The organism is Curtobacterium sp. APC 4022, from assembly GCF_030407555.1.
Taxonomy (GTDB): domain Bacteria; phylum Actinomycetota; class Actinomycetes; order Actinomycetales; family Microbacteriaceae; genus Curtobacterium.
Genome location: NZ_JASDDD010000022.1, coordinates 1 through 48812 on the forward strand (window position 1 = coordinate 1; position 48812 = coordinate 48812).

Consider the following 48812-nt stretch of genomic DNA (forward strand, 5'->3'; position numbering starts at 1 on the left):
GCGTTCCGGTTCCTGGGGTTTCGGTTTCGGGCGTTTCTGTGCCTGGGGTTTCGGTGCCGGGGGTTTCGGTTTCGGGCGTTCCGGTTCCGGGCGTCTCGCTCGCGTCGTCGGCCGAGCACCCGGTCACGGCGGCACCGTCGACGGAGCAGCGCTCCGGCAGGGCACCGGCGGCGTTGAGCAGGTACAGCGGCACCTCGACCGTCGAGCCCGGTTCGAGCGTTCCCGAGGGCGCGATCCGCACGTGCGTGCCGTCCGTCGCCATGTCGACGCGGGCACCGAGGCGGTTGTGCACCATCCCCGTCGCCAGGTCGAACTCGACGGACGGGGTGGCCGGCGTCGATCCGGCGTTGTGGAAGGTGAACACCGCGTCCGTGACGGCGGCGGAGACGACCGTGGTGCGGAGGGACGCGGTGACGTCAGGGGAGGGTGCGGCCTGCGCGGCTCCCGGGACGAGGACCGTGCCGAACACGGTCGAGGCGAGGACGAGTCCACAGGTGCCGATGCGAGCGGCTCGGCGGGAGGTGGGGGAGAGCGGGGTCATGACGACTCCTTCGGTCGGGACAGGGCCGCCGGGAGCCTGTCACGGGCCGTCCGCCGCGAGACGTCTCCGATCGGTGACATCGGTGGTCCCGGGGTGGGGGCGTGACGGGGCCGCGGACCGCGCGAGTGGGCGGAACACCAGGGTGCGCAGGCGCGCCGCCCTGGCCTTCCGCCCGCTCGCGCTCCGCGAGGTCCGCTCCACGCTGCCGGTCTCGCCAGTCGGCTGTCCGACCGGTCGCCCATGGGCTGATGGGGCTGATGGGTGCGCGAGCGGGCGGAACACCAGGGTGCGGAGGCGTGGCGCCCTGCTATTTCGCCCGCTCGCGCTCCGGGGGGCCCGCCCCGCGCCGCCGGCGTTGCCAACGGTCAGCCGCTCGCGGGCTGGCGGGTTTGGCGCTCCGGGGGGCCCGCCCCGCGCCGCCGGCGTTGCCAGCGGTCGGCCGCTCAGAGGGGCTGATGGGACTGGTGGGTGCGAGCGGGCGGAACACCAGGGCTCAGCGGCGTGGCGCCCTGGTATCTCGCCCGCTCGCCCTCCGCGGGACCGTCCGCCCGTCCGTGGGCTGGCGGGGTTGGCGAGTGCGCGAGCGGGCGGAACACCAGGGCTCGGAGGCTCGGTGCCCTGGTGTCTCGCCCGCTCGCGCTCCGCGCGGCGCATTCGTGCGTGCCCTGGCATTCCGCCCGCTCGCGGGAGGGCGCGCGGCTCCCGCTCGGCGCGCGTCAGGTGCGCGGACGGACGGGAGGCCCGTCACCCGCCCGTCGGACGTGTGACGGGCCTCCCGTCGGTCGCGCTGGTACGCCCGAGACCGACGTGCGGTCCTGCTGGGCGCCCCCGGTCAGGCGTGCAGCGCCGTGTTCAGCTGGATCCCCTCGCCCTTCCGCTGCAGCGCCTCGACCGCACCGGTCAGGGAGTTGCGACGGAACAGGACGTTCGGCGCGTCCGACAGCTCGGCGGCCTTCACGGTGCGCGGGGTGCCGTCGGGGTTCGGGGCCGCACCGACCAGGACGACCTTGGTGCCCGCGGTGACGTACAGCCCGGCCTCGACCACGGAGTCGTCGCCGAGCGAGATCCCGAGTCCGGCGTTCGCACCGAGCAGGGCCCGCGCGCCGAGTCGGACGCGGTGGGTGCCGCCGCCGGAGAGCGTCCCCATGATCGACGAACCGCCGCCGACGTCGGTACCCTCGCCGACGACGACGCCCTGGGACACGCGGCCCTCGATCATCGCGTTGCCCAGGGTGCCGGCGTTGAAGTTGACGAAGCCCTCGTGCATGACCGTGGTGCCCGGCGCCAGGTGGGCGCCGAGGCGGACGCGGTTGGCGTCGCCGATCCGGACCCGGTCCGGGACGACGTAGTCGAGCAGGCGCGGGAACTTGTCGATCGCGTGCACGGCGATGCCGGCGCGCTGCAGGCCCGGACGCAGGCGTGTCAAGGAGTCGGGGTGCACCGGGCCGGCGTTCGTCCACGCGACGATCGGCAGGTGGCCGAAGACGCCGTCGAGCGAGATCTCGTTCGGGCGCACGTGCAGGTGGCTCAGCAGATGCAGGCGCAGGTACGCGTCCGGCGTGCTGGCGGGAGCGTCGTCGATGACGATCTCGACGGTGGTCGTCTCGATGCGGACGTCACGGCGGGGGTCGTCGCCGACGGCCGCGGTGAGCTCGGTCGGGACCGCGGCATCGGCCGGCAGCGGCCCGAGGTGCGTCGCGGGGAACCAGGTGTCGAGCACGGTGCCGTCGGCGGCGATCGTCGCGAGGCCGTGACCCCAGGCGTGCGTGGGGCGGGGCGGGGCAGGCTGCGGAGTCGTCTCGGTCACCCTCCGAGGGTACCGAGCGGCCCGTCCGGGAGACCGTCCACCCGGACTCCTGTGGAGAACTCCGACCAGAGCACGAAAGGAGGAGAACAGATGACGGGAAGCGACCTGTGGGCCTGTGCAGAACCGCCGACCTGCGGGGAACGATCGGTAGGCTGCCCGCATGCCGCAGCCGCTCGACCTCTCTGCCTCGTCCATCGACATCACCCGCGCGATCTGCGACATCGAATCGGTGTCCGGCAACGAAGGCGCGCTCGCCGACGCGATCGAGGCCGCCCTCGCCCCGCTCGACCACCTCGACGTGGTCCGCGACGGGGACGCCATCGTCGCCCGCACGCAGCTCGGCCGTGACCGCCGGGTGGTCATCGCGGGTCACATCGACACGGTGCCGCTCAACGACAACCTGCCGACCGAGTTCCGCACCGCCGACGACGGCACCGAGATCCTCTGGGGTCGGGGGACCGTCGACATGAAGGCCGGCTGCGCGGTGCAGCTCAAGCTCGCCGTGGACCTGGTCGCGCCGAACGTCGACGTGACGTGGGTCTTCTACGACCACGAAGAGGTCAGCGACGCGCTGAACGGCCTGGGGCGTCTGGCCCGCACACGGCCCGAGCTGCTCGCCGGTGACTTCGCGATCCTGGGGGAGCCGTCGGGAGCGCAGATCGAGGGCGGCTGCAACGGCAACCTCCGCGCCGAGGTCCGCACGTTCGGCAAGCGCAGCCACAGTGCGCGCAGCTGGATCGGCGACAACGCGATCCACAAGGCCGCCCCGATCCTGGCCACCCTCGCCGCGTACGAGCCGCGCACCGTGACGGTGGACGGCCTCGAGTACCGCGAAGGACTCAACGCCGTCGGCATCTCGGGCGGCATCGCCGGCAACGTGATCCCGGACGAGGCGATGGTCCACGTCAACTACCGCTTCGCACCCTCGCGCTCCGCCGACGAAGCGGTGGCGCACATCCGCGAGCTGTTCGACGGCTACGACGTGACGATCGTCGACCTGGCCGCCGGTGCCCGCCCGGGCCTCGACGCCCCGCTCGCGCAGCAGTTCGTCGCCGCTGTCGGCGGCCCCGAACCCCGCCCGAAGTACGGCTGGACCGACGTCGCCCGCTTCTCGGCGCTCGGCGTGCCGGCGGTCAACTACGGTCCCGGCGAGCCGGTGTTCGCGCACCACGACGACGAGCAGGTGCCCGTCGCCCAGATCACGGCCGTCGAGGACGGACTGCGGCGGTGGCTGACGGCGTGACCACCGCCTCCTGGGCCGCGCAGCGCGCACGGTCGTCAGGAGCGGCGTTGACGTGGGTGGTCGTCCGGTGGCGGCTGCTGCCCTGGTGGTTGCGGATCACCGTGGTCTACACGCTCTCTCGCGTCGTGACGACGGTGCTGATGACCGGCTTCGCCCAGATCCAGACCGCGAACTCGTTCACGGTGCAGCGCCCGTCGTACCTGTCGTTCGCCTCGATCTGGGACGGCGCCTGGTACCGGGTGATCGCGGCGTCCGGCTACCCGTCGACGCTGCCGGTGGACGCGGCCGGGCACGTGACCGAGAACGCGTGGGCGTTCATGCCCGCGTACCCGTTCACGGTGCGGGCGCTCATGACGGTCACGGGTGCCTCGTTCGAGCTCGTTGCCGTCGCGGTGTCGTTGCTCGCCGGCTGGGGTGCGGCGCTGGTCTTCCGCCGGCTGATGGGGCGCTTCCTCGATCCGGCGCGGGCGACCTTCGCCACGGTGCTGTTCTGCTTCGCGCCGGTCTCGGTGATGTTCCAGGTGGCCTACGCCGAGGCGATGGGGCTGCTGCTCCTGCTGGTGGCGCTGCTGCTCCTGGTGCAGCGGCGGTACTGGGCGATGCTGCCCGTGGTCCTGCTGCTCGGCATCACTCGTCCGACCGGTCTGGCGTTCGCGCTGCTGATGGGGCTGTTCGTGGTCGTCGGGGTGCTCCGCCCGGCCTGGCTGCGGATGCCCGAGCGACTGACGCTGCGGACGGCGGTGGCCCCGGCGGTCGTCGCGGTGGTGTCCGGGCTGGTCGGCTTCGCCTGGCCCGCCATCGCCTGGGCTGCCACCGGTGTGCCCCGCGCGTACACCGACACCGAGCTCGCCTGGCGGTCGTCGTACATCGGCTGGGGTGAACTCGTGCCGTTCGCCCCCTGGGTGCAGGGCTTCGGCTGGTGGTTCCACCAGCCCGCGGGCACGATCCTGCTCGTCGTGGTGCTCGTCGGCTTCGTGGCCGTGGTGTTCCAGCCGGCTGCTCGGCGCATCGGACTCGAGCTGCGGCTCTGGGGTCTCGCCTACCTGGTCTACCTGCTGGCGGTCTTCTTCCCGCAGTCCAGCACGTGGCGGATCCTGCTGCCGATCGCCCCGCTGCTCGGCGTCGTCGCTCTGCCTCGATCGCGGGTCTACCGGGTCGCGATGGTGGTCCTGGCGGTCGTCCTGCAATGGACCTGGCTGTACTACTGCTGGTGGGTGGACGGATACGACTGGACCCCGCCGTGACCTGTCCGGCTGTCCACGGCGAACACCCCCGAGCTGGGCGGTTTCGCAGTCACGCCTGTCTACGGGATAATGGCCCCTGTTCGTACTGCACGAAAGGGGACATCTGATGGCAGCAATGAAGCCGAGGACCGGCGACGGGCCGATGGAGGCTGTCAAGGAGGGTCGACTCATCATCGTGCGGGTTCCGCTCGAAGGTGGAGGCCGCCTGGTGGTCTCGGTCAACGACGCCGAGGCCAAGGAACTCCACGACGCACTGGCTGAGGTCGTCTCGGCCTAGTTCGTCGACGCACCACCACGGAAGGCCCGGGACGCGTACGTCCCGGGCCTTCCGTGCGCCCGGTGCGCCCGACCCGGTGCGGCCCGACCCGATGCGGCCCGACCCGGTGCACCCGATCCCGTGCACCTGCAGGCCGGTTCGGTCCGCAGGGCGGTCGCCTCGCACGGCGGACTGGAGGCTGTCGGTCCCGCCCGGCATGATGGGTCGCGTGCCCCGCGACCGCGTCCGCAACCAGCCGGTCCGCCGCATCGAGGAGTACCTCGACCCGGACCCGATGCCGCGCGACGAGTGGCCGGCGACGCTCGCCCCGGTGCGGCAGCTCCTCGACGACGGCCTCGAACTCGGCCCGGTGACGGTCCTGGTGGGCGAGAACGGCGTCGGGAAGTCGACGCTGGTCGAGGCGATCGCGCTGGCGTTCGGCATGGCTCCGGAGGGCGGATCGACCGGGTCCGGGCACACGACACGCCCGTCCGAGTCGGATCTCTGGCGACACATCCGACTGGTCCGCGACTTCGGCGCAGCACGCAGCGGGTTCTTCCTGCGCGCGGAGACCATGCACGGCTTCTTCACCTACCTGGAGCAGAACCCGAACCCCAAGCGGGCTGAGCCGCAGTTCCACGAGCGCAGTCACGGTGAGTCGTTCCTGGACTTCGTCATCGATCGGGCGCGGTGGCCCGGGCTGTGGCTGCTCGACGAACCCGAGTCGGCGCTGTCGTTCTCGGGCTGTCTGGCGCTGATCGCGCTCCTGCAGTCCATCGTCGAGGACGGCGTCGGGCAGGTGATCCTGTCGACGCACTCGCCGGTGCTCGCCGCGTTCCCGGACGCCACCGTGCTGGAGGTCGGCGAGTGGGGCATCCGGCGGAGCGACTGGGCAGACCTGGACCTCGTGCGGAACCAGCGGGCGTTCCTGGAGGCCCCGGAACGGTACCTGCGCCACCTCGGGTGAGTCGCGCCTCCCGGCCGGCACACCGGACGACCAGGGTCAGTCGGTGAGCTTCGTCATCTGCAACAACCCGTCGCCCGCGGGGGACAGGGCGCTGCGGACCGCACCGGAGGTCGACACCTCGGTCAGGAGCAGCCGGAAGTCCGTCGTCGCCCGGTCGCGCTTGACCGGGTCCGCGACCTTGCCGCGCCACAGGGCGTGCGGGACGAGGACGGTGCCGCCGGTCTTCGCCAGCCGCAGCCCGTGCTCGACGTACTCGATGACGTGCTCCGGGTCGGCGTCGATGAGGACGACGTCGTACGATGCGTCGTTCATCCGCGGCAGGACCTGCGCCGCACGGCCCGGGATCAGTCGGACCCGTCCGGGCGCGGTGCCGGCGGCGAGGAAGGCGTCGCGGGCGTCCTGCTGGTGGTCGATCTCGACGTCGATCGTCGTCAGCGTCGCATCCGGTGCACCTGCCAGGAGGTACAGACCCGAGACACCGAGTCCGGTGCCGATCTCGATGATGCTCGTCGCGCGCGAGGCGGCGGCGATCACGCTCATCTGCGCACCGATGGCGGGTGAGACGGCTTCGACCCCGAGTTCGAGAGAGCGCTCACGGGCACGGGCGACACCATCGGGTTCGGAGACGATGTCCTCCGCGAACTTCCAGTTCGAGTCTTTCTCTGACACGCACACTCCTCGTCGGTCAACTCTACGGGTGACTCGTCGACTCCACGCGTTAGGCTCGCTCCCGTGAACATCCAGCTCGACAAGATCCTGCTCATCGGGATCATCGCCGTGCTGTTGCTCGGGCCGCAGCGGCTGCCCGTGTACGCCCAGAAGCTCGCCGACTTCGTCAAGGCGGTCCGCCGGTTCGCGGACACCGCCAAGGACCGGATGCGCGAGGAGATGGGCCCCGACTTCGACGACGTCGACTGGCAGAAGCTGGACCCGCGGCAGTACGACCCGCGTCGGATCATCCGGGACGCCCTGCTGGACTCCCCGTCCTCCGGTGCCGAGGCGGCTGCGGCCGCTGCGACCGTGACGGCGGCGAAGGTCCGGGCTCCCGCGCCGATCGTGCCGCTGGCCGCCGGCGAAGCCGCACCGTACGACGCCGAGGCAACCTGACCTCGGGCCGACCGGACCCGACGCCGGGACGGCAGACGCCGACCGTCAGGACAGCGACAGTCCGAGCTTCCGGCCGGCCAGCCCGCGACCCATCGCGGTGAGCCGGTCCGCCACCGCGTCGAGTGCGACCGCTGCGGCGTCCGTCGGGTCACCCAGGACGACCGGGAGGCCCGCATCACCCCCGGCACGCAGCGGCACCGAGAGCGGCACCCGGCCGAGCACCGGCACGGGGGCGTCCTGCCCGCGGGAGAGCCGCCGGGCGGTCTCGTCCCCGCCGCCCTCGCCGAAGAGGTGCAGCACGGTGCCGTCCGGCTGCACGAGCCCCGCCATGTTCTCGACGACGCCGATCACCCGCTGACCGGTCTGCCGGGCGACGATCCCGCTCCGCTCGGCCACGTCCGCCGCAGCCGCCTGCGGGGTGGTGACGACGAGGACCTCGGCGTGCGGCAGCAGCTGGCCGACGGAGATCGCGACGTCGCCGGTGCCGGGCGGCATGTCGAGCAGGAGCACGTCGAGGTCGCCGAACCACACGTCGGACAGGAACTGGTTGACGGTGCGGTGCAGCATCGGCCCGCGCCAGGACACCGCCGTGGAGACGTCGTCGACGAACATGCCGATCGAGACGACCTTCACCTCGTGGGCGACCGGCGGCAGGATCATGCTGTCGACGCGGGTCGGGCGTGGCGCCACACCGTGCTCGTCGGTCAGGCCCATCAGGCCCGGGATGCTGAAGCCGTGCACGTCGACGTCGACGATGCCCACGCGCTGCCCGCGGCGGGCGAGGGCGACCGCCAGGTTCGCCGTCACCGTGGACTTGCCGACGCCGCCCTTGCCGCTCGTCACCGCGATCACGCGGGTCAGCGAGTCCGGGGTGAACTGGACGCCCTTCGGCCGGCCCTCGCGCAGCCGCTCCGTGAGGGCACGACGCACGGCGGGGTCCATCACGGACACGTCGACGTCGACCGCCGCAACACCCGCGACGGAACCTGCGGCGGCCCGGACGTCCCGTTCGATGGTGTCGGCGGCCGGGCACCCCACGATCGTGAGCTGCAGGTCGACGCGCACCGAGCCTCCCGGCTGGACGTCGACGCCACGGATCATGTCGAGCTCGGTGACGGGGCGGCGGATCTCCGGGTCGATGACGCGGCCGAGCGCAGCGAGGACCGCCGTGCCGAGCGCGTCCTCCGGGTGGGAGGCGTCAGCCACGCGTCACCGAACGGTCGTGGCCGCGGTCACGGCCACGGTCGTGCACCTGGCTGCGCGCGCGGTCCCGCTCGCGGTCGTCCAGTTCGTCGAGGTCCTCGGGGTCGCCGTCGCGGCGGTCGAGCTCTTCGAGCAGGGACCGCAGTTCCGCGCGGATGAAGTCCTTCGACGCCATGTCGCGCATCGCCAGGCGGAGGGCGACGACCTCGCGGGCGAGGTACTCGGTGTCGGCGAGGTTCCGCTCGGCGCGCTGCCGGTCCTGCTCGAACTGCACGCGGTCGCGATCGTCCTGCCGGTTCTGCGCGAGCAGGATCAGCGGCGCCGCGTACGAGGCCTGCAGCGACAGCACGAGGGTCAGCGCGGTGAAGCCGATCGCGGCGGAGTCGAACTGCCACGACTTCGGCGTCAGGGTGTTCCAGCCCATCCAGAGCACGCAGAAGAGCGTCAGACCGATGAGGAACCACGGGGTGCCCATGGCGCGTGCGATGCCCTCGGTCGCGCGGCCGAACGCGTCACCGCGACCCCGGCGTCGGGTCGGTAGGACGCGGGTGCGCATGCCCTTGGGGGAGTCGAGACGTTCCTCGGGTCGTTCCCTGCGGTTCTCATCCGTGCGTGCCACGAGTCGTCCTCCTTCCCGGGGTCACCGGTGCTCTGCGGGTCAGTGAGCGTGGGCGCGAGACCGCGCCAGGGTTGGCGTCGGCCTCGTCCTGACTCCGCCAGTCGTCCGGCAGGACGTGATCGAGGACGTCGTCGATGGTCACCACCCCGACGAGTCGGTGGGCGTCGTCGACCACGGGGACGGACAGGAGGTTGTAGGTCGCCATCACGCGCGTCACCTCGGCGGCACTCGCGTCCACCTTCACCGGTTCGGTCTGCTGGTCGATCAGGGTACCGAGGCGCTCGTTCGGCGGGTACCGCAGCATCCGCTGGAAGTGCACCAGGCCGAGGAAGCGTCCGGTCGGCGGCTCGTACGGCGGCAGCGTCACGCAGACCGCAGCGCCGAGCACCGGGGCGAGTTCGTGGCGGCGGACCAGTGCGAGGCCCTCGGCGACGGTCGAGTCTGCGGACAGGATCACCGGCTCGGTCGTCATCAGGCCACCGGCGGTGTCCGGCTCGTACTCGAGCAGCATCCGGACGTCCTGCGCCTCTTCCGGCTCCATGAGCTCGAGGAGGGCCTCACTGCGCTCGTCCGGCAGCTGTGCCAGGAGGTCGGCGGCGTCGTCGGGCTGCATCTGGTCGAGGACGTCGGCGGCGCGGGAGTCGCGGAGCGCCGAGAGGATCTCGATCCGCTCCTGGTCCGGCATCTCCTCGAGCACGTCGGCGAGGCGGTTGTCGGGCAGTTCCTCGGCGACCTCGAACCGACGCTCGGACGGCAGGTCGAGCAGGGTCGAGGCGAGGTCGGCGGGCAGCAGGTCCGAGTAGGCGGCGATCACGTGCTCGGCGGACTGGGACTCACCGGGCAGTTCGTCCTCGGTGACCTCGTTCCAGGCGGCGAACGTCGTCGGGCCCTTGCCGAACGGGGACGGCGTGGTCTTCGGCTTGCGGAGGAAGAGCTGCGCGACCGACCAGTCGCCCTGGCCGTGGTCCTCGATCGCGACGTCCTCGATGGTCGCGCGGATCTGCTCCTTCTTGATGAGCACCTTGCGGCCGAGGATCTCCGCGATCACCCGGACCTCGCCACCGCGCTGCTCGAAGCGGCGCATGTTGACCAGGCCCGTCGTGATGACCTGCCCGGCACCGATCGAGGTGATCCGGCCGATGCTGACGAAGATGCGGCGCTTGCCGGGGACCTCGACGATCAACCCGACGACCTGGGGGGCATCGACCCGGCGGTAGACGACCAGGACGTCGCGGACCCGACCCACCCGATCGCCCGCGGGGTCGAAGACGGAGCACCCGGCCAAGCGGGCGACGAAGACCTTCGAGGCGCTCACCCGTCCAGCGTAGTCGTTCGCCCCGGCGCACTCGCCGCGCCTTCCCTGGTGGTTCTCGTGTGATCGCAAGGAGCCCGGTGGATGATGACTGTGTGAGCACTCAGAGCCCCTTCGGCGGCCGCACGGCACAGGCGTTCCCCACGCTGCCCCGCGGTGACGTCCTCGGCACCTACGACAGCTACCCCGAAGCACAGCGCGTGGTCGCGAAGCTCGCCGAGGCGGACTTCCCGGTCGCGAAGCTCGCCATCGTCGGCAACGACCTGAAGACCGTCGAACGCGTCACCGGCAAGATGACCTACGGTCGCGCGGCCCTCGCCGGCGCACTGTCCGGCCTCTGGCTCGGGTTCTTCTTCGGCATCGTCCTGACCCTGTTCTCACCTTCGGCCGGCGGCCTCTTCGCTGCCGCGGCGGTCATCGGTGCCGGCTTCGGCATGCTGTACGGCATCGTCTCGTTCGCCATCACGAAGCGTCAGCGGGACTTCACGAGCGTCCACCAGGTCCTCGCCACGAACTACCAGATCGTCGTCGAGCCGCAGCTCTCCGGGCAGGCCCAGCGCATCCTCGGGCAGGCCGGCGCGATCCAGCACACGTCGTGGGACCAGCCGGGTGCGGGCAGCGCGAAGCAGGGCGGCCAGCCGGGGCAGTACGGCCAGCAGGGCCAGGTCGGGCAGTACGGTCAGCAGGGCCAGATGGGGCAGCAGCCGTGGCGTCCGAGCTCCCCGCAGGGCGGCCCGGGCCAGGGCGGCCCGACTCCGGGGCGTCCGCCGCAGTACGGGGAGTACGGCCAGCAGGGCCAGCCGCCGCAGGGTCAGCCGCCGCAGGGTCAGCCGGGCCAGTACGGTCAGGCGCCGCAGGGCCAGCCGGGCCAGTACGGTCAGCCGGCGCAGGGTTCGCCGTACGGCGGGCACGCGACCCCGCACCAGCAGCCGGGCTCCGGCCCGCAGGCGGCGCCGACACCGGACGGCCGCCCCCGCTACGGTACGAACGACGGCCCCCGCTACGGCGCCGACGACTCCACCCGTCGGGCTCCCGAGGACACTGCTCGCCGCGACGCGACGGGAGGCCCGCGGTACGGCACGAACGACGGTGCGGCCCGCGACGCCTCCGGTGACCGCGGTGCGAACCCGCCCCAGCGTCCCGAGGGCACGACCCCGCGGTACGGCACGAACGAGGGCGGACCCCGTGCGGCGTCGACCACGGACGGCGCCGGGTCCACCCCCGAGCGGCCGGACGCCGCGCCGCGCTTCGGCACGACCGACGGCCCCCGCTACGGGGAGCGGGCGACCAGCCCCGAGCCCGAGCAGCAGCCCACGGACGAGTCGACGACGGACGGACCCGAGACACCTCGCCGGGAGGACGGACACCGCGACTGAGCGCGGCCGGCGACACAGATGACGACGGGGGCTCCCGGACCAGATGGTCCGGGAGCCCCCGTCGTCGTCAGCGCTGCTGGTCAGAGGATCTTCGAGTAGCAGACCGAGCGGTCGGCGCCCACGTACGGGCCGAAGTTGGCGATGCGGCTGAAACCTTCGCGCTCGTAGAACGCGATCGCCCGCTTCTGCTCCGTGCCCGTCTCGAGGACGAGGGCCGGCGAACCGAGGTCGAGCGCGGCCTCCTCGAGTCGACGCAGCATCGCCGCCGCCACACCCGACCCTCGGGACTCCGTCCGGACGTACATCCGCTTCACCTCGGCGATGCCGTCGTCGACGATCCGCAGACCACCGCAGCCGACCGGGGTGCCGTCGCCGTCGCGCGCCACGAAGAACACCGCGATCGAGTCGGCCGTGGGCTTCGGTCCGGGTTCGGTGTCCGAGCCGTACGTGCTGTCGATCTCGATGCGCTGGGCGGCACGCAGCCGCTGGGCATCGGGGGAGTCGAAGTGCTCGACGTCGATCAGGAAGGTGCTCGAGGGGGCTTCAGCGCTCACGAGGGCCAGGCTAGCGCGGAGTGCGGGCGATCCACCCCTCCACTTCCGAGGGGGTCCGGGGGATGTGCACGGACAGGTTCTCGGCGCCGTCCTCGGTCACCAGGATGTCGTCCTCGATGCGGACGCCGATGCCGCGGAACTCCTCCGGCACGGTCAGGTCGTCCTGCTGGAAGTACAGTCCGGGCTCGATGGTGAAGACCATGCCGGGCTGCACGATGCCGTCGAGGTACATCTCACGGCGGGCCTTCGCGCAGTCGTGCACGTCGAGCCCGAGGTGGTGGCTCGTGCCGTGCACCATGTACCGGCGGTGGAACTGGTTCTCCGGCAGCAGCGACTCGTCGGCCGAGACCGGCAGGAAGCCCCACTCGGCCGTCTTGCGGGCGATGACCTGCATGGCGGTCGCGTGGACCTCACGGAAGGTGATGCCGGGCTTGACGATCGCGAACGCCGCATCGGCAGCCTCCAGGACGGCCTCGTAGACCATCCGCTGGACGGGCGAGAACGTGCCGCTGACCGGCAGCGTCCGGGTGATGTCGGCCGTGTAGAACGAGTCGACCTCGACCCCGGCGTCGATGAGGATGAGGTCGCCCGGCTGCACGGCACCGTCGTTCCGGGTCCAGTGCAGGATGCAGGCGTGGTGGCCGGCCGCCGCGATCGTGTCGTACCCGACCGTGTTGCCGTCCGCGCGGGCACGGCGGTTGAAGGTGCCCTCGACGATGCGCTCGCCACGGGGGTGGGCGAGGACCGCGTCGAAGTCGGCGATCACGTCGTCGAACCCGTGCTGGGTGGCGTCGACGGCCTTGCGGAGTTCGTTGACCTCGAACGCGTCCTTCACCAGGCGCAGCTCGGACAGGTCGCGGGAGAGCACGTCCGCCGTCGCCGGGGAGTCGTCCTGCTCCTCGGCGCCACCGACGGTCGCACCGAGCCGCTCGTCGAGGGCCCGGGTGAAGTCGGTGTCGGCGTCGCGGACGACCAGCACCGAGGCGTCGAGGCCGTCGAGGACCCGGTCGAGCTCGCCCAGGTCGGCGGTCGCGAGGCCCAGGTCGGCGGACACCTCGGCCAGTGAGGGCCGCGGTCCCACCCAGAACTCACCGATCTCGGGGTTCGCGTAGAACTCCTCGGAGTCACGGCCGGCGGTCGCACGGAAGTACAGCGTGGCGTCGTGCCCGCTGCCGTTCGGCGTCAGCACCAGGACGGACCCGACGACGGTGTCCGTGCCCCAGCCGGTGAGGTGCGCGAACGTGGAGTGCGGGCGGAACGGGTAGTCGCAGTCGTTCGAGCGCACCTTCGCCTGCCCGGCGGGGACGACGAGCGTCCGTCCGGTGTGCAGCTCCGAGAGCCGCGCACGACGCTCGGCAGCGAAGGCGGACTGCTCGCGGGGCGCCGGGAGCGGACGCTCGCGCTCCGCCCAGTTCGACGCGATGTGGTCCTTGAACACGGACGAGCCGGGAGTGGTGGAGCGGTTGCTCGTCGCGCGGGGAGTGGTGTCGGCCATGCGTCCCATCATCGCACCGTGCAGCTTCCGGCCACCGCGCGCTGTGGGTTCAGCAGCCGGTGTTGAGACCGTTGCCGACCGGCGAGGTACGGCGCAGCTCGCGCACGCTGCCGCTCGCCGGCGCGTACTGGGCGTTCGCCGTCGCCGTCGCGACGGGGTCGGCGTCCTTCGTCGGCCGGTACTCGATGCAGACTGTGCCGATGCTCGCACCGGTGGCGTCCGGCTTGCCGATCTCCCACTTGCCGAGGAAGTGGTGGTCGGCGAGCGGGTGCGCCGCCACGTACTCCGAGCCGGTCTCCGTCCCGCCGTCGGCCATGGCGTCGACCATGCCCTCGGCGACGGTGGTGGCCTCCTTCTCGAGGTCCGGGATCGTCGCCTTCCGCTCGGACTGGGACATCTCGGGCTGGGCCGCGGTCGTCGCGGTGTCGCCGCTGCCGCCACCGCTGCAACCGGTCAGTCCGGTGAGGACGACGATCCCGAGAGCGAGTACCGCTGCGCGCTGTGCTGTGGACATGACCGTTCCCCCTGGTTGCTCGATGGTGGGCGACCCGGCCGGTTCCGGCCTCGCGAGATCACCGCGCGCCCAGCGTACCGGCGGGCGCGTCGCCCCCGGCGTCGCCCGCGCTGTCGCCCCCGGGCTTCTGGGTCGTCAGGCCGTGCTCGGTCTTCTCCCAGTAGTGCGGGCGGGTGAGCAGCTGCCAGAGGGCCTTGTACGCCGCGATCGAGTGCAGGGTCCAGTACACCGGGTTGAGGAGCGACCAGAGGATCAGGTGGAAGGTCCCGCGTTTGAAGGGGCCCATCATCGACAGGTAGATCATGATCGCGTTGCCGACCAGGAAGTTGAACAGGCACAGCCACAGCACCCACACCGGGAACACGGCCTGGAGGCTGCCCTGCGGCACCAGGAACGTCACGACCGTGAGCGCGGAGAACGGCAGCACGCACAGGAACGTCGCGGGGGTGCCGGCGATGAGGAGCACGAAGGCGGAGAACCTGCGGAGGCCGATCTGCCGGATGAGGGCGACCGGGCGTCGGGCATGGACCAGGCTCGTCTGCATGTAGCCCTTGATCCACCGGGAGCGCTGGCGGATGAAGTTCGGGATCGAGGTGTTCGCCTCTTCCATCGTCGTGGAGTTGATCACCCCGACGCGGTAGCCGACGGCACTGGCCCGGATCCCGAGGTCGGCGTCCTCGGTCACGTTGTACGGGTCCCAGCCGCCGAGCTCGACGAGCGAGGCGGTCCGGAAGTGGTTCGACGTCCCGCCCAACGGGATCGGCAACGAGGAATGGTCGAGCCCGGCGAGCATGTAGTCGAACCAGTAGGAGTACTCCAGGGTGAACATCCGGGTCAGGACGTTCTCGCGGGCGTTGAAGTAGTTCAGCGCCGCCTGCACGCACACGGTGGACTCACCACCGCGCTCGAACGCGATGAGTGCCTTCTTGAGCTGGTCCGGGTCGGGGGTGTCCTCGGCGTCGTAGATGACCAGGAAGTCACCGGTGGCGACGTAGAGACCGACGTTGCACGCGCGCGGCTTCGTCTGCGGATGCCCCTTCGGCACGCTGATGACCCGGAAGTGTGCGGGCGGGTTCGCCACTGCGATCGCGTCCCGCGTCTCCTGGTCCGCCTCCTCGGTCAGGATGATCACCTCGAGCTTGTGCACGGGGTAGTCGAGCCCCCCGAGGTTGTCGATCAACTGCGCGACGATGTTCGCCTCGCGGAACACCGGGACGAGGACGGTGTACGTCGGCAGGTCGTCGTCGTCCAGCGCCTCCACCTCGGCACCCGTGATGCGTTCGACGACGTCGTAGCGGGCGCCCTGCGTCGCCACGACGAACTTGAAGCCGGTGCCCGCGAGGAACACCAGGCTCGCGGCGGTCAGCGCCGCGATGATGGTGGCAGCCGGCCACGCGACGGCGCAGGCGAGAACGACCAGCAGGAGCGCGCCTCCCGTCACCTTCTGGGCACGGGAGAACACGACGCGGGCGGAGAGCGTGGGGTTCCGGTCGTGGAGTTCGTTCGCCGCGGCATCGGCGACGGCACCGTGGAACCGGCCCAGGACCGCACGGCGGAGGGTCCAGCTGTCGACCGGGACGAAGGTGACGGGTGCCCCGAGCTCCTCGGCGAGTGCGTCGGCGAGGGACGCGTCGTCGGCGCGGGCGGAGGTGGCGACCAGCATCGTGCCGTCCGCGAGCATCCGGAGTGGCATCCAGTCCTCCGCGAGGTACCGCTGGCCGGCTCCGGGCCGCTGCAGCGCCGCGTCGAGACCGTCCGCCTCGAGTTCGACGAGTTCGTCCGGACGGACGAGCGCGACGTGCCGCCCGGACCTCGTCGAACGCGTGGAGACCATCGATCATCGCCACCCGAGGACGTGCCCGATGGCCGTCATCCAGCTGTGCGTCACCGGCCGGTTGAGTGCCGCGGTCCACGCGATGAGCACCTGCACCCCACCGACGACGGTGATCAGCACGCTCGCCCGCACCGTCCGGGCCGCCGGGATCACCGCGATGCCCATCATCGTCATCACCAGGAACACGTTGCCCGCCGAGTTCACCGGGATCAGGCCGAAGACGTACCCGAGGACGAGCGCCACGAAGACGAACACCGCGATCAGGATCGAACCGGGGCGCCGGCTGAGGAGGGCCAGGGCGGACCCGCTGGCGACGGGTGCGAGGATCAGTACGCCGTCGAGGGTCGTGAAGAGGTGCGGGACCAGTGCCCCGAGCGCCGGGTCGAAGTGGACCGCGTTCTCGAACACCGACCACGGACTGCGCCCGAACAGCAGCTGGAGGAACATCACCGCGGCGAACACGGCGATGGTCGGGAAGAGCACGATCAGCACGTTCGACCAGCGAGCCCCGGACTCGGACCGTCGGGCCACGGACAGCAGGGGAGCCGTGACCGCTGCGGCGACCACGAGCACCAGGCCGGACGCGTCCGCGAGGGCAGCGAGCATGAAGAGGATGCCGGACTCGAAACCGGCCTTCGTGTTCCCGCTCGAGACGAACCGGACCATGTTGATCGTGCCGATCCCGAAGAACGCGATGCTGAGGAACGCCTCGAGGTTGCCGGTGGCCGTGTACGCGAACAGCGGGTTGGCGCCGATCGCGACGAGGAACACCGCGCTCTTCCACCACTCGAACCGCCGCTGCACCATGACCTCGAGCAGCAACTGCAGCAGGACCCCGGCGACGAGTGCGCCGACCAGGGCCAACCCGGCCGCGCCGCCGGGGATCAACCGCACCAGGACGGTGCCCAACGGTGGGTAGAGCTGAGTGATCCAGGCCACGTCGGCGCGATCCCACGCCAACGTGGAGACGTGGTCGACGGCGGTCTGGTTGACGGTGATCGTGGACACCGAGGGATCCGCGGCGACGGACGCGATCACCAGGAACGGGGCAGCGAAGGCAGCACGGATCGACCACCGCGCCCAGGCCGTGCTCGGGAAGGACTCGAGGCGGTTCCGCAGGTGTCCGGCGGCACGAGCCGCCTCGAGATCGCGGCGCAACGACTGCGCGCGTTCCGCTCCGAGGATGACCATCACGCCCGCCTACCGCTCACAAGGCCTGATCCGGTCTCGGTGCATCCAAGCACGGTGTGCACCCGCCGTACATGGGTGCAGGCCGCGTATCTGCAGCTCGGGGGCGAGTTCGCAGCTGGCCGGCGGCCGGCGACGCTGCTCGCGCTAGCATCCAGCCATGGCCGACTGGCAGCAGGTCCCACCGATCGCGCTCCGTCGTCCGCCGGGCGGAGCGGCCTCGGGCCTCGCGCTCGTCTGGCTCGCGCTGCCGGTGCAGGTGGTGCTGACCGGCGCCCTGACCTACGTCGTGCTCGCGGCGTGGTCGATCGTCGGTGGTGCGTTCACCGAGGCGCTGCAGCTCTTCGGCTTCGCACTGGTCTCGACGCCGCTCACCGTCCTGGTGTTCGTCCTCGGGCTGCCGCTCCGCATCGTCCCCCGGGCACGAGCGTGGTGGATCCGTCGAGCCGGCTGGACGTTCGTGGTGTTCGGGGTCGCCGTCGCGGTCCTCTGCCTGTCCTACGTGGGCGGCACGGCCGGCCCGGTGCACAACGAGGCGTACGCCGACCAGCCCGCGACCGACGGCTACGAACCCGACCCGCGGTTCTTCCTGCCCGCACTCGGCGTGTTCGCCTTCGCGTCGATGCACCTGCTCCCGCCGCTCCGCCGCACACGGGACGTGCGGTGACGAGGACACACGTGGGACGAGACCGAGGCGTCACCGCGGCCCTCGTGGCGGGCGTGGCCACGGTCCTCCTGGCCGGGTGCGCCGTCCACAGCACGCCGGCCGACGTCGGCGGCGAGCCGTCGACGGCGTCCGGGCTGCACGCCCGGCGCGCTGCCGTCGACGGGCTCCGGCACCACGACGAGCGTCGCTTCGACGCGGCGGTCAGCCGGGGACAGCAGGCAACCGCGGCGACAGCGTGGCGCACGTGTGCTCCGGCACTCGCCGTGCGGCCGGACGCGGAGGCGCGGGTGACGTTCGTCGACGCCGTCGTCCCGGAGACCATCGGCGTCATCGTCCACCCCGTCACACGTGGAGCCCCCGGATGCTGGGTGACGCTCTCCTGGTCCGCGGGGCACGGCTGGTCCGCAGCGGCCGAGCGCACGACCGGCGAACCGCGTCTGTGAACGGCGTCCGACCGGCTGGTGACCTGTCGGTAGCATGACGGGGTGCCTGATCCGTTCATCGACCTGCACGCTCACTCGAGCGTCTCCGACGGCACCGAGCGCCCGGGGGAGCTGGTCCGGGCCGCTGCGGCCAGTGGCCTCGACGGCGTCGCCCTGACCGACCACGACACCACCGCGGGCTGGCACGAGGCCGCCGAAGCCGTCCGGCAGCTGCCGATGACGCTGGTGCCCGGGCTCGAGCTCAGCACCCGGATCGGCTGGCGGAGCGTGCACGTGCTCGGCTACCTGGTCGACCCGGTGGACCCGGGTCTCGTCGCCGAGACCACCGCGATCCGTGACGGCCGCCTCACCCGGGCCCGCAGCATGGTCGACGCGATCGGTCGCGACCACCCGATCACCTGGGACGACGTCCTGGCCGAGTCGAGCGAGGGCGCGACCATCGGCCGCCCGCACATCGCCGACGCGCTGGTCCGGCTCGGCCTCGAGTCCGACCGCAGTGCGGCGTTCCGCGGCATCCTCCACCCGTCCTCCGGCTACTACCAGCCGCACGACGCCCCGTCGCCGCTGCGTGGCGTCGAGCTCATCCGTGCCGCCGGTGGGGTGCCCGTGATCGCCCACCCGGCTGCCTCGTCCCGGGGGATCGTGATCGACGAGCCGATGCTCCGCGAACTCGTCGACGCGGGTCTCGCCGGCCTCGAGGTCGACCACCGCGAGAACCAGGCGCACGGCAAGCGCACCTTGCTGGACTGGACCCAGCAGTTCGGTCTCTTCGTCACCGGGTCGAGCGACTACCACGGCGAGGGCAAGCCGAACCGCCTCGGCGAGCACCGCACGTGCCGCCGGTCGTTCGACGCGATCGTCGAGCAGGCCACCGGCAGCGAGCCGGTCGTCGGGCCGGGTTCCCGCCTGTCCTGAAGCGGCGGGTCTGAAGCGGCTGACCCGGCCCGGCGGGGCCGGCCACGGGCCTCCCGTCAGCACGACGCGGACCGGACCGTGGGACGACGACGGCCCCGTCACCGAGGTGACGGGGCCGATCGACCTGGAGGCGCTACTCGCTGTCCGAGGAACCCTGCGGTGCCGAGGCGGTCGCCTCCGACGATCCGCTGCCGCCACGACGGCGACGGCGGCGACGACGCTTCTGCGTGCCGTCACCCGACTCGTCACCGGCGCCGGGGGCCGGAGCACCCTCGACCGTGCCAGCGGCGGTGGTGACGTCCTGCGCGTCCTCGGCGGGCGCGGTGCGCTCCGCTGCCGGACGGTCACCGGAGCCGCGACGCGAGCCGGACGACTCCGACCCGGCGGACCGGGTGCGGTTCCGCGACCGGGACTCGCCGGCGCTGCCGGAACGCGAGCCGGAGTCGGAGCGCGAGTCGGAGCCCGAGCGCGAGCCCGATCGCGAACCGGCCGACGACTTCTCGGTGCCGGCGGTGGCGGCGTGCGAGGTCGTGCCGGGCAGGCGGCCCTTGGTGCCGACCGGGATGTCCAGGTCGGTGAACAGGTGCGGCGACGACGAGTACGTCTCGACGGGCTCGGGGATGCCGAACTCGAGCGCCTTGTCGATCAGCGTCCACTTGTGCAGGTCGTCCCAGTCGACGAACGTGACCGCGATGCCGGTCTTGCCGGCACGACCGGTGCGACCGGCGCGGTGCAGGTACGTGTCCGGGTCGTCCGGGATCGTGTGGTTGATGACGTGCGTGACATCGTCCACGTCGATGCCACGGGCGGCGACGTCGGTCGCGATGAGGACGTCGCGCTTGCCGGCCTTGAAGGCGGCCATCGCACGTTCGCGCTGCTCCTGGTTGAGGTCGCCGTGGACGGCGGCGGCATTGAAGCCGCGGTCCTTCAGCTCCTCGACGATGCGGGCAGCGGCACGCTTGGTGCGCGTGAAGATGACGGTCTTGCCGCGACCCTCGGCCTGGAGGATGCGGGCGATGACCTCGTCCTTGTCCAGGGAGTGCGCGCGGTAGATGACGTGCTTGATGTTCGCCTGCATCAGACCCTCGTCGGGGTCCGTCGCGCGGATGTGCACCGGTCGCGACATGAAGCGGCGGGCGAGCGCGACGATCGGTGCCGGCATCGTCGCCGAGAACAGCATCGTGTGCCGCACCTCAGGCACGGCCTGGAAGATCCGCTCGATGTCCGAGAGGAACCCGAGGTCGAGCATCCGGTCGGCCTCGTCGAGGACGATCTCCTGCACGTGCGAGAGGTCGAGGAGACGCTGACGCTGCAGGTCGATGAGACGACCGGGCGTCCCGACGACGATCTGCGCGCCGGCCTTGAGCTGCTCGACCTGGCCCTCGTACGCCTTGCCGCCGTAGATCGAGACGAGCTTGGTCGGACGGTTCACCATCGCGGACTCGAGGTCCTCGCTCACCTGCACGGCGAGCTCGCGGGTGGGGACGACGACGAGCGCCTTCACACCCGGTGCGGGGTCGGCGCCGATGCGCTGGATCAGCGGCAGGCCGAACCCGAAGGTCTTGCCGGTGCCGGTCTTGGCCTGACCGATGATGTCCTGGCCGGTCAGGGCGAGCGGGATCGTCTGCTGCTGGATCGGGAAGGGCTCGATGATGCCCTTGCTCGCGAGCGCATCGACGATGTCCTGCTCGATCTGGAGTTCTGAGAAAGTCAAAGAAGTTCACCCTGTTCGTGGGGAGGAGTCCGGGCCAGTCTACCGACGTGCCGGAGGGGTATCACCCGACCCGTATGCTGGGCGGGTGGTGTCGTGGTGGAACCGGAAGCGTGCTGGGCAACTCGCTGCAACCTGGCTCGCGTCGCGGAACCCGCGCAGCGGGACCGTCGAGCGTCTGCAGTTGGACGACGTCAGCCCTGAGCTGGACGTCTACCTCGGCCAAGCGGCCTACCTGCAGCTGTCGCTGTACGAGACCATGGGCCGTGCCGGCGCCGGTGCGCCGACGCTCTCGGGCCGTCTGGTCACCGGGGTGCTCGCGACGACCGCTCTCGAGCGGCACCGTGCCATCGTGGCCGAGATCGAGCGTGGCGGCAAGGAGCCAGCCGATCTGATGGCCCCGCACCGGGACGCGATCGACCGTTTCCTCGAGCGCACGAGCGGTGCCGACTGGTACGAGTCGATGCTCACCGGGTACGTCACCGCCGGCATCCTCAACGACCTGTTCGCCAACCTGCTGCGGTCGCTGCCGATCGACGTGCGGCAGCGCCTGCGCACGGTGTTCGACACCCGCGAAGAGCCCGCGGTGGTCGAGGAACTGACCGCCCGCATCGACGAGGACCCGGTCGTGGCGTCCCGTCTGGCGATGTGGGGCCGACGGCTCGTGGGCGACACGTTGCTCGTGGCCCGATCCGCCCTGGCGTCGCACGCGCGGGAGGACCAGGAGCGGCTCGAGCCGGTCTGGACCGAACTCATCGCGGCACACACCCGCCGGATGGACGCCCTCGGCCTGACGGCCTGACGGCCTGACCGCCTGGCGGCCTGGCCGCCCGAGCGAGCGCCGGAGGCGTGGCCCGCAGCTGCGCTAGGCGCCCTGCTTGACCATCCGTTCGTAGTGCGCGTCGTCCGCTGCGGTGCGGCGACGGCCGAGCGCCACCTCGACGACGAGCGCGGCGGCGGCAGCAGCCACCAGGGCGACGACCCAGATCCAGGTCCCGCCGTACGACCAGCCGGCCCAGGTCAGGGCCTCCCACAGGACGGCCGCGACGATGCCGCCGACCACGGGGCCGATCAGCACCCCACGGGTCGTGCGCCAGGGCACGACGACGTGGGCGACCGCCCCGAGGAGGATCCCGCCGAGCACGGCGAAGAGGAGCTCCATGCGGGGAGCGTCAGGCGAAGAAGCCGATGCGGCGCGACTCTTCGGCGCCCACCTCGACGTACGCGAGCGATCCGACCGGCACGATGAACCGGCGGCCCTTGTCGTCGGTGAGGGAGATGTGCGTCGCCTTGGCCGCGAGCGCGTCGGCCACGGCGGTCTCGATCTCGTCGGCGGTCTGCGCCGTCTCGAAACTGATCTCGCGGGGGCTGTTGATGATGCCGATCTTGATGTCCACGACCTCACCCTAGTCGAGCGTCCCCGGGCGGCCCGGAGCGTTCGCCGCGGGCGCACGGCCGCGTCCGCACCCCGGCGCGGGCGGCCCGGGATGTCGGCTGCGGTGGGTACCGTACGACCGTGCCACCGACCACCCTGACGCCCGCGCCGGACCTCGGCTCGGTCGCGCGCGCACTGGTCGACGACCCGGCGCAGCAGGCGGTGCTCGCCCTGCCCGACGGGGTGCACGCAGCCGTCATCGGCGCTCCGGGGACCGGCAAGACGAGCACGCTGACGCGGCTCGTGGCCGACCGGTCCGCCCGCCCCGGCGCGGTGGACGCCTCCGGGCACGGCACCGTCCTCGCGCTGACCTCGGCGCGCGTCGCCGCGACCGCACTCCGCGACCGTCTGGCGGCCGCCGTCGACCGGGTCACGCCGGGCGCCCTGGCACGCACGGTCAACTCCCTCGCCTTCCAGGTGGTGGCGCACGCGGCCTCGGTCCAGGGGCAGGAGGCACCGACCCTGCTGACCGGCGGCGAACAGGACCGGATCATCGCGGACCTCCTGGACGGCCACGAACTCGACGGCACCGGACCGGCCTGGCCGGCGCCGATCACCGAGGTGGTCCGCGAGCGGGCCGGCTTCCGCACGGCGCTCCGCGACCTGATGATGCGGGCGGTCGCCGCCGGCATCGAACCCGACGACATGCGCGAGCTCGGCGACGACACCGGCCACCCCGAGTGGCGGGCGGTGGGCGACTTCGTCGACGAGTACCGCGCGGCCGTCACCGCCTTCCGGTCGACCAGTCTGGACGCCGCCGAACTCGTCGCCTTCGCCACCGCGGCAGTGCTCCGGGGGGACCTGCCGCCCGCCGTCGCCGCACTCCGTCTGGTGGTCGTCGACGACGTGCAGGAACTCGTCGAGGGCGAGATCGCCCTGCTCGGCGCCCTGGCCCGCTCCGGCGTGCAGGTCGTCGCGTTCGGGGACCCGGACATCGCCGCCTCCGCCTTCCGCGGCGGCGTCCCGGACGTCCTCGGCCGCCTCGGGCCACGGCTCGGCGTCCCGCAGGTCCAGGAGATCGTCCTCGGCACCGTGCACCGGCACGCGGCCCCGATCCGCGCGCTCGTCACCGGCATCACCGGGCGGATCGGAACCGCGGCCGCCGGTCGACAGCGTGCTGCCCTCGCCCGGGAGGCCCGTGGCCGCTCCGACGCCGTCCTGCACCTGGAAGCACCCAGCCGTTCCGCGATGGTGGCCGCCGTGGCGAGACGTCTCCGCGAACACCGGCTGCTCGACGGCGTCCCGTGGCACCGCATGGTCGTCGTCACCCGCAGCGGTGCCGCGATCCCCGAACTGGTCCGGGCGCTCTCGGTGGCCGAGGTCCCCGCGACCGCCGGTGCCGCACCGACGCGCCCGCGGGACGACACGGCCTCCCGGACCCTGGTCGACGCGGCGGCCGTCGCGCTCGGGGTGCTCCCGCTCGACGCCGACCTGGCGACGTCGTTCGCCACCGGACCGCTCGGCGGCCTGGACACCCTGGCGATCCGTCGGCTGCGGCTGGCCCTCCGGCGGGAAGAGCTCGCCGGCGGCGGCACCCGGACGGCTGACGAGCTGCTCGTCGACGCCCTCGGCGCCCCGGAACGCCTGGCCACGATCGACGCCGCCTTCGCCCGTCGCACGATGCGGCTGGCCACGAGCTTCGTGACCGCCCGGCAGGACGCCGAGTCGGGGGCGAGCATCGAGGAGATCCTCTGGGGCCTCTGGGAACGCAGCGGCCTGGCCGGGGTGTGGCGCTCACAGTCCGTCGCCGGTGGGGTGGGCGCGGCCGAGGCCGACCGGCACCTCGACGCCGTGGTCGGGCTGTTCACCGCCGCGAAGCGCTTCGTCGAGCGGACGCCGGACGCGCCGGCGCGGGTGTTCGTCGACGACCTCCTCGGCGCCGACCTGCCGGAGGACTCGATCGGGCCGGACCGGACCGCCGGACGGGTCCGCGTGCTGACCCCCTCCGCCACGGTCGGACTGGAGTGTGACGTCGTGGTGGTCACGGGCCTCCAGGACGGCGTCTGGCCGAACACGCGGGTGCGCGGCAGCCTGCTCGACCCGGACGGGCTGGTCCGGGCGGCGGCGGGGATCCCGCACTCGCCCACCGACGACCGGGCGGCAGTGATCGGTGACGAGCTCCGGCTGTTCGTCCGGGCGGTGTCCCGCGCGACGACCCAGGTGGTGATCGCGACCGTCGCGAACGACGACGAGTCACCGTCGCCGTTCGTGCGGCTGGTGCCGGTGCCGCCGGACCGGCAGGCGTCCGCGCACCCGCTGTCGTTGCGCGGGCTGGCCGGGTCGCTGCGCCGTCGGGTGGTGGCGACCGGGGACCACGAGGCGGCCTCGGCGCTGGCCCGTCTGGCGGCCGAGGACGTCCCCGGCGCGTCGCCCGACGACTGGTACGGCATCGTCGAGCCGTCGACGGACGCACCCCTGGTCGACCTCGACGCGGAACCGGTCGTGCCCGAGGGCGGCGAGGACGGGGCCGTGGTGGAGCCGGTACCGCCGACGGTGGCGGTGTCGCCCTCCCGGATCGGCACGTTCGAGGAGTGCCCGGTGCACTGGTTCGCGCAGACGTTCGGCGGCGGGGCGCCGAGCCCGGCGATGGGCATCGGGACGATCGTGCACGAGGCGATGGAGCACGCGACCGACGTCGACGTCGAGTCGCTGTGGCACCGGGTCGAGGAACGGTGGGACGAGCTGACCTTCGAGTCGCCGTGGGTCGCGGACCGTGAGCGTGCCCGAACCCGGCGGATGATCGAGGGGCTCAGCGACTACCTGCGGACCTTCGCCAGCGCCGGCCGACGGGTGCTCGGCGCCGAGGCATCGTTCGCCCTCGTGACCGGCCCGGCGCGGGTGCGGGGGAGCATCGACCGCATCGAGGTCGACCCCGAGGGCCGGATCAGCATCGTCGACCTGAAGACCGGCCGCGTCATGCCGAGCGAGAAGAACGACATGCCCGGACACCCGCAGCTCGCCGCGTACCAGCTCGCCGTGGCGGACGGAGCGGTCGAGGGCGTGCCGGAGGGTGCGGAGACCACCGACGCCCGACTCGTCTTCGTGCAGAACCCCAAGGGCGCGCACGCCTACTCCGAGCGGACGCAGCGGGCCCTCGACCCGGAGTCGCGCGAGGCCTACCGCGAACGCCTGCACACCGTCGCGCGCGGCATGGCCGGGCGGACGTTCCTGGCGAACGTGGACGACCACTGCGACCGGGCCCGCACCGGCACCGAGTGCCGCATCCACGTGGTGGGCGAGGTGACCTGGTGAGCGACGAGACCACGGTTGCGGCTGCGGCTGCGGCTGCGGCTGCGGCCCCGACCGTCGCCCCGACGGGAGGCGCGGTGCCGGACGAGCGTCCGGCCCGCCGCCGGTACGGGGCCGACGAGATCGCCGATGCCCTGGGCAAGCCCCGACCGACCGCGCAGCAGCGTGCCGTCATCGAGTCCCCGCTCGCCCCGGCCCTGGTGGTCGCGGGCGCCGGCAGCGGGAAGACCGAGACGATGGCCTCCCGGGTCGTCTGGCTGCTGGCGAACGGCTTCGTGCAGCCCGACCAGGTGCTCGGGCTGACCTTCACCCGCAAGGCCGCCGGTGAGCTCGGGGTCCGCATCAACGACCGGATCGGCGCGCTCGAGGACGTCGGGTTGATCGAGACCGGCGACGCCTTCCTCGCACCCACCGTGTCCACCTACAACGCGTTCGCGAACGCCGTCTTCCGCGAGAACGCCCTGCTCGTCGGGCGGGACGGCGAGTCCCAGGTGCTCACCGAACCCTCGGCGTGGCAGCTCGCCAGACGGGTCGTCGTCGCCGCACGGGACGACCGGCTCGCGGGCCTCGACCGGAACGTCGACACCATCACCGCCGCGGTCGTCGCGCTCGCCGGGGCCGCCTCCGAGCACCTCGTCGACCCGGCCGACCTCCGCCGGTTCGCGATCGACTTCGGCGACCTGCTCGAACTGCCGGGGTCCAGCCGCGGCACGCCCTACAGGGCCGTCACCGACGCCGTCGCCGCGATCGGGTCCCTCGAACCGCTCGCCGACCTGGTCGAGGAGTTCCGCCGCCAGAAGGTCGACCGCGGCTTCGTCGAGTTCTCGGACCAGATCGCCCTGGCGCTCGCCGCCGCGGACGCAGCACCGCGGGTGGCCGACGACCTGCGCTCCCGGTTCGCCGTGGTGCTGCTCGACGAGTACCAGGACACCTCGGTCGTGCAGACCCGCTTCCTGGCACGGCTGTTCCGCGACCACCCGGTGATGGCGGTCGGCGACCCGCACCAGTCCATCTACGGCTTCCGTGGGGCGAGCGCCGCGAACCTCGCACGCTTCCCGGCCGACTTCGGCGATGCGGCTGGTGATCCCGTCGTCACCTACGCCCTGTCGACCAGCTGGCGGAACCCGATCGACGTGCTCGCCGCCGCGAACGCCGTCGTCGAGCCGCTCTCGAGCGCGTCCGAGGTCCAGGTGGAGCGTCTCGAACCGCGCCCCGGCGCCGACCGCGGGACCGTCGGCGTGGTGTTCCCGGAGACCCTGCCGGAAGAAGCCGACGCGGTGGCCGCCTGGTTCGCCGACCACCGGACCCGGAACCCCGGCGGCTCCATGGCGCTGCTGCTCCGCGCCCGGAAGGACCTCTCGGCGTTCACGGCGGCGCTCGGTGCCCGGGCGGTGCCGTACCACGTGCTCGGCACCGGGGGTCTGCTGCAGCGGCCGGAGATCGTCGACCTGGTGGCGTGCCTCCGCGTGCTGCACGACCCCGCCGCGGGCAACGACCTCATCCGGTTGCTCGCCGGGGCACGGTGGCGGATCGGCGCGGCCGACATCGTCGCGCTGCACGGCCTGGCCCGGTGGCTGTTCGGCCGCGACCACACGCACCGACGCCTCGATGACGAGGTCACCGCGGCCTTCCGGGCCTCGGTCGCCGCGGGGGAGCACGGGTCCGTCGTCGACGCGCTCGACTTCGTCACGACCGCGCCCGACGACCACTCGGCGCTCGACGGGATCAGCCCGGCCGGCCGGGAGCGCATGCGGGCACTCGGCGCGCAGCTGTCCTCGTTGCGGTCCCGTGCCGGCGGCGACCTGGTCGACTTCGTCACGCTCGTCGTGCAGGAGATGCGGCTCGACATCGAGGTCAGCGCGCACGAGCAGGGCGGCTCGGCGTACCTCGACGCCTTCGTCGACGAGCTGAGCGGCTTCGTGCAGACCGACGACCGGGCCGACCTCGGCGCCTTCCTCGGCTGGATCGACGCCGCCGCGCGCCGCGACGACATGGGGCCGCGCTCCGAGGAACCCGAGGGCGGCACCGTCCAGATCCTCACCATCCACGGGTCGAAGGGGCTCGAGTGGGACGCGGTCGCCGTGCCCCGGATGGTCGAGGGCGGACTGCCGGCCCGGCCGCAGGAGGGCTCGACCGGCTGGCTCGGCTTCGGCCGGCTGCCGTACGAGTTCCGCGGCGACGCTGACGAACTGCCACGCCTGGCCTGGCGCGGACAGGAGACCCAGAAGGACGTCGTCGACGCGATCGACGCCTTCAAGGACGAGGTCAAGGCGCGGAACGAGGACGAGGAACGCCGGCTGACCTACGTCGCGCTGACCCGGGCCAAGCACGAGATGCTCGTCAGCGGGTCGTCCTGGTCGACCGGGGTGAAGCCCACCGCACCGAGCCGGTACCTGCACGACCTGGTCGAGGCCGGGGTGCTCGCGGCCGACCGGATCCCGGACGGCACGACCCACGAGTCGAACCCGCTCGGCGACCAGGGGGCATCGCAGACCTGGCCGCACGTGCCCTTCGGCTCCCGCGGGCCGCGGGTGCTCGCCGCGGCGGACCGGGTCCGGAACGCGAACCCCGGTGCCGCCGGCCGGTACGCCGCCGACATCGACCTGCTGCTCGCGGAACGTCGGGCCTCGCGGTCGGCCGCCCACCAGGTCGTCGTCCCGCACCGGGTGCCGGCGTCCGGCTTCAAGGACTACCTCGGTGAGCCCGACAAGGTCGCTGAGCGGTTGCGACGACCGATGCCGGAACGCCCCTACCGAGCGACGCGTCTCGGCACGCTGTTCCACCAGTGGGTCGAGCAGCGCGCCCGCGGCGAGGCCCCGGCAGCGCTCGGCGGCTGGGACGGCGGGTTCGACGCGTGGGCCGGCGAGCTCGACCTGGATCCCGACGAGACGACCGAGGGTGGTCCGGCCGCGGCCGGCGAGGTCCCGGTCAGCGACGACGACGCCCGACGGCTGGCCGACTTCCAGGACACCTTCGCCCGCTCACGGTGGGCGGGGCTCACTCCGGTCGAGGTCGAGCGCGAGATCCACATCCCGTTCCTCGGCCACAGCGTGGTCTGCAAGCTCGACGCCGTGTACGAGATCGACGGGCGCATCGAGGTCGTCGACTGGAAGACCGGCAAGGCCCCGAGCGGCGCCGACGACCTCGACCGGCGGCAGTTGCAGCTCGCGCTGTACCGGGTCGCGTACGCCGAGTTCACCGGGCGGCCGATCACAGACGTCGACGCGGTGTTCTACTTCGTCGCCGACGACATGGAGGTCCGACCGTCGACGCTGCTCGACCGGGCCGGACTCGAGCGCGCCTGGCGCGAGGCGATCGGCTGAGGCGAGGCGATCTGCTGACGCGAGGCGGGCCTCCCGGCCGTGCCGCGTGTGTCAGCTGTGGCGGCGTTCGGTCGAGGAGAGCAGTTGCTCGACCTCGCCGATCTCCATCGTCTCCGGCGAGACGGCCTGCAGCGGCGCGGCCGTCGGGGCGTGCACGGCCTCGGCGAGGCGGTGCATCATCGCGACCGCGTCGTCGACGACTTCGGTGCTCTTCACCTGCACGCCGTGCAGCAGCCACTGCGCGGTCTCGAGCTCGTGGTGCACGCGGGCGCGCTGTCCGAGCTGACGGTCACGACCGCCGCCACCCGCGGTGTAGGCGCTGAGCACGGTGTCGAACGCCTCGCGGCGGCCGGCGAGCACCCACGCCAGGTCCTTGGCCGGGTCGCCGAGCCGCAGTTCGCCCCAGCCGAGGACGCCCGTGACGTCGTCCCCCCGGACGAGGACCGAGTCGAGTCCGAGCGAGCCGTGCACGACGGTCGGCGTGAACTGCCAGAGCTGCTGGTCGCGCGCGGCGCCCTCCCAGCGCTCCTGCAGGGCGTCCGGCACGAGCTTCGTCGCGACGGCGCGGTCCATCACGGACACGGCCGAGCGGAGCACCTCGAAGGGCGTCAGGGACGGCAGGCCGGCGTCGGTGACGAAGCTGGTCGGCAGGGCGTGCAGTGCGGCGATCGCGCGACCGACGCTGGTGGCCAGCTCGGGCCGGTCGGTCAGGTCGCGGAGCGCGGGGTGCGCGCCCTCGACGTAGGACGTCAGGATGGCGCGGGTCGACCCGATCGGCGCCTGTCCGCGGTACTCCGGCACGGCGAACGGGAGGCGCGTGCGGATCCCGGCGCTCAGGGCGCGGATCGCGACGAGGTCGGCGGACTGGCGCGCTTCCGCGCGCTGGTTCCGGGGACGACGGATCGCCGAGGACCGGCCGTCGGCGTCGCGGACGACGGCCGATTCGTAGTCGCCGCCGGCCACCGAGCCGAGCGTGCGTGTGCCGGTCAGGACCAGTTCGGGCACGGCCGTGGTCGCCAACGCGGCTAGAGTGAACTGCGATCCCGCCATGCCCAACAGGGTAGGTCCGCGGCGCATCCGATCGGTGCGCGCCACGCTGACCCGGGACGTGTCGACCACCAGGAGATCCGTGTGACCGTGGAGTTCGCCGCCCGGCTGCCGCTCGCCCGCAACGAGCTCGACCGCGACGCGGAGCACCGTTCCACGCCCGACCTCGAGCGGGTGCTGCGCGACGACCCGACCACCCGGTTCCTACCGGTGCACGGCGGCGCCATGCTGCGGAACGCCGACGGCACGCTGCGCTTCGTCGACGCCGGCCAGGTGCCGGACGACGCCACCCTGCTCTACCTCGGTCGCGCGGTCAGCGACGCTCCGGACGCCCCGGCGGGCACCCGCTTCGTCGCGGCCCTCGTCGACGACGCCGCGGCCGCCCGGATCGAGCCGGACACCGACGTGTGGGAGAACCTCCGCATGTTCGGCACCGAGCTGTCCGCGCGTGACCAGGGCCTGGCGGTCGAGGCCGTGGCGATGGCGAACTGGCACGCCGTGCACGGGTTCTCGCCGCGCACCGGTTCGCCGACCGAGTCCACCGTCGGCGGCTGGGTCCGCCGTGACCCCGAGGGCCACCAGCACTTCCCGCGCACCGACGCCGCGATCATCGTCGGGATCACCGACGGGCAGGACCGGATACTGCTCGGCTCGAACGCCGCCTGGGACGCGAACCGGTACTCGCTGCTCGCCGGGTTCGTCGAGCCGGGGGAGTCCCTCGAGGACGCCGTCCGGCGCGAGGTCTTCGAGGAGGCCGGCGTCACCATCGAGGAGCCCGAGTACCTCGGCTCGCAGCCGTGGCCGTTCCCGGCGTCGCTGATGGTCGGCTTCCGAGCCCGGGCGGTCGACGGCGACCCCTCGACTGCCCGCCCGGACGGTGTGGAGATCATCGACGTCCGCTGGTTCTCGCGCGACGAGATCCGCGAGCAGGCCGGCGACACGGTGCTGCTGCCCGGCCGGACCTCCATCGCCCGCGTGATCATCGAGGAGTGGTACGGCGGGCCGCTCGACCTGCCGTGACCCCCACAGCCGGACCCGTCGACCCGACGACGCACTCGCCGGACGCCCTGCTCGCCGCGCTCGACGCCGAGCAGCGCACCGTCGCCCGGACCCTCCTCGGTCCGGTCGCGGTCCTGGCCGGTGCCGGCACCGGCAAGACCCGGGCGATCACGCACCGGATCGCGTACGGCGTCGCCACCGGCACGTACTCGCCGAACCACGTCCTGGCGCTGACCTTCACCACCCGCGCCGCCGGTGAGCTGCGCTCCCGGCTGCGTGCACTGGGCGCCGGAGCCGTACAGGCCCGGACCTTCCACGCGGCGGCGATGTCGCAGCTCGGGTACTTCTGGCCGGACACCGTCGGCGGCCACGCGCCCGGCCTGGTGGAGTCGAAGGGCCGGGTGATCGCGCACGCGGCCGACACGATCGGCCTGCGGGTGGACACCCCGGTGCTGCGCGACCTGGCCGGCGAGGTCGAGTGGCGGAAGGTGCAGCGACTCACCTACGACGAGTACGAGGCCGCGGCGTCCGAGCGCACCATGCCGCGGGACACCTCGCCGTCGCGGGTCGTCGACCTGATGCGCGCCTACGAACGGCTCAAGGACGACCGTCGGCAGATGGACTTCGAGGACGTGCTCCTGCTGACGCTCGGCATGGTGGAGTCCGAGCCCCGGGTCGCGTCCTTCGTGCGGCAGCAGTACCGCTTCTTCGTGGTGGACGAGTACCAGGACGTCTCGCCCGTGCAACACGACCTGCTCCGGGCGTGGCTCGGCGGACGGGACGACCTGTGCGTCGTCGGGGACGCCAGCCAGACGATCTACTCGTTCACCGGTGCCTCCAGCCGCTACCTGCTCGGGTTCGGTTCGGAGTTCCCGCGCGCGTCGGTGCTCCGGCTGGAACGGAACTACCGGTCCACCCGGGAGGTCGTGCTCGCGGCCAACGCCCTGATGCGTGGACAGCCGGGGGCGCTGGACCTCGTCGCGCAGGAGACCACCCCCGGCCCCGAACCGGTCGTGCTGCCCTGCGTCCACGACGGTGACGAGGCGGCCACCATCGCCCGACGCATCGCCGAGCTCGTGACCGGCGGTGCCGCGTACGGCGACTGCGCGGTGCTGTTCCGCGTCGGCGCCCAGTCCGCCGCGATCGAGTCGGCGCTCGCCCGCAACGGGATCCCGTACCGGGTGCAGGGCGGCAAACGCTTCTTCGACCGGCCGGAGGTCAAGCTCGCCGTGCACCACATGCGCGGCGAGGCGGTCCGACAGACCGACGACGAACTGCTGCGCCGCGTGGAGCTCGTCCTGCAGATCAGCGGGTGGACCCGCACCGCCCCCGAGGGCACCGGCGCCGTCCGCGAACAGTGGGAGGCGCTGCAGGCGATCATGCAGCTCGCCGAGAACGCACCCGCCGACACGACGATGCAGCAGTTCACCGCGGACCTGGTCGACCGCGCGGCCACCCACCACGAGCCGGAGCTCGACGCCGTCACCCTCGCGACGCTGCACTCGTCGAAGGGCCTGGAGTGGCCGCACGTGGTGCTCGCCGGCGTCGCCGAAGGGCTGCTGCCGATCTCGTACGCCACCACCGACGACGGCATCGACGAAGAGCGCCGCCTGTTCTACGTCGGCATCACGCGTGCCCGTCGTTCCCTGACCATGACGTGGTCGGCGCAGGGCTCGTCACGGGGCGGACCCCGGGTGGCGAGTCGGTTCCTGGCAGCGATCGGCACGCACACCGCGGATGCGGAGCGACCCACCGCCGGGTGACCGACAGGTCGGCCCGGTCGAACACCAGCTGCTCGGCGTCCGGCCGCTGCACGACCAGCGGTAGCCGGTCGAGGACCGTCCGGGCCACGGTGGCCGCCAGGCTGGCCGCACGCCACGGGGACAGCGCCGCCGCCGGTCGTCCCCACACCTGCGCGGCGATCGCCGGCCACGCCGGGTCGGCGTCGGTCCGTTCCAGCTCCACACACTGGAGGCACGGCCCGGCTCCCGGTACCAGGAACGGCCCGACGCGGACCCGGCCGTCGCCGACGACGACCGGCAGGTGCGGCACCGACCGCCGGGTCCACGCGGACCGGACGACCGGGTCGGTCACGTGGTCGGCGACGAGGACGGCCAGCGCCGGCGGTGGGTCCGGCTCGGGCACCGGGCCACCCCGCGGAGCGATCGTCCGGACGACGGTCACGCCGTCGCCGGTGAGCATCCGGTCGAGTTCTTCGGCGAGGGGCCCGACGCCGGCGACCTCGACCCGGGCGAGGGGCTCCGGCAGCATGTCGACGACCGCGGCGGCGGCGTCGCCGAGGACCCGGGCGGCCGCGGCCGGTGCGCAGCCGACGCTCCGTGCCAGCCCGGCCATCACGTCCCGGGCGGTCTCACGTCGGAGCGCGCAGAGGAACCGCTCCTCGGCCGTGGTCGGGACCGGCACCACGGCACGCGGCGGGTCGACCCCGAGCTGCACGGTGCACGGGTCGCGCCACACGAACTCGAGCGTCGGATCGATGCGGATGCCCATGTCGCCAACGCTCGCGCATCACCGGTGTGGGTCGGAGGCGGACGGCGTGATCTGTGGACAACCGCGGGGCGGACCGGCGGGTGTGGACGGGAGGCGGGGCGCGCCTCCCGTCCGGACGACTACTGCTGCGGACCGCCGGCCGGGCCAGCTTCCGGACCGCCCGAGGGACCGGTCGCGGGGCCGTCGGCCGGACCAGCGGTGCCCGGGTCCTCGTCGATCCCGCCGGACTCGTCCTCGTGCGGACGGTCGTCGGTCGCGTCGTTGAGCAGGTCCTCGAGCGCACGGTCGAACGCGTCGTCCTCGGCGGACTGCGACGGGTCCCGCAGCCGGGCGACGAGCGACTCCGGGGCGTCGATGTCGTCGGAACCCGGCACCAGGTCGAACGCGGCCCACAGCGCGTCGCGCTGGTCGGCACCGAGCTCGTCGGTCACGCGCTGCCACATCGCGGCGGCCTCGCGCAGTCGGCGGGGCCGCAGTTCCAGACCGACGAGCGTCGCGAACGCCGACTCGGCCGGCCCGCCCGCGGCACGGCGGCGGCGGACCATCTCGGCGATCGCCCCGGCGCGGGGGAGGCGTGCGGTCGCGGCGGCCGTGACCGTGTCGACCCAGCCCTCGACCAGCGCGAGCATCGTCTCGAGGCGGGCCAGGGCGGCGTCCTGCTCGGGTGTCCGCGGCGGGATGAGCGCCCCGGAGGCCAGGGCGTCGCGGAGCTGCTCCTGGTCGGTCGGGTCGATGCCGGAGAGCGATTCCTCCACCCGGTCGAACGGGATGTGGACGCCCTTCGCGTACTCGGTGATCGAGGAGATGATGTGCAGTCGGAGCCAGCGGGCCGAGCGGAACAGCCGCGCGTGGGCGAGCTCGCGGACTGCCAGGTAGATGCGGACCTCGTCGACCGGCACGTCGAGCCCGTCGGCGAACTCGGCGACGTTCTGGGGCACCAGCGCGGCGACCTGCTCGTCGAGCAGCGGGATGCCGACGTCGCCACCGGACACCACTTCCTTCGCGAGCTGTCCGACGACCTGGCCGAGCTGGATCGCGAAGAGGGCTCCGCCGACGCCGCGCATCGCCTTCGAGACGTCGCCCAGCATCGCCTTGAGCTCCTCCGGCGCGCGCTGGTCGATCGCCTCGGTCAGGGCCGTGGCGATGCTCGAGGCCACGGGTTCGGCGATCTGCGACCACACCGGTGCCGTCGCCTTCGCCCACTGTTCACGCGTGTAGACGCTCGGCGTCGCGGTGAGTTCGGCGACGGTGGTGACCTCGTCGAGCCACAGGGCCGCGACCTGGAACGCCTGCGTCGACGCCTGGGCGGTGGCGGGGTCGAGCGGCTCGGCGCCCTCGCGTGCGATGGTGGCGGCGCGGTCGGCGGTCACCGTGAAGTCGATGCCGTCCGAGCCGGTCTGCGCGGCGCGCTGGAGTTGGCTCATGAGTTCGGCGACGGCGGCCGGGTCGTTCGGCAGGCCGGCGGCACCGGCGAGCTGCGACGGGTCGATCTGCCCCTCGCCGGACAGGAGTTTGCGGAGCATCTCCTGGAAGTCGTCGTCCGGCCCCGGCTGCGGTTCATCAGGCATGCCGACTACGCTAACCGCTGCCCGCGGGCCCGGACCTGGGACCGGCCCGGGCATCCGCCCGGACGGCTGCGCCGTGGGCGAACAGCCTCCGGAAGGACCCTGCGTGACCCTCTTCGCCCCCGCTCCCCGTCGTCGCTCGCGCTCGCGGACCGTCGGGTGGGTGTTCGTCGCCGGAGCCGTCGTGCTGGGACTGGTGGCGAGCGTGCTGCCGAGCCCGTACGTCATCGAGATGCCCGGACCCGTGTTCAACACGATCGGCACCCAGCGGCAGGGGACGGGCAAGGACGCGAAGGACGTCGAGCTCATCGACATCGACGGACACCGCACGTACCCGACCTCCGGTGCGCTCGACATGCTCACGGTCAGCGTGCAGGGCACCGCCACCGAGCGGCCCTCGTGGACCAGCGTCGTCCGCGCCCTGTTCACGAAGTCGCAGGCGGTCGTGCCGGCCAGCGCGATCTACCCGCCCGGCACCTCGACCGACCAGGTCAACAAGCAGGACGCCGCTGACATGACGAACTCCCAGCAGTCCGCCGTGGCCGCCGCGCTCATCCACCAGGGGTACCGGATCCCGACCGAACTCGAGGTCGGCAGCATCCAGGACGGCTCAGCAGCCGACGGCGTGGTCCGCACCGGGGACGTCGTCACCGCCTTCGACGGCACGTCGCTGCGCACCAACGCCGATGCGACCACGCTCCGTGAACTCGTCGCGAAGCACGGCACCTCGTCGCCCGCGACGGTCACGGTGGAGCGCGGGGGCGCGACCCGCGAGCTCTCCCTGACCCCCCGGTCCGAGCAGGGCACCGCGCTGATCGGCGTCGGCGTCGTCGAGCACTACGACTTCCCCTTCGACGTCGACATCAAGTTGCAGGACGTCGGCGGCCCCTCGGCCGGCATGATGTTCGCGCTCGGGATCATCGACGAGATCACGCCGGGCAAGCTCAACGGCGGCGAACACGTCGCGGGCACCGGCACGATCACCGCGGCCGGCGAGGTCGGCCCCATCGGTGGCATCCGCCAGAAGCTCTACGGCGCCGAGGCCGCCGGCGCCAAGGTCTTCCTCGCCCCGAAGACGAACTGCGACGAGGTCGTCGGCCACGTGCCCGCCGGCCTCGACGTCTACGCCGTCTCCACCCTCGACCAGGCCGTCACCGACCTGCAGACGATCGCCGCCGGCCGCAGCACCGCCGGACTCGAGCGCTGCACGCGCTGAGCGCTGCTCGGCCTGGTCACTGTCCGACGGGAGTGACGGGGCGGACGGGGGACGGGCCTCCCGGCCGGCCCGGAGGCCCGAGCCGACTTCCTGAGATGCAGCACAGGTTGACTGTCGGCCGGGGCGAATAGGATCGACGCACTGACGGCTCGGCCTGCCGGCGCCGCCGGTCCGACACGTCTGGAGCACAACAAGTGACGAACACCTCGTCCACCGCGGGACGGCGCTCGCCGCGTGTCCCGATCGTGGTCACGATCATCGTGCTGGCCGCACTGGTGATCGGCTTCTTCATCTTCGCCAGCCTCTACACCGACTACGCGTGGTTCACGCAACTCGGGTTCGAGCGGGTCCTCACCACCAGGTGGCTCGCCGGGACGGCGATGTTCGTCGCCGGGTTCCTGGGGATGGCCGTCCCGGTCTGGCTGAGCATCACGCTCGCCTTCCGGTTCCGCCCCGTCTACGCGAAGCTCAACTCGCAGCTCGACCGCTACCAGCAGGTCATCGAACCGCTGCGCCGCGTCGTCATGCTCGGCATCCCCGCGGTGCTCGGTGTCTTCGCCGGGCTCGCGACGGCGCCGCGCTGGAGCATGGTGCTGGAGTACTTCAACCGCACCCCCTTCGGCAAGACGGACCCGCAGTTCGGGCTCGACATCGGGTTCTACGTCTTCGAGCTGCCGTTCTGGCGTGCGGTCGTGGCGTACTCGTCCGCGGTCGTCCTGATCGCCGGGCTCGCCGCCCTGGCCGCCACGTACCTGTACGGGGCGCTCCGCTTCGGCGGGCGCGAGGTCCGGATCTCGCGGGCCGCCCGCATCCAGCTCGCGGTCACGGCCGGCCTCTACATCGCCCTGCAGGCCGCCAGCCTGTGGCTCGACCAGTACGCCGCGCTGACCAAGGACAACTCGCTCATCACCGGTGCCCAGTACACCGAGGTGAACGCGACCATCCCGGGCCGCGAGATCATGGCCGGCATCGCCGCGATCGTGGCGATCCTGTTCATCGTCACCGCCGTCATCGGCCGCTGGCGCATCTCGATCGTCGGCACCGGCCTGCTCCTGGTCGCGGCGATCGTCATCGGCGGCATCTACCCGTGGATCGTCCAGCGCCTGCAGGTCGCACCGAGTGAGCGGTCGTTCGAGTCGGCGTTCATCCAGCGGAACATCGACGCCACCCGTGACGCCTACGACGTCGCCGGGGTCAAGGAACGCGACTACGACGCGACCACCACCGCGACCTCGGGCGCCCTGTCGGAGGACGCCCAGACCACCGCGAACATCCGCATCATCGACCCGAAGATCGTGGCGGACACGTACAGCCAGCTGCAGCAGTACCGGCAGTACTACCAGTTCCCGGACCAGCTGGACGTCGACCGCTACCAGGTCGACGGCAAGACCGAGGACACCGTCCTGGCCGTGCGCGACATCGACCTCGACGGCCTGGGCTCGTCGGCGACGCAGTACAACCGCACGTTCGTCTACACCCACGGCTACGGCGTCGTCGCGGCCTACGGCAACCAGCGTGCGAGCGACGGCAAGCCGGTCTTCATCGAGTCGGGCATCCCGGCCGGCGGCGACCTCGGCAAGTACCAGCCGCGCGTGTACTTCGGCGAGAACTCGCCCGCGTACTCGATCGTCGGGGCGCCGAAGGGCACCAAGGACGTCGAGCTGGACTACCCGTCCGGGTCCGACGACAACGACGGCAACGCGACCACGACCTACGCGGCCGACGGTGGTCCGAAGATCGGCAACTTCTTCAACCGTCTGGTCTACGCGGCGAAGTTCCAGTCCGAGCAGATCCTGCTGTCGAACGCCGTCAACGCGGACTCGCAGATCCTGTACGACCGTGACCCGGTGCAGCGCGTCAGCAAGGTCGCGCCGTACCTGAAGCTCGACAAGGACGCCTACCCGGCGATCGTCGACAACCGCATCCAGTGGGTCGTCGACGGGTACACCACGAGCAACGCGTACCCGTACTCGCAGAGCCAGAGCATGACCGACAGCATCAACGGCACCGACACCGGCAGCTTCCGTACCGATCAGGTGAACTACATCCGGAACTCCGTCAAGGCCACCGTCGACGCCTACACCGGCAAGGTCACGCTCTACGCCTGGGACACCACCGACCCGGTGCTGAAGACCTGGCAGAAGATCTTCCCGACGTCGCTGCAGCCGGTCTCCTCGATGAGCGCCGACCTGTTGGCGCACGTCCGCTACCCGACGGACCTGTTCAAGGTCCAGCGGAGCATCCTCGGCACCTACCACGTCACCAACGCCAACTCGTTCTACTCGGGCGACGACGCGTGGACGACCCCGGTGGACCCGACCTCGACGTCGACGAGCGCGGGGGACTCCGACTCGGCCGGCTCCGGCTCGGGGACGAACACGACCACGACGAACGCACTCGGGACGCAGACCACCGCGACGAACCCCGACCAGCAGGACCCGTACTACCTGACGATGAAGGTCCCCGGCTCCGGGACGGCGTACTCGCTGTACAGCACGTACATCCCGAAGCAGAACTCGTCGTCGAACGCGCGCAACGTCCTGACCGGCTACCTGGCCGTCGGGTCGGATGCCAGCGGGGCCGGCAAGGGCAAGAAGGGCAAGGGGTACGGCAAGCTCACGCTGCTGACGATCCCGAAGACCGACAGCATCCCGGGTCCGTCGCAGGTGCAGAACCTGTTCAACTCCGACCCGACCGTGTCGCAGGAGCTCAACATCCTGAAGCGCGGCAACAGCACGGTGAAGCAGGGCAACCTGCTGACCCTGCCGGTGGGTGGCGGGTTCCTCTACGTCCAGCCGGTGTACGTGCAGTCCACCTCGAGCGGCTCGTACCCGCTGCTGCAGAAGGTCCTGGTGGCCTTCGGCGACAAGATCGCGTTCGAGGACACGCTCGACCAGGCGCTCGACAAGCTGTTCGGTGGCAACTCCGGTGCGGCCGCGGGTGACTCCGGGGCAGCGTCCGGCTCCGGCTCGGACTCGGGTGACTCCGGGTCGGGGACCTCGACCGGCGGCGCTACCGGCGGTGCCACGGGCGGCTCCACGGGCGGCTCGTCCGCGGGTAGCAGCAACCCGGACGTGCAGCAGGCGCTGTCCGACGCCGACAAGGCACTCCGGGCCCGCGAGCAGGCGTACGCCGAGAACGACTTGGTGGGGGCGGCCGAGGCCGACAAGCAGCTGCAGCAGGCCATCGAGGCCGCCATCGCAGCCGAGAACAGCACCGCCTCGAAGGGCTGAACACGCCGAGCGGGGTGCTCGATTTGGCACCCCGCTCGGGTCCGTGTAGTGTTTTCCATGTGCCGCGGGGTGGAGCAGTTCGGTAGCTCGCTGGGCTCATAACCCAGAGGTCGTAGGTTCAAATCCTGCCCCCGCAACCAACGCGACACGAAAAGCCCCGGTCCTCACGGACCGGGGCTTCTTCGCGTTCCCGGGCTGCTTCGCGTTCCGGGGCCGAGCGCGGCTAGCCTGGCACCGTGACGACCCTGACCATCGCGGCAGCCCAGTTCGCCCCCGTCGACGACACCGCCGCGAACCTCCGCTCCGTGGCCGATGCTGCCCGGACCGCAGCGGAGCGGGGCGCACAGCTCCTGGTCACGCCGGAGTACACCTCGTACTTCACGGCCGAGATCGACGACCGCTTCGTCGCGGCAGCGCAGCCGCTCGACGGGTCCTTCGTCACCGGCCTCCGTCGGATCGCCCGCAGCACCGGCATCGCGCTGGTCGTCGGCGTGGCCGAGACGGGGGAGACGGCGGAGCGCTTCCGGAACAGCCTGGTGGCGATCGGTGCGGACGGCTCGGTGCTGACCACGTACCGCAAGGTGCACCTCTACGACGCGTTCGGGTCGCGGGAGTCCGACCGCATCGAGGCCGGTGATCCCGCACAGCTGCCGGTGGTCGAGGTCGCGGGCGTCCGGGTCGGCCTCGAGACCTGCTACGACCTGCGCTTCCCGGAGGTCACCCGCCGCCTGAGCGCTCCCGAGCACGGCGCTGCCGACGTGGTGGTGGTGCCGGCCGAGTGGGTCCGGGGTCCGGGCAAGGAGCACCACTGGCGGACGCTGTTGACCGCACGGGCGATCGAGAACACCGTGTGGGTCGTCGGCGTCGGGCAGGCGCCGCCCGTCGGCATCGGCGGCACGGTCGCGCTCGACCCCACCGGGACCGCGGTCGCCGCGCTCGGGGCCGAGGCCGGACTGCTCGTCACGACCGTCGACACCGCCGTCACCGAGCGGGTGCGGGCCGTGAACCCGTCGCTGTCCCTGCGCCGGTACGACGTCCAGCCGCGCGACTGAGGCGCACCCGCCGCGCGCGACGCACCCGCCGCGCGCGGCGCACACCGCCCTGCGCGCGGCTCAGACCGCCGTGGCGAGCCCTGCCAGCCGGGCCACGGCCTCCTCGAGCACCGACCGCTGCTTGCAGAAGGCGAACCGGATGAGCGACCGGTACCCGTCGACGTGGTCCGGGCGGACGAACGCCGACACCGGCACCCCCACCACGCCGGCCAGTCGTGGGAGCTCCAGGCAGAGCGCCCGGGCGTCCGCGTGCCCGAGCGGAGCCGCGTCCGCGATGACGAAGTAGCCCGCGTCCGGCCGCAGCACGTCGAAGCCGGCGGCCGCGAGCCCGGCGGCCAGGATCTCCTGCTTCGCCCCGAGGTCCGCCGCGATCCCGGCGAAGACGGCGTCGGGCAGGCGGAGTCCGGTGGCGATCGCCGGCTGGAACGGCGCCCCGTTGACGAAGGTCAGGTACTGCTTGACGGTCGTGATCGCCTCGACCAGGGCCGGGGGAGCGGTGAGCCAGCCGATCTTCCACCCCGTCGTGTTGAAGGTCTTGCCAGCACTCGAGATCGAGACCGTGCGCTCGCGTGCCCCGGGGAGCGTGACCGGGGGGACGTGGGCACCGGCGAACGCCAGGTGCTCGTAGACCTCGTCGGTGACGATCGCCGCGTCGAACTGCTCGGCGAGCTCGACCACGTTGCGGAGGACCTCGACCGGCAGCACCCGGCCGGTCGGGTTGTGCGGTGTGTTCACCAGCACGACCCGGGTGCGGTCGGAGAACGCGGCGCGCAGGTCGGCCTCATCGGGCAGGAAGTCGGGGGCCCGCAGCGGCACGGTGACGTGCGTTGCACCCGCCAGCCGGATGAGCGCGCCGTAGGCGTCGTAGAACGGTTCGAAGGTGACGACCTCGTCACCGGGCTCGACGAGCGCGAGCAGGGTCGCGGCCAACGCCTCGGTCGCGCCGGCGGTGACCAGGACCTCCCGATCGGGGTCGACGTCCAGGCCGTACCAGCGGGACTGGTGCTCGGCGACGGCCGCGCGCAGGTCCGGGGTGCCCCGACCCGGCGGGTACTGGTTCGCGCCGGCGCGGATCGCCGCCACCGCGGCGTCCAGGACCTCGGCGGGCCCGTCCTCGTCGGGGAAGCCCTGCCCCAGGTTGATCGCGCCGGTGGCCGCCGCCAGGGCGCTCATCTCGGCGAAGACGGTCGGCGCGGGCACCCCGTCGGGTCCCAGGAGCATGGCACCCTCGGCGGCTCGCAGCCACGGACCGGTCTGCCGCATGAGCGACCCCTCTCGACGTCGAGGCACCGGCCGGGAGGCGCGGCGCACGCTGGCCCCCAACCTAGCGTCCGCCCCGTCCCGGCTCCGGCGATCGCCGTCGTCGACCGCAGACCTGGTCCCGCGTGCGTGGAGCCCGTTCGTCTTGTGCGGACCGGGCACACAGCTGACGCATACGATCGGCTTGGCCAGCTCGCAGGTGCGCCATCATGACCGCCCAGGTCGGTGGTGGAGACTGCAGGAGCTTGAAAGGAGCACGTCCAACATGAGCGACACCACGCCCAACGGGCACGGCGACGACGACCGTCGCGACGAGACCACCGGTCCGGACGAGTCGAACGGCACCCAGCACGGGCACCGCGACGCCGACGACACGGACGTGGTGGGGACGACTCCGGCAGCGGAGGGCGAACACACCGCCGCCTCCGACCACCCCACCGAGCAGTACACGACCCCGTACCCGACGTTCGGGTCCGGGGCGTCCACCGACGCCGACGCGACCGAGACCGCGCAGTACGGCCAGTACGGCCAGTACTCGCAGCAGGGGCAGTCCGGCCAGCAGAGCCAGTACGGCCAGGACGCGCAGTCCGGGCAGGACGCGCAGTCCGGCCAGACGTCCCAGTACGGCCAGACCTCGCAGTACGACCAGACCTCGCAGTACGGGCAGGGTCAGTACGGCCAGCAGAGCCAGTACGGTCAGGCGGCGCAGTACGGGCAGCAGAGCCAGTACGGGCAGGACTCGGGGTACGGGCAGTACGGCCAGCAGGGCCAGAACGATCAGGGTCAGTACGGCCAGTACGGCCAGCCCGTCCAGTACGGCCAGGGGCAGTACGGCCAGCAGAGCCAGTACGGCCAGCAGGGCCAGTACGGCGAGCAGAGCCAGTACGGCCAGGACCGCCCCCGCTACGGCGAGTACTCCGGCGCCGCGGCCCCGACGCCGTCCGCCGACCAGGCACCGTCGTCGACGAGCTCGTTCGGTGACGCCGCCGACCAGCAGCGCGCGAACGGCCACTACTTCTCCGGCGCCCCGGCCACGACCGGCACCGCCACCCGCGAGCGCTCCGGCCGCAACAAGCTCGTCCTGCCGATCGTCGCGGGGCTCGTCCTCGCCGGCCTCGTCGGCGGCGGCGCGGGCTGGGCTGCCGGTTCGGCCAGCAACGGCAGCACCATCTCGGGCGGCGGCGGCACCTCGCAGAGCGGCGGCAACCTGACCGTCAACGACTACGACTCCGCCACGGTCGTCACCGCGGTCGCCGCGAAGGCCACCCCCTCGGTCGTCACGATCAACGTCTCGGCGAGCAGCGAGGCCGGCACCGGTTCCGGCGTCATCCTGAACAAGGACGGCTACATCGTCACGAACACCCACGTGGTGACGCTCGACGGTGACAGCTCGAGCGGCACCATCTCGGTGACGACCTCGAACGGCCGTGTCTACAAGGGCAAGCTCATCGGCACCGACCCGACGGTGGACCTCGCGGTCATCAAGATCGACGCGCCGGACCTCACCCCGATGTCCTTCGCCGATTCGTCGAAGCTCAACGTCGGCGACACCGCCGTGGCGATCGGTGCTCCGCTGGGTCTGTCGAACACGGTCACGGACGGCATCGTCTCGACCCTGAACCGCAGCATCCAGGTCACCTCGAGCGACCCGAACGCGGGCGGCGACACCAACGAGGGTCAGGGCAACAACGGCAACGGCCCGTTCGACTTCTGGGGCAACGGCGACAACGGCAGCAGCCCCTCGGCGGGCACCACCGTGTCCCTGCCGGTGATCCAGACCGACGCGTCGATCAACCCCGGCAACTCGGGTGGTGCGCTGCTCGACGACAAGGGCCGGCTCATCGGCATCAACGTCGCGATCGCCAGCGCCGGCAGCTCGAGCTCGTCGAGCTCCCAGTCGGGCAGCATCGGTGTCGGGTTCTCGATCCCGTCGAACCTGGTGAAGCGCGTCGCGTCCGAGATCGTCGACAACGGCAAGGCCACGCACGGTCTGCTCGGCGCGTCGGTCGGTGACGCCACCGAGGACGCCAACGCCTCGCAGGTCGGCGCGCTCATCAAGTCGGTCGTCTCCGGTGGCGCCGCCGCCGACGCCGGGCTGCAGAAGGGCGACGTCGTCACCAAGCTCGGTGACGCCACCATCGCAGACGCGACGGACCTCACCGCGCAGGTCCGCTTCTTCGCCGGTGGCGCGACGACGCAGGTCACCTACGTCCGCAACGGGGAGACCCGGACCGCCGACGTCAAGCTGGGGACCTACGACAGCTCGAAGTGACCCGACCATCCCCATGACGGGAGGCCCGCCACCAGCCGGTGGCGGGCCTCCCGTCCGTCCGGGGCCGGCTCCAGGAATCGGCTCCAGGGGTCGGCCAGGTGCCCATCGCGGGTGCTTGATAGGCTCGGTCCGCTCTGCGGGGCGGCCCCACGGGTCGCCTCGTGCCCGCCGGACCCCGAGGATCACATGCAGCACGACGGACAGGCCCTGCCAGGTGTCTCCTACGTCATGCCCGTCCTCAACGAGGTGACCGAGGTCCGCGCCGCGGTGGGCAGTCTGCTCGAGCAGGACTACGCCGGGCCGTTCGAGGTCATCCTGGCCCTCGGCCCGTCGATCGACGGCACGAACGAACTCGTCGCCGAGATGAGCGCCGCCGACCCGCGCATCCGTGCGGTCGACAACCCGGTCGGCTCGACTCCCGCCGGTCTCAACGTCGCGATCCGTGCCTCCGAGCACCCGATCGTCGTGCGGGTCGACGCGCACAGCGTCCTGCCGCCCGACTACACGCGCATCGCGGTCCGGACCCTGCAGGAGTCGGGCGCCGACAACGTCGGCGGCATCATGCGCGCCGAGGGCCGGACGCCGTTCGAGCAGGCCGTGGCCCTGGCCTACGGCAGCCGCGTCGGCCTGGGCGGGACCCCGCACCACGTCGGTGGGCAGGCGGGCCCGGCCGAGACCGCGTACCTCGGGGTGTTCCGACGCGAGCGCCTGTTCGCCGTCGGGCTCTTCGACGAGGGCATCAAGCGCGGCCAGGACTGGGAGCTCAACCGACGCCTCCGCACCACGGGCGGCACGGTCTGGTTCACGCCGGAGCTCGTCGTCACCTACCGGCCGCGCCCGAGTCTGAAGCGTCTGGTCCGGCAGTTCGTGGCCACCGGCCTCTGGCGCGGTGAACTGGCACGCCGGTTCCCGGCCGGCAACGGCCTGCGCTACTTCGTCCCGCCGCTGATGGTCCTGGCCGTCGCCCTCGGGCTCGTCGCCGGTCTCGTCGGTGTCGTCGGGGCGGTCCTCGGCTCGCCGCTCGCGTGGGCGATGACCGGGTTCGCGGTCCCGGCGGTCTACCTGCTCTTCGTCGTCGTCGGTGCCCTCGCGGTGTCGCGGCGATCGGTGCCGGCGACACGGGCGTGGCTGCTCGTCGTCCTGCCGTGCATCCACGTCGGCTGGGGTGTCGGCTTCATCATCGGGTTCCTGACACGGACCTCCGATCTGACCACGCACACGGGACGGTGACCGACATGGCCGATGACGACCTCGGGAACGGCGGCGGACCGGACCCCCGGGACGGCCGCGGGTTCACCCGACCGACCTCGATCGCCGAACTGCGGGCGGTGGCCCAGCCGGACGAGGTCCGGGCGCGAGCCAACGCCGAGCACTGGACGGCCTCGCTCTACCTGCGGGACATCTCGCCGTACCTGACGTCGCTGCTGCTGCGCACCCGGGTCAGCGCGAACCAGGTCACCGGCCTGATGATCCTGGTCGGCTGGTCCACCGCGGCCGCCCTCCTGATCCCGGGCATCTGGGGCGCCCTGCTCGCGCTCGTGCTCGGGCAGCTGCAGATGCTCGTCGACTGCTCCGACGGCGAGGTCGCCCGGTGGCGCGGCACCCGCTCGCCGGCCGGCATCTTCCTCGACAAGGTCGGGCACTACACGACCGAGGGACTCATCCCGATCGCGCTCGGCGTCCGGGCGGCGACCTGGCCGATCCACGGGGCCGACTGGATGTGGACGACGATCGGCTGCGCCCTCGGCCTGGTGATCGTGCTCAACAAGGCGCTCAACGACATGGTGCACGTCGCCCGTGCGCACGGCGGCATGGCGAAGCTCGCCGACCGGCGCGACGGGGTCACCGCCCCGTCCGGTGCGCGGCTCGCGACGCTCCGACGCGTCGCCCGCTTCCTGCCCTTCCACCGGCTGTACCACTCGGTCGAACTGACGATCATCACGTTCGTCGTCGCCCTGCTCGCGCTCGTCATCGGGCACCCGCTGGCGGACCGGATCCTGGTCGGGGCGCTCCTGCCGCTCGCCGTGCTGGCGACGGTCGGGCACTTCCTGGCGATCATGTCGTCGAAGCGGGTCCGCGCGTGACGCCCGGCACCCGCCGTCGTGGCGCGGTCCCGCACCGCGAGCGTCCCCGCGTCGCCGTCGTCAGCCTGTCGCAGGGCACCCGCCCGGACGACCTGCGCCGTGGCCTCGAGAGCGTGCTCGCGCAGCAGGGCGTCGACCTCGACGTGGTCTGCGTCGGCAACGGGTGGCAGCCGGTCGGCCTGCCCGACGGTGTCCGGGCGCTCGCGCTGCCGGAGAACCTCGGCATCCCCGCCGGCCGGAACGCCGGCGCTGCCGAGGTCGACGGTGACTACGTGTTCTTCCTCGACGACGACGCCTCGGTGCCGTCGCCGACGTTCCTCCGTGACGCGATCGCCCTGTTCGAGCACGACCCGTCGCTCGGCCTCGTGCAGCCCCGGGTGGTCGACCCCTCCGGTTCGGCGAACCCCCGCCGCTGGGTGCCCCGGATCCGCAAGGGCGACCCGGAGCAGAGCTCGCCGGTGTTCTCCGTGTGGGAGGGTGCCGTCGTCCTGCCGATGGACGTCTGGCGCGCGGTCGGTGGCTGGGGAGCCGAGTACTTCTACGCCCACGAGGGCATCGAGCTCGCCTGGCGGGTCTGGGACGCCGGACGTCGGACCTGGTACGCGGGGGAGCTCGTCGCGAACCACCCGGCGATCGACCCGGCACGCCACCGCGAGTACGTCCGTCTGAACGCCCGGAACCGGGTGTGGCTCGCGCGGCGCAACCTGCCCGCCGTCCTCCGGCCGCTCTACGTCGGCAGCTGGGCCGCGATCCAGGTGCTGCGCTGGTGGCGGTCGCCGCGGCGGCTCGCGACCTGGTTCGGCGGCATCGCCGAGGGGTGGCGCACCGACTGCGGTCCCGTCCGCGTGATGGGATGGCTCACGATCGGTCGGATGACACTGGCGGGCCGCCCACCCGTCGTCTGAGAGTGTCGAGACGGACGGGAGGCGCGCCTCCCGTCCGCAGCGCACGTCCCGTCCGCACCGCACGACCTGTCCGAACCACTGCCCAGGAGCACAGCATGGCCCTCGTCAAGGACGCCCGAACCGCGATCCGGCTCGCCGGCCGGCTGTGGCGGTCGCGCCAGACGCGGTCGCAGCTGGCCCGCCGACTGCCGTCGGTCCCGACGCCCGCGCCGGGCACGATCGAGATCGCGGTCTACTTCGCCGACGGCCCCGTGAACATGTACCAGATCCGCCAGTGGTACGCCCCGCTCGCCGCCCTGGCCGAGCACCGCGGGGTGGCGATCCTGTCCCGCAGCCCCGGCGCGATGCTGGCGCTGGCGGACGAGTCGCCCGTCCCCGTCGTCTACGCCCGCCAGGTCGTCGACCTCGAGCGCTTCGTCACCGAGCAGGCGCCGAAGGTGGTGCTGTACGTCAACCAGAACGCCCGCAACTTCCAGATGATGCGGTACGGGCGGATGTGGCACGTCTTCGTCAACCACGGCGAGAGCGACAAGATGTACATGACGACGAACCAGTTCAAGGCCTACGACACCGCGCTGATCGCCGGGGACGCCGCCCGGGACCGGCTCGCCGAAGCGCTCTGGGACTACGACCTGGACGGCCGGACCATCGCGATCGGCCGACCGCAGGCGGACCACTTCGCCGGGGAGCCGCCGTACCCGGCCGACGGACGCACCGTCGTGCTGTACGCGCCGACCTGGGAGGGCGACCGTGCCGCGGCCGCCTACGGGTCGATCGCCAGCCACGGCACGACCATCGCCGAGCAGGTCCTGGCGTCGCCGCGCCACCGGCTGGTCTACCGGCCGCACCCCCGCAGCGGGGTGCTCGACCCCGCGTACAAGGCGGCACACCAGCGGATCGTCGCCGCGATCGAGGCCGCGAACGCCGCCGACCCGTCGGCGCACCACGTGTACGACGACGGGCCGACGCTGGGCTGGCAGCTCGCCGGGGCGGATGTCGCGATCACCGACATCAGCGCGATGATCTACGATCGTCTGGCCGTCGGCAAGCCGCTCATCGTCACCCGCCCGGTGTCACCCGAGGCGGACGTCGACGAGCGCGGCTACCTGGGGGACGCCAACTGGCTGCGGGCGGCGGACGCCGGCGACGTCGTGGCCCGGGTGGACCGGGCCGTGACGGACGCCGACGAACTGGCCCGACTGCGGCACTGGGTGCAGCGGTACTTCGGGGACACCACGCCGGGTGTCGCCACGGCTCGGTTCCACGACGCGATCGACCGGCTGGTCGCCCGCTGGCACGAGGTCGCCCGCGAACGCTCGGCCGACTGACCGTCGGTCCGCGCAGCCCGTCAGGGGGCGAGCCCGGGGCTGGCCAGCGACATCCGCCACAGGAACTCCCCGCGGTCCGGCCGACGCCACCGGACGATGACGACGCCGGTCTCGTCGGCACCGGCGCCGAACACGGCCAGGGACAGCCCGCGCCCCGGCTCGAGCCGGCGGACGACGAGCGGCGGGGAGTAGCCCGTGCCGAGGTGGGTGAGGGAGATCCCGTCGAGGGTCTCGGTGCTGGTGTTGACCAGCTCGTAACGGCGGGGCGCCGCTGATCGGTCGATGGTGAACGGTACCGGGTAGGCGGTGATGGGGTCGCGCATGGGGAGCACGTTAG

At 72.2% G+C, this 48812-nt stretch carries 40 protein-coding genes, 1 tRNA gene and 1 pseudogene; 23 read left to right on the forward strand and 19 right to left on the reverse strand.

The features are described from left to right. Both QL987_RS08925 and dapD read right to left on the reverse strand, forming a co-directional pair. A partial coding sequence (locus QL987_RS08925) for a hypothetical protein (RefSeq protein WP_290157289.1) occupies positions 1–541 on the reverse strand: 541 nt, incomplete at its 3' end. An 832-nt stretch (positions 542–1373) separates the two neighbouring features. Continuing rightward, the gene (gene dapD, locus QL987_RS08930; protein ID WP_290157290.1) at positions 1374–2348 is read right to left on the reverse strand and encodes a 2,3,4,5-tetrahydropyridine-2,6-dicarboxylate N-succinyltransferase; all 975 of its coding nucleotides are present in this window, start codon (positions 2346–2348) and stop codon (positions 1374–1376) included. Positions 2349–2508: 160 nt separating this feature from the next. Between dapD and dapE the strand changes: the two genes are divergently transcribed. The 4 genes from dapE (at position 2509) to QL987_RS08950 (ending at position 6058) form a co-directional block, all read left to right on the forward strand. Next, complete coding sequence (gene dapE / locus QL987_RS08935; RefSeq protein WP_290157291.1) at positions 2509–3591, forward strand: succinyl-diaminopimelate desuccinylase; 1083 nt, start codon at positions 2509–2511, stop codon at positions 3589–3591. Continuing rightward, positions 3576–4835: a mannosyltransferase family protein gene (locus QL987_RS08940; protein WP_290157292.1), complete on the forward strand. Its 1260-nt coding sequence runs from the start codon at positions 3576–3578 to the stop codon at positions 4833–4835. Before dapE ends, QL987_RS08940 begins: the two co-directional genes overlap by 16 nt. Before the next feature lie 106 nt (positions 4836–4941). Further along, the gene (locus QL987_RS08945; RefSeq protein ID WP_017887054.1) at positions 4942–5112 is read left to right on the forward strand and encodes a DUF3117 domain-containing protein; all 171 of its coding nucleotides are present in this window, start codon (positions 4942–4944) and stop codon (positions 5110–5112) included. 274 nt (positions 5113–5386) lie between these two features. Further along, a complete protein-coding gene (locus QL987_RS08950; RefSeq protein WP_253468073.1) occupies positions 5387–6058 on the forward strand; it encodes an AAA family ATPase in 672 nt (223 codons plus the stop codon). Positions 6059–6094: 36 nt separating this feature from the next. On the opposite strand, the gene QL987_RS08955 is transcribed toward QL987_RS08950, so the two are convergent. Beyond that, entirely contained in the window at positions 6095–6727 is a 633-nt protein-coding gene (locus tag QL987_RS08955) for an O-methyltransferase (protein ID WP_111075728.1), read from the reverse strand. 63 nt (positions 6728–6790) lie between these two features. On the opposite strand from QL987_RS08955, the gene QL987_RS08960 reads away from it, so the two are divergent. Then, positions 6791–7165, forward strand: coding sequence for a twin-arginine translocase TatA/TatE family subunit (locus tag QL987_RS08960; RefSeq protein ID WP_166779649.1), 375 nt, complete (start codon positions 6791–6793; stop codon positions 7163–7165). Between the two features lie 45 nt (positions 7166–7210). Here QL987_RS08960 and QL987_RS08965 read toward each other — a convergent pair whose 3' ends face one another. The 3 genes from QL987_RS08965 to QL987_RS08975 are packed head-to-tail and all read right to left on the reverse strand — an operon-like array spanning position 7211 to position 10302. Then, positions 7211–8371 (reverse strand): Mrp/NBP35 family ATP-binding protein, encoded by a 1161-nt coding sequence (locus tag QL987_RS08965; RefSeq protein ID WP_290157293.1) that lies wholly within the window; start codon positions 8369–8371, stop codon positions 7211–7213. After that, positions 8364–8924 (reverse strand): DUF1003 domain-containing protein, encoded by a 561-nt coding sequence (locus QL987_RS08970; protein WP_253468075.1) that lies wholly within the window; start codon positions 8922–8924, stop codon positions 8364–8366. Before QL987_RS08970 ends, QL987_RS08965 begins: the two co-directional genes overlap by 8 nt. 46 nt (positions 8925–8970) lie before the next feature. Continuing rightward, positions 8971–10302: a CBS domain-containing protein gene (locus QL987_RS08975; protein WP_111075658.1), complete on the reverse strand. Its 1332-nt coding sequence runs from the start codon at positions 10300–10302 to the stop codon at positions 8971–8973. Positions 10303–10394: 92 nt separating this feature from the next. Between QL987_RS08975 and QL987_RS08980 the strand changes: the two genes are divergently transcribed. Further along, the gene (locus tag QL987_RS08980) at positions 10395–11675 is read left to right on the forward strand and encodes a general stress protein (protein WP_290157295.1); all 1281 of its coding nucleotides are present in this window, start codon (positions 10395–10397) and stop codon (positions 11673–11675) included. An 80-nt stretch (positions 11676–11755) separates the two neighbouring features. On the opposite strand, the gene QL987_RS08985 is transcribed toward QL987_RS08980, so the two are convergent. The 5 genes from QL987_RS08985 to QL987_RS09005 are packed head-to-tail and all read right to left on the reverse strand — an operon-like array spanning position 11756 to position 17263. After that, positions 11756–12229 carry a GNAT family N-acetyltransferase gene (locus tag QL987_RS08985; RefSeq protein WP_290157296.1) on the reverse strand — a complete coding sequence of 158 codons (474 nt, stop codon included), beginning with the start codon at positions 12227–12229 and terminating at the stop codon, positions 11756–11758. 10 nt (positions 12230–12239) lie between these two features. After that, positions 12240–13724: an aminopeptidase P family protein gene (locus QL987_RS08990; RefSeq protein WP_290157297.1), complete on the reverse strand. Its 1485-nt coding sequence runs from the start codon at positions 13722–13724 to the stop codon at positions 12240–12242. A 49-nt stretch (positions 13725–13773) separates the two neighbouring features. Then, positions 13774–14238, reverse strand: coding sequence for a hypothetical protein (locus QL987_RS08995; protein ID WP_290157298.1), 465 nt, complete (start codon positions 14236–14238; stop codon positions 13774–13776). Between the two features lie 58 nt (positions 14239–14296). Beyond that, the gene (locus QL987_RS09000; protein WP_290157299.1) at positions 14297–16072 is read right to left on the reverse strand and encodes a glycosyltransferase; all 1776 of its coding nucleotides are present in this window, start codon (positions 16070–16072) and stop codon (positions 14297–14299) included. Between the two features lie 3 nt (positions 16073–16075). Further along, positions 16076–17263: a hypothetical protein gene (locus QL987_RS09005; RefSeq protein ID WP_290157300.1), complete on the reverse strand. Its 1188-nt coding sequence runs from the start codon at positions 17261–17263 to the stop codon at positions 16076–16078. 157 nt (positions 17264–17420) lie between these two features. Here QL987_RS09005 and QL987_RS09010 point away from each other — a divergent pair, with 157 nt between their 5' ends. Genes QL987_RS09010 through QL987_RS09020 form a run of 3 tightly spaced genes read left to right on the forward strand, consistent with a single transcriptional unit; the run spans position 17421 to position 19285 of the window. Further along, positions 17421–17927: a hypothetical protein gene (locus QL987_RS09010; protein WP_290157301.1), complete on the forward strand. Its 507-nt coding sequence runs from the start codon at positions 17421–17423 to the stop codon at positions 17925–17927. A gap of 11 nt (positions 17928–17938) precedes the next feature. Beyond that, the gene (locus tag QL987_RS09015) at positions 17939–18370 is read left to right on the forward strand and encodes a hypothetical protein (RefSeq protein ID WP_290157302.1); all 432 of its coding nucleotides are present in this window, start codon (positions 17939–17941) and stop codon (positions 18368–18370) included. A 42-nt stretch (positions 18371–18412) separates the two neighbouring features. Beyond that, on the forward strand, positions 18413–19285 hold the full coding sequence (locus QL987_RS09020) for a PHP domain-containing protein (RefSeq protein WP_290157303.1): 873 nt from the start codon (positions 18413–18415) through the stop codon (positions 19283–19285). 133 nt (positions 19286–19418) lie between these two features. Here QL987_RS09020 and QL987_RS09025 read toward each other — a convergent pair whose 3' ends face one another. Then, the gene (locus QL987_RS09025) at positions 19419–20999 is read right to left on the reverse strand and encodes a DEAD/DEAH box helicase (RefSeq protein WP_290157304.1); all 1581 of its coding nucleotides are present in this window, start codon (positions 20997–20999) and stop codon (positions 19419–19421) included. An 85-nt stretch (positions 21000–21084) separates the two neighbouring features. Here QL987_RS09025 and QL987_RS09030 point away from each other — a divergent pair, with 85 nt between their 5' ends. Continuing rightward, on the forward strand, positions 21085–21798 hold the full coding sequence (locus QL987_RS09030; RefSeq protein ID WP_259557707.1) for a ferritin-like domain-containing protein: 714 nt from the start codon (positions 21085–21087) through the stop codon (positions 21796–21798). 63 nt (positions 21799–21861) lie between these two features. Here the strand turns inward: QL987_RS09030 and QL987_RS09035 are convergent, their stop codons facing one another. Together QL987_RS09035 and QL987_RS09040 are read right to left on the reverse strand one after the other, a co-directional pair. After that, a complete protein-coding gene (locus QL987_RS09035) occupies positions 21862–22158 on the reverse strand; it encodes a hypothetical protein (RefSeq protein WP_253467776.1) in 297 nt (98 codons plus the stop codon). 10 nt (positions 22159–22168) lie between these two features. Next, positions 22169–22393, reverse strand: coding sequence for a DUF3107 domain-containing protein (locus QL987_RS09040; RefSeq protein ID WP_111075648.1), 225 nt, complete (start codon positions 22391–22393; stop codon positions 22169–22171). Positions 22394–22512: 119 nt separating this feature from the next. Between QL987_RS09040 and QL987_RS09045 the strand changes: the two genes are divergently transcribed. Next, entirely contained in the window at positions 22513–25683 is a 3171-nt protein-coding gene (locus tag QL987_RS09045; protein ID WP_290157305.1) for a UrvD/REP family ATP-dependent DNA helicase, read from the forward strand. Next, the gene (locus QL987_RS09050; protein ID WP_290157307.1) at positions 25680–29003 is read left to right on the forward strand and encodes an ATP-dependent DNA helicase; all 3324 of its coding nucleotides are present in this window, start codon (positions 25680–25682) and stop codon (positions 29001–29003) included. The genes QL987_RS09045 and QL987_RS09050 overlap by 4 nt, the downstream gene beginning before the upstream one ends. Before the next feature lie 51 nt (positions 29004–29054). Here QL987_RS09050 and QL987_RS09055 read toward each other — a convergent pair whose 3' ends face one another. After that, complete coding sequence (locus QL987_RS09055; RefSeq protein ID WP_290157308.1) at positions 29055–30053, reverse strand: phosphotransferase; 999 nt, start codon at positions 30051–30053, stop codon at positions 29055–29057. An 81-nt stretch (positions 30054–30134) separates the two neighbouring features. Here QL987_RS09055 and nudC point away from each other — a divergent pair, with 81 nt between their 5' ends. Continuing rightward, positions 30135–31070, forward strand: coding sequence for an NAD(+) diphosphatase (nudC, locus tag QL987_RS09060; RefSeq protein ID WP_290157309.1), 936 nt, complete (start codon positions 30135–30137; stop codon positions 31068–31070). Beyond that, a complete protein-coding gene (locus QL987_RS09065) occupies positions 31067–32812 on the forward strand; it encodes an ATP-dependent helicase (RefSeq protein ID WP_290157310.1) in 1746 nt (581 codons plus the stop codon). The genes nudC and QL987_RS09065 overlap by 4 nt, the downstream gene beginning before the upstream one ends. Here QL987_RS09065 and QL987_RS16895 read toward each other — a convergent pair. Together QL987_RS16895 and QL987_RS09075 are read right to left on the reverse strand one after the other, a co-directional pair. Then, positions 32763–33560, reverse strand: a pseudogene (locus QL987_RS16895) (TOMM precursor leader peptide-binding protein); the annotation flags it as partial. The gene QL987_RS09065 and the pseudogene QL987_RS16895 sit on opposite strands and share 50 nt — an antisense overlap. Before the next feature lie 119 nt (positions 33561–33679). Next, positions 33680–35128 carry a zinc-dependent metalloprotease gene (locus tag QL987_RS09075; RefSeq protein ID WP_290157311.1) on the reverse strand — a complete coding sequence of 483 codons (1449 nt, stop codon included), beginning with the start codon at positions 35126–35128 and terminating at the stop codon, positions 33680–33682. A 103-nt stretch (positions 35129–35231) separates the two neighbouring features. Here QL987_RS09075 and QL987_RS09080 point away from each other — a divergent pair, with 103 nt between their 5' ends. From QL987_RS09080 to QL987_RS09095, 4 genes are all read left to right on the forward strand, one after another. Then, a complete protein-coding gene (locus QL987_RS09080) occupies positions 35232–36341 on the forward strand; it encodes a S16 family serine protease (RefSeq protein WP_290157312.1) in 1110 nt (369 codons plus the stop codon). 194 nt (positions 36342–36535) lie between these two features. Next, positions 36536–39574, forward strand: a complete 3039-nt coding sequence (locus tag QL987_RS09085) for a UPF0182 family protein (protein ID WP_290157313.1) — start codon at positions 36536–36538, stop codon at positions 39572–39574. A gap of 63 nt (positions 39575–39637) precedes the next feature. Continuing rightward, positions 39638–39714 (forward strand) — tRNA-Met (locus tag QL987_RS09090). 96 nt (positions 39715–39810) lie between these two features. Beyond that, positions 39811–40626 carry a carbon-nitrogen hydrolase family protein gene (locus QL987_RS09095; RefSeq protein ID WP_290157314.1) on the forward strand — a complete coding sequence of 272 codons (816 nt, stop codon included), beginning with the start codon at positions 39811–39813 and terminating at the stop codon, positions 40624–40626. A gap of 60 nt (positions 40627–40686) precedes the next feature. On the opposite strand, the gene QL987_RS09100 is transcribed toward QL987_RS09095, so the two are convergent. Beyond that, the gene (locus QL987_RS09100; RefSeq protein WP_290157315.1) at positions 40687–41889 is read right to left on the reverse strand and encodes an aminotransferase class I/II-fold pyridoxal phosphate-dependent enzyme; all 1203 of its coding nucleotides are present in this window, start codon (positions 41887–41889) and stop codon (positions 40687–40689) included. A gap of 262 nt (positions 41890–42151) precedes the next feature. Here QL987_RS09100 and QL987_RS09105 point away from each other — a divergent pair, with 262 nt between their 5' ends. The 5 genes from QL987_RS09105 to QL987_RS09125 all read left to right on the forward strand — a co-directional run bounded on the left by QL987_RS09105 (position 42152) and on the right by QL987_RS09125 (position 48475). Continuing rightward, on the forward strand, positions 42152–44158 hold the full coding sequence (locus QL987_RS09105; protein ID WP_290157316.1) for a trypsin-like peptidase domain-containing protein: 2007 nt from the start codon (positions 42152–42154) through the stop codon (positions 44156–44158). Between the two features lie 186 nt (positions 44159–44344). Next, complete coding sequence (locus QL987_RS09110) at positions 44345–45388, forward strand: glycosyltransferase family 2 protein (protein WP_111075639.1); 1044 nt, start codon at positions 44345–44347, stop codon at positions 45386–45388. A 5-nt stretch (positions 45389–45393) separates the two neighbouring features. After that, positions 45394–46242 carry a CDP-alcohol phosphatidyltransferase family protein gene (locus QL987_RS09115; protein ID WP_290157317.1) on the forward strand — a complete coding sequence of 283 codons (849 nt, stop codon included), beginning with the start codon at positions 45394–45396 and terminating at the stop codon, positions 46240–46242. Continuing rightward, positions 46239–47147, forward strand: coding sequence for a glycosyltransferase (locus tag QL987_RS09120; RefSeq protein WP_253467793.1), 909 nt, complete (start codon positions 46239–46241; stop codon positions 47145–47147). The genes QL987_RS09115 and QL987_RS09120 overlap by 4 nt, the downstream gene beginning before the upstream one ends. A 95-nt stretch (positions 47148–47242) precedes the next feature. Continuing rightward, positions 47243–48475, forward strand: a complete 1233-nt coding sequence (locus tag QL987_RS09125) for a CDP-glycerol glycerophosphotransferase family protein (RefSeq protein ID WP_290157318.1) — start codon at positions 47243–47245, stop codon at positions 48473–48475. 20 nt (positions 48476–48495) lie between these two features. Here QL987_RS09125 and QL987_RS09130 read toward each other — a convergent pair whose 3' ends face one another. Then, positions 48496–48798: a hypothetical protein gene (locus tag QL987_RS09130; protein WP_290157319.1), complete on the reverse strand. Its 303-nt coding sequence runs from the start codon at positions 48796–48798 to the stop codon at positions 48496–48498. Between the last annotated feature and the right edge of the window lie 14 nt (positions 48799–48812).

Bases quoted from the DNA above. Each gene is read 5' to 3' on its own strand.
- dapE (WP_290157291.1), top strand. From the start codon at position 2,509: ATGCCGCAGCCGCTCGACCTCTCTGCCTCGTCCATCGACATCACCCGC.
- QL987_RS08945 (WP_017887054.1), top strand. From the start codon at position 4,942: ATGGCAGCAATGAAGCCGAGGACCGGCGACGGGCCGATGGAGGCTGTC.
- QL987_RS08950 (WP_253468073.1), top strand. From the start codon at position 5,387: ATGCCGCGCGACGAGTGGCCGGCGACGCTCGCCCCGGTGCGGCAGCTC.
- QL987_RS08970 (WP_253468075.1), bottom strand. From the start codon at position 8,924: ATGCGCACCCGCGTCCTACCGACCCGACGCCGGGGTCGCGGTGACGCG.
- QL987_RS08990 (WP_290157297.1), bottom strand. From the start codon at position 13,724: ATGGCCGACACCACTCCCCGCGCGACGAGCAACCGCTCCACCACTCCC.
- QL987_RS08995 (WP_290157298.1), bottom strand. From the start codon at position 14,238: ATGTCCACAGCACAGCGCGCAGCGGTACTCGCTCTCGGGATCGTCGTC.
- QL987_RS09000 (WP_290157299.1), bottom strand. From the start codon at position 16,072: ATGGTCTCCACGCGTTCGACGAGGTCCGGGCGGCACGTCGCGCTCGTC.
- QL987_RS09005 (WP_290157300.1), bottom strand. From the start codon at position 17,263: ATGGTCATCCTCGGAGCGGAACGCGCGCAGTCGTTGCGCCGCGATCTC.
- QL987_RS09010 (WP_290157301.1), top strand. From the start codon at position 17,421: ATGGCCGACTGGCAGCAGGTCCCACCGATCGCGCTCCGTCGTCCGCCG.
- QL987_RS09035 (WP_253467776.1), bottom strand. From the start codon at position 22,158: ATGGAGCTCCTCTTCGCCGTGCTCGGCGGGATCCTCCTCGGGGCGGTC.
- QL987_RS09055 (WP_290157308.1), bottom strand. From the start codon at position 30,053: ATGGCGGGATCGCAGTTCACTCTAGCCGCGTTGGCGACCACGGCCGTG.
- QL987_RS09075 (WP_290157311.1), bottom strand. From the start codon at position 35,128: ATGCCTGATGAACCGCAGCCGGGGCCGGACGACGACTTCCAGGAGATG.
- QL987_RS09100 (WP_290157315.1), bottom strand. From the start codon at position 41,889: ATGCGGCAGACCGGTCCGTGGCTGCGAGCCGCCGAGGGTGCCATGCTC.
- QL987_RS09105 (WP_290157316.1), top strand. From the start codon at position 42,152: ATGAGCGACACCACGCCCAACGGGCACGGCGACGACGACCGTCGCGAC.
- QL987_RS09110 (WP_111075639.1), top strand. From the start codon at position 44,345: ATGCAGCACGACGGACAGGCCCTGCCAGGTGTCTCCTACGTCATGCCC.
- QL987_RS09115 (WP_290157317.1), top strand. From the start codon at position 45,394: ATGGCCGATGACGACCTCGGGAACGGCGGCGGACCGGACCCCCGGGAC.
- QL987_RS09125 (WP_290157318.1), top strand. From the start codon at position 47,243: ATGGCCCTCGTCAAGGACGCCCGAACCGCGATCCGGCTCGCCGGCCGG.
- QL987_RS09130 (WP_290157319.1), bottom strand. From the start codon at position 48,798: ATGCGCGACCCCATCACCGCCTACCCGGTACCGTTCACCATCGACCGA.